Below are 56,959 nucleotides of genomic sequence, written 5' to 3'. Positions count from 1 at the left end.
GCATCGACCGTATCGAAGGCGAACTGCTGCAGCTGCAGGAAACGCTGGATACCGGCCGCGAGCAGGTGCGCGAGGCGCGCGCGCGGCTCGACGATGCGGTCACCAGCATGGGCGACCTGGAATCGGTGCGGGCGTCGCTGGAAGGCGAACGCCGCCAGCTTACCGATGCCCGCGACCAGGCCCGCGACCACGCCCGCAACGTGCGCGAAAGCGCGCATTCGCTGGCGCTGACGCTGGAATCGCAGCGCACCCAGATTGCCTCGCTGAGCCAGGCGCTGGAGCGCATGAGTACCCAGCGTGGCCAGCTCGATACCCGCTTGGGCGAACTGCACTCCCAGCTGGACCAGGGCGATACGCCCGTGCAGACCTTGCAGGCCGAACACCAGAATGCCCTCAGCGAACGCGTGCGCGCTGACCGCGTGCTGGGCGAAGCGCGCACCCTGCTCGATGGCATCGACGCCGAACTGCGCAACTTCGAACAGACCCGCCACAAGCGCGACGAGCAGGCGCTGGCCCAGCGCGAGCGCATCTCCCAGCGCAAGCTGGACCAGCAGGCGCTGGTGCTGAGTGCCGACCAGCTGTCGGCCTCGGTGGAGAAGGCCGGCTTCGTCCTGCAGGACGTGATCAACAGCCTGCCTGAAGATGCGCGCGTGACCGACTGGGAACAGTCGGTGCACCAGATCGACGGGCGCATGCGCCGCCTCGAGCCGGTCAATCTGGCCGCCATCCAGGAGTACGGCGAAGCGTCACAGCGTTCGGAGTACCTGGACGCGCAGAACACCGACCTGACCACTGCGCTGGAAACCCTGGAAGACGCCATCCGCAAGATCGACCGCGAAACCCGTGGCCGCTTCAAGGACACCTTCGACCGCGTCAACGCCGGCGTGCAGCAGCTGTACCCGCGTCTGTTCGGCGGTGGCCATGCCTACCTGGAACTGACCGGTGAAGACCTTCTCGACACCGGTGTGGCCATCATGGCGCGGCCGCCGGGCAAGCGCGTGTCGAGCATCTCGCTGCTGTCCGGTGGCGAGAAGGCGATGACCGCGGTGGCGCTGGTGTTTGCGATCTTCCAGCTCAACCCGGCGCCGTTCTGCCTGCTGGACGAGGTGGACGCGCCGCTGGACGAAGCCAACGTCGGCCGCCTGGCCAACATGGTCAAGGAAATGAGTGAAAAGGTGCAGTTCCTGTTCGTCAGCCACAACAAGGCCACCATGGAAGCGGCGCACCAGTTGTCGGGCGTGACCATGCGCGAACCGGGCGTCAGCCGCCTGGTCAGCGTGGACCTGGAAGAGGCGGCACGATTGGCGGGCGCCGCCTGACGTGCCATCCTTAGTACCTGAACGTATTTAGCCGGAGACCCCCACCGAATGTCCGACATGGCACTGCTCCGCATCGGCATCCTGGCCGCCGGCCTGCTGTTGATCGCCGCGATCTTCCTGTTTGGCCGTCCGAAGAAAAAATCGCAGGGTCGCCGCGTCGACACCGCCGAGAGCGGCACGGGCGCGCGCCGTGAGCCCAGCCTGGGCGAAGGCGAGGGCAGCGATGCCGTGGCCGGCGGTACCGGCGACGACGGCGTGACCCAACCCGAACTGGGCCTGCCCGACGTCGACGCTGCCGCCAGCGACCTGGGCAAGCGCGCCAGCCAGGATTTCGACAAGATCGTGTCGTTGTTTGTGGCGGCCCGCGCCGGTGAACAGCTGCGGGGCGAAGACATCGTGGTGGCCGCTGAAAAGACCGGCCTGGTGTTTGGCCACATGAACGTGTTCCACCGCCTGGTCGAAGGCCACCCCGAGCGCGGTCCGATCTTTTCGATGGCCAGCATCATGAAGCCGGGCAGCTTCGACATGGCCAACATCCGCGAGATGGAAACTCCGGCGATCGCCTTCTTCCTCACCCTGCCGGCACCGCTGACCGCGCTGGACGCGTGGGAAAAGATGCTGCCGACCGTGCAGCGCATGGGCGAACTGCTCGACGGCGTGGTGCTGGACGACAGCCGCAACGCCCTGGGCCGCCAGCGCATCGCGCACATCCGCGACGAACTGCGCGCCTACGACCGCCAGCACCAGGCCCCCCCGCTCACGAAAGCCCCGCGCTGGTAACGCCCACCCGGTACGCATCGACCGTCGGTCGATGCAGATTGCGGCGCGACGCGCGATGGGGCGGTAGGTATCGACCGTTGGTCGATGCCCTTTGCGGCGCGACGCGCGATGGGGTGGTAGGTATCGACCGTTGGTCGATGCCCTTTGCGGCGCGACGCACGATGGGGCGGTGGGTATCGACCGTTGGTCGATGCCCTTTGCGGTAGTGCCGGCCGCTGGCCGGCAACCACGCATACCCGGAACGAAGAGCAGCCGACCCACGGTCGGCCGAAACAAGAGCAGCCGACCCACGGTCGGCTCTACCCGGTTATCGCCGCGAACGCGTCGCGGAACCGCGCCATCTCTGCCGCCGTGCCCACCGTTACCCGCACCCGCTGCGGCCAGATCGGCCAGCTGCGGCCGATCACCACGCCGTGCTCGGCCATGGCCGCAGTGAAGGCGTTGCCATCGCGCTTGACGTCCACCACGAAGCAGTTCGCTTCGGTCGGCACACAGGAAAATCCGCGCGCGGCCAGCCAGGCCACGGTGGCCTGCCGCACCTGCGTGTTCTCCGCTTTGCGCTGCGCCACCAGGCCCGGCGCCCGCAGGCTGGCCAGGCCGGCCGCAAGCGCGGTGACCGGCAGCGGGTTGTCGCCCAGGCTGGCCAGCTCGCGCAGCCGGTCCGGGTGCGCGGCGGCCACGCCCAGGCGCAACCCGGCCATGCCGTACAGCTTGGAAAACGTGCGCAGCACGATCACATCGTCGCGCTGCATCACCTGGCCGATCACCGAGCGCTGCTCGCTGTACTGCAGGTAGGCCTCGTCAACCAACACCCGCGTCTGCCGGGGCTTGTTGGCCAGCAGCCAGGCGATGTCGGCGGCCGGGGTGATCGACCCGGTGGGATTGTTCGGATTGCACAGGTACAGCAGGCCGGCGTTGATCCGCGCAGCCGCGGCAGCCATCGCGCGCACGTCATGCGCGCCGTCCTCGCGCAGCGGAACCTTGGCCACGGTGGCGCCGCGCGCGGCGGCCAGGTCGCCCAGCGCTTCGAAGGTGGGGTCGGCCACCACCAGCCCGGCGCTTGCCGAGGTCCACAGGATCGCAGCGCGGTTGAGCGGCTCGCTGGAGCCCGGGTACAGCCGCACGTGGTCCTTGCCGATGCCTTCCTGGCTGGCGAACAGGTCGCGCAGCTCACCGGCCAGCGCGAACAGATAGCGCCCGCTGCCGGCCACGATCTCGCGCGCGGCCGCCTGCGCCACCGGCGCCGGGCCATACGGGCATTCGTTGAAGTTCAGCAGCACCGGGCCGCCGACAGCGCTGGCACGCGGCGAGGCGGCCGACACGGTCGACACGCCCAGCCCGGACAAGGCCAGGCCGGTGCCGACCAACTGCAGGAACGAACGGCGGGAAGGGGCGGCAACGGTCACGGAACACCTGCATAGAGGGACTTGGCGCACGCTAACCCTGTGCCGGGTTGCCGGCAATAGCCACGCGGCACCGCTGCGGGGTGGCTGCCGGGCACGGCAGGCCATAAAATCAACAGCCCTTTCAGGATCCCTCCCGGATGAGCCCCAGCCCCGCTGAACGTGCCGAGGCACTGCGCCGCCAGATCGACGATGCCGGCACGGCCTACCACGAGCGCGACGAGCAGCTGATTCCGGATGCGGAGTACGACCGCCTGGTGCGCGAGCTGGAAGCACTGGAGCTGGCTCACCCGGAACTGGCCGTTGCCGATTCCCCCACCCAGCGCGTGGGCGGCAAGGCCTCGTCGCGGTTTGCCGAAGTGCGCCATGCCGTGCCGATGCTGTCGCTGGGCAATGCCTTCAGCGACGAGGAAGTGCAGGATTTCGTGCGCCGCATCAGCGAGCGCCTGCGCCGCGATGCGCTGTACTTCTCCGCCGAACCCAAGCTCGATGGCCTGGCCATCAGCCTGCGCTACGAAGACGGGCGCTTCGTGCAGGGCGCCACCCGTGGCGATGGCAGCACCGGTGAGGACGTCAGCGCCAACCTGCGTCAGATCGCGGTGATTCCGCAGGTGCTGCAGGGCGCCGGCTGGCCGGACGTGCTGGAAGTGCGCGGCGAGGTGTACATGGCACGCGCCGATTTCGAGGCCTACAACGCGCAGGCGCGCCTGCACGACGGCAAGGTGCTGGCCAACCCGCGCAACGCCGCGGCCGGTTCGCTGCGCCAGCTGGACCCGAAGATGAGCGCCCGGCGCAAGCTCAGCTTCTACGCCTACGGCACCGGGCAGGTAGAGGGCGGTGAACTGCCCTCCACCCATTCGGCCACGCTGGCGCAACTGCGCGCGTGGGGCTTCCCGGTCAGCGACCTGTGCCAGGTGGTGGAAGGCAGCGCAGGCCTGTTGGCCTATTACCGTGACATCGGCGAGCGCCGCGACGGGCTGGCCTTCGACATCGACGGCGTGGTCTACAAGCTGGACGACCGCGCCGGGCAGGAAACCATGGGGTTCGTGTCGCGCGCGCCACGCTGGGCGATCGCGCACAAATTCCCCGCGCAGGAACAGACCACCACGGTGGAGGCGATCGAGATCCAGATCGGCCGCACCGGCGCCGCCACCCCGGTGGCGCGCCTGAATCCGGTGGCCGTGGCGGGGGTGATCGTCTCCAATGCCACCCTGCACAACGCCGACCAGATCCAGCGCCTTGACGTGCGCGTGGGCGACACGGTGATCGTGCGCCGCGCCGGCGATGTGATTCCCGAAGTGGTCAGCGTCATCGCCGAACGCCGTCCGGCCGGCACCACGCCCTGGCAGATGCCGGCGCAGTGCCCGGTGTGCGGGTCGGAGATCGTGCGCGAAGAGGGCGAAGCCGTGTGGCGTTGCTCGGGCGAACTGAGCTGCCCGGCGCAGCGCAAGGAAGCCATCGCGCACTTCGCCTCGCGCCGCGCCATGGACATCGACGGCCTGGGCGGCAAGTACATCGAAACCCTGGTCGACGCCGGCATCGTGCGCGGCGTGGCCGACCTGTACCGGCTCACCCGCGACCAGCTGCTGCACCTGAAGCTGGTGCTGGACGCCGAAACGCCCGAGGCCCTTGCGGCGCAGATCGGCCTGCACCTGCCGCCGGAGGGCAGCGGCGACTACCTGCGCGCCATCCTGCAGCTCGATGGCAACGACGCCGGCTGGCGTGCCAAGGCGCTGGCGATGCCGGCCGCCTTTGCCTGGAACACCAAGAAGATCGCCACCCGCTGGGCCGACAACCTGATCGCGGCGATCGACGCCAGCCGCGACACCACGCTGGAACGCCTGCTGTTCGCGCTGGGGATCGAAAACGTCGGGGAGAACACCTCCAAGGGGCTGTCCACCTGGTTTGGCGACCTGGAACTGATCCGCCACCTGCCGTGGCCGTTGTTCAAGCGCGTGCCGGATATCGGCGGGGAAGTGGCGCGCTCGCTCGGCCACTTCTTCGAGCAGTCCGGCAACCAGGACGCCATCGACGCGCTGCTGCAGGTGGGCCAGGTGCGGATCGGCGATACCCACGCGCCGTCGGCGAAGCTGCGCGACGGCCTGGATTTCGCCCAGGTGCTGGTGGAGGCGGAAATTCCCGGCATCACCCGCCTGCGCGCCGAGAAGCTCACCGCCGCGCTGCCCGATGCGGCCGCGCTGGTGGACGCCGAGCCGGTGCGTTTCGTGGCGGCCGGCCTGCCCAACGAAGTGGCGCTTGGCCTGGCCGACTGGCTCGACCGCGACGGCCATGCGCAGATGCTGCTCAAGGCCGATGCGTATCGCCACACGCTGCTGACCCGCGCGCCGGAACAGACCGAGCAGGTGGCCGGCCCGCTGGACGGTCAGACCGTGGTGCTGACCGGCACGCTGGCGCAGATGACCCGTGACGAGGCCAAGGCGCGGCTGGAAGCGCTGGGCGCCAAGGTGTCGGGCAGCGTGTCCAAGAAAACCGCCTTCGTGGTGGCCGGCACCGAGGCCGGGTCCAAACTGACCAAGGCCGGGGAACTGGGCATCGAGGTGTGGGACGAAGACCGCCTGGTTGCGTTCCTGGCGCAGCACTGAACCCACGGCGGGGCCGCTGCGCCCCGCCGTCCCGCATTACCGGAGAGCCCCATGCACACTGCCGTCCTCGACTTCCGCCTGGCCACCGTGGCCGACACCGATCTGCTGATCGGGCTGATGCGCGAGTTCTACGCCGAAGACCACCTCGACTTCGACGATGCACGGGTCCGCATCGCGCTGGCCGCGCTGCTGGAAGACCCCCGCAACGGCGAAGTGCTGCTGTGGCTGGACGACGCGGGCAGCGTGGTTGGCTATGCGGCGCTGGCGATGGGCTTCAGCCTGGAGCAGGGCGGTCATTTCGCGCTGCTCGACGAGCTGTACCTGCAGCATGCCGCGCGCGGGCGTGGGCGCGGCAAGCAGGCGCTGGCCATCCTGGAACAGCGCGCCAATGCGCGTGGGGTGGCGCGCATGCGGCTGGAAGTGAACCACCACAACGAACTGGCGCGGCGGCTGTACCTGGCCACCGGCTACGTCGACGACACCCGCGACCTGCTCACCCTGCCACTCGCGCAGCGGCTGAAGGACGCGCGCGCATGATCGCCGCGCTGCGCCAGCGTGCCGCGCTGAACGCGTTGATCCGTGCGTTCTTCGCCGCCCGCGATGTGCTGGAAGTGGAAACGCCGATCCTGTCGGCGGCCGGCAACACCGAGCCGAACATCGACAGCTTCCACACCCGTTTCAGTGGCCACGTTGATGCCGGCAGCCCGCAGCGCTGGTTGCGGACCTCGCCGGAGTACCCGCTCAAGCGCCTGCTCGCCGCCGGCGTGGGCGACTGCTACGAACTCGGGCGGGTGTTCCGCAATGGCGAGGCCGGTGGCCGCCACAACCCCGAGTTCACCATGCTGGAGTGGTACCGGGTGGGCTGGGACCACCACCGGCTGATCGAGGAAACCGTTGCGCTGGTCCGCGCCGCACTCGGCCTGGTGCAGCGCACCGCCGATCTGCGCGTGGTCGACTACCGCAGCCTGTACCAGCAGCACCTCGGCGTTGACCCGTTCGACGCGCCGCTGGAGCAGTTGCAGGCGCCGCTCGCGTCGGTCCGCATCGATGCCGAGGGCCTCACCCGCGACGACTGGCTGGACCTGCTGATGACCCATTGCATCCAGCCCACGTTCGATGACGACAGCATGACCGTCGTACACGACTGGCCGGCCAGCCAGGCCGCGCTGGCGCGTATCCGCCCGGGCACGCCGCCGCTGGCCGAGCGCTTCGAGCTGTACCTGGGCGCGGTGGAACTGGCCAACGGCTATCACGAGCTGAACGACGCCGCTGAACAACGCGCGCGCTTCACCCGCGACCACGCCGTGCGTGCGGCGCGTGGGGCTGTGCTGCCGCCGCTGGACGAGCCGCTGCTGCAGGCACTGCCGGGCCTGCCCGATTGCGCCGGCGTTGCGGTCGGGGTGGATCGCCTGTTGATGGCGATGAACCGCACCACGCGGATTGCCGATGTACTGGCGATCGATTTTGCCCACGCCTGAACGCACAACGTGCGTGATTGTCGCGTGTACGTCTTGCGCGACCTGCACGATGATGCTCTGATCACAGCGCATGCCCGAAGGTAGGCGCGTGATCGTTCAGTTGCGGCGGGGAAAGGGTTGATGAAGCTGTGGGAAGTTGCCGAACTGCCATCATGGAGCGCGCCGCGCTGGACGTGGACGTGGTGGACGCTGGTGTTGTGCAGCAGCGTGCTGCCGGCCACGGCAATGGCCGACCAGACCGGGTACGAAGCGCAGGTGGTGCGCTGCCAATCGCGTGACATGGAATGGGTGCACTGCGACATGCCCGTTGCCAACGGCGTGGACCTGATACGCCAGTTGTCCGACAGCAGCTGCATCCGCGGCACCGAATGGGGCACCGATCGTTCCGGCGTGTGGGTCACGCTGGGCTGCCGTGCCGAATTCCGTAGCCGACCGGCAGGCGGCGCATCCACCGGCCCCGCGCGCCAGGTGCGCCGGGTGCTGCGCTGCGAATCCAATGGCCGTCCGCAGAGTTGTCCGGTGGCACTGCAGGGCGCACCGGTCCGCCTGCTGCGCCAGCTGTCGGCGATGCCGTGCCGCGAGAACCACAGTTGGGGCGTGCGGCGCAACGAAGTGTGGGTGACGCGCGGCTGCCAGGGCGACTTCGAAGTAGGGGCCGCCGACGGCTCCGGTTTCCTGGATGCGCCGCGCACGCTGGTGTGCGAATCCAAGTCGCGCCAGCGTCGTTTCTGCGGGGCCACCATCGGCAAGGGCGCGCGCCTGTCCAAGCAGTTGTCCGGCAGCCCCTGCGAGGAAGGCCGCGGGTGGGGCTGGGATGCGCGCGGGGTGTGGGTGGACAACGGCTGCCGGGCCGAATTCCAGGTCAACTGAGCCGCGCTTTGGCGGCTTCGCCCTGCGCCGCTACAATGATGCGATGAACGCATCCACCGACATCGACTACGCCCGTTACGACCATATCCGCCCGATCCTGTGGACCGGCGATACCCTGCAACTGCTCGACCAGCGCAAGCTGCCGTTCGTGGTGGAGCACGTGGAATGCCGCGACAGTGACGCCGTGGCCGAGGCCATCCATGCGCTCACCGTGCGTGGCGCGCCGGCGATCGGCATTGCCGCCGCCTGGGGCGTGGTGCTGGCCGCCGCCGGGGTGCAGGCCGACGATGGCGCGCAGGCGCTGGCCAAGCTGGAACCGGCCCTGCAGCGGCTCAACGCGTCCCGCCCGACTGCAGTGAACCTGGCCTGGGCGCTGGCCCGCATGCGCCGCGCGCTGGCCCCGGCCGGTGCCGACTGGCAGCAGGTACTGGCCACCGAGGCCCAGGCCATCGCCGATGAAGACCTGGCGGCCAACCGCCACATGGGCGCGCTCGGCGCGGGCCTGATCGAGGCCGGCAGTGGCGTGCTCACCCACTGCAATACCGGTTCGCTGGCCACCGCCGGGTTCGGTACCGCGCTGGGCGTGATCCGCGCCGGCATGGCCCAGCACCGCATCGCCAAGGTCTTCGCCGGCGAAACCCGGCCGTGGCTGCAGGGCGCGCGCCTGACTGTGTGGGAGCTGCAGCAGGACGGCATCGACGCCACCCTGATCGCCGATTCGGCCGCCTCGCACCTGATGAAGACCGGTGCGGTGCAGTGGGTGATCGTCGGTGCCGACCGCATCTGCGCCAACGGTGACACCGCCAACAAGATCGGCACCTACCAGCTGGCCATCGCCGCCCGCCACCACGGGGTCAAGTTCATGGTGGTGGCCCCGTCCTCCACGGTGGACATGGACACCGCCGACGGCGAGCAGATCGAGATCGAGCAGCGCGATCCGGGCGAACTGTACGGGGTAGGAGGCACGCGCACCGTGGCCGAAGGCATCGCCGCCTGGAACCCGGTGTTCGATGTCACCCCGGGCAGCCTGATCGATGCCATCGTGACCGAGCGCGGGGTGATCCTGAATCCGACCGTGACCAACATGCAGGCCGCGTTCGGCTGATTACCGGCGCGGCGTGCTGCCGCCGCGCGCCACGAACGGTGGCCCCATGCCACGACCAACGGTCGCCGCATGCCACGACCAACGGTCGTGGCCTACCCGGATCGGGGCGGGTCGTTTGATGCCACGACCAACGGTCGTGGCCTACCGGATCGGGGAGGGGGCATGCCGGATCGGGGGTGGGTGGCGTACCGGGCTTGGGGTGGTGGCCTGGCCCCTCCCGGGTAGGTACCGACCGTTGGTCGGTACGGCTTTCCCGGTCGAACCCCGGCTGCACCCGCAACGCCCCCGTAAGTTCCTGATTCTTGCCGGTAAAACGCCCGTAAAAGCAGGCGGAAAACGGCCCGTTGTGCTAGACTTCAACGGTTAATCGAGATTCCGACGCGACCGCCCCGAAAGGGCGGGCGCGACGGACTGGACCGCTCCCAGACAACGGAACCCGAATGGCAGAAACCGCCAAGGAAATCATCCAGGTCAACCTGGAAGACGAGATGCGCAAGAGTTACCTCGATTACGCGATGAGCGTGATCGTGGGCCGCGCCCTCCCGGATGCGCGCGATGGCCTCAAGCCGGTGCATCGCCGCGTGCTGTTCGCGATGAGCGAGTTGAACGCGCACAGCAACAAGCCTTACTTCAAGTCGGCCCGTATCGTCGGTGACGTCATCGGTAAGTACCACCCGCATGGCGATCAGTCGGTGTACGACACGCTGGTGCGTCTGGCACAGCCGTTCTCGCTGCGCTACATGCTGGTCGATGGCCAGGGTAACTTCGGTTCGGTCGACGGCGACTCCGCCGCCGCCATGCGTTACACCGAAGCCCGCATGTCCAAGCTCACCCATGAGCTGATGGCCGACCTGGACAAGGAAACCGTCGATTTCCAGCCCAACTACGACGAAAAGGAACTGGAGCCGACGGTCATGCCGACCCGGTTCCCGAACCTGCTGGTCAACGGTTCGGCCGGTATCGCGGTGGGCATGGCGACCAACATTCCGCCGCACAACCTCACCGAGTCCATCAACGCCTGCATCGCGCTGATCGACAACCCCGAGATCGACGTCGACGGCCTGATGGAGTACATCCCGGGCCCGGACTTCCCGACTGCGGGCATCATCAACGGTACCGCCGGCATCGTCGCCGGTTACCGGACCGGGCGTGGCCGGGTGCGCATCCGCGCCAAGGCGGACATCGAAGTGGCCGACAACGGCCGCGAATCGATCATCGTCACCGAGATCCCGTACCAGGTGAACAAGGCCCGGTTGATCGAAAAGATCGCCGAGCTGGTCAAGGAAAAGAAGCTCGAAGGCATCAGCGAACTGCGCGATGAGTCCGACAAGGACGGCATGCGCATCTTCATCGAGATCAAGCGTGGCGAGTCGGCGGAAGTTGTCTTGAACAACCTCTACCAGCAGACCCAGATGGAGTCGGTGTTCGGCATCAACATGGTGGCGCTGGTCGATGGCCGCCCGCAGTTGATGAACCTCAAGCAGATGCTCGAGGCGTTCGTGCGCCATCGCCGCGAAGTGGTCACCCGCCGCACCGTGTACGAGCTGCGCAAGGCGCGCGCCCGTGCCCACGTGCTGGAAGGCCTGACCGTTGCGCTGGCCAACATCGACGAGATGATCGAACTGATCAAGACCTCGCCCAATCCCGGTGAAGCACGCGAGCGCATGCTGGCGCGCTTGTGGGAGCCGGGCCTGGTCGGGTCGATGCTGGGCGCTGCCGGCGCGGAAACCTCGCGTCCGGAAGACCTGCCCAAGGGCGTGGGCCTGATCACCGGCGGCTACCAGCTGACCGAGATCCAGGCCACCCAGATCCTGGAAATGCGCCTGCACCGCCTGACCGGGCTGGAGCAGGACCGCCTGACCGAAGAGTACAAGCTGCTGCTGGAAACCATCGCCGGGCTGATCCACATCCTGGAAGATCCGGACCGCCTGCTGCAGGTCATCCGCGAAGAGCTGATCAACGTGCGGACCGAGTTCGGCGACGAACGCCGCACCGAGATCCGCCACAGCGAAGAAGACCTGGACATCCTCGACCTGATCGCCCCGGAAGACGTGGTGGTCACCCTGTCGCATGCCGGTTACGTCAAGCGCCAGCCGGTCAGCGCCTACCGCGCCCAGCGTCGTGGCGGCCGTGGCCGCAGCGCGGCGTCGACCAAGGAAGAGGATTTCATCGAGCAGCTGTGGCTGGTCAACACGCATGACACGCTGTTGACCTTCACCAGCGCGGGCAAGGTGTTCTGGCTGCCGGTGCACCAGTTGCCCGAAGCCGGTTCCAACGCGCGTGGCCGCCCGATCATCAACTGGATTCCGCTGGAACCCGGTGAGCGGGTGCAGGCCGTGCTGCCGGTGCGCGAGTACGCCGAACGCCAGTTCGTGTTCTTCGCCACCCGCAACGGTACGGTCAAGAAGACCCCGCTCAGCGAGTTCGCCTTCCGTCTGGCGCGCGGCAAGATCGCGATCAACCTCGACGAAGGCGATGCGCTGGTGGGTGTTGGCCTGACCGACGGTGAGCGCGACATCCTGCTGTTCGCGTCCAACGGCAAGACCGTGCGCTTCGGTGAAGACAAGGTCCGCTCGATGGGCCGTACCGCCACCGGCGTGCGCGGCATCAAGATGCCCAAGGGCGAAGAGGTCGTGAGCCTGATCGTGGCCGAGAGTGCCGGCGGCAACGAGGACGAGAACGAGGACGACGCCACCGTCGAAGAAACCGTGATCGAGAACGGCGATGCCGTGATCGAGGTCGGCGACGACGACGGCATGTACATCCTGACCGCCACCGAGAACGGCTACGGCAAGCGCACCCCGCTGCCGGATTACCCGCGCAAGGGCCGCGGCACCCAGGGTGTCATCGGCATCCAGACCACCGAGCGCAACGGCAAGCTGGTCAGCGCGGTGCTGATGGGCGCAGCCGATGAAGTGCTGCTGATCTCCGATGGCGGCACCCTGGTGCGTACCCGTGGTTCGGAAATCAGCCGCGTCGGCCGCAACACCCAGGGCGTCACGCTGATCCGTCTGTCCAAGGACGAGAAGCTGCAGGCGGTTGAACGCATGGATGCGTCGATCGGTGACGACGAACTGGTGGACGTGGTGCCGGTTGCCGGGGAGGCTGCTGCGGCAGCGCCTGCCGCCACCGACGAGCAGACCCCGCAGGGCTGATCGCGCTGACAGGCAGTACCACGACGACGCCGGCCTTGTGCCGGCGTCGTCGTTTCTGCACCTGTCCGGGGCGGCACCTTGCCTATCGTGGCGGCCCGCTGAAAGAACGCATGTACTTCACGGCGACGGTGGGATAACGGCTCCCGAACCAGCGGACATTCGCGTCCGCGATGGCAGTCCACCAGTGGCCGGACCCCGTTCGCGCCACGCCGCATGGAGACCACGATGTCCGCCGCCCCCCGCGCCGCACGCCCCGATCCTTCGTCCACCGCCCGGCGCCCGCGCCATGCGCTGGTGACCGTGTTGTCCCTCGTGCTGATAGTGCTCGGCCTGGTGCTGGGCGGGCTGGGTGCATGGCTGGCCAGCCTCGGCGGCTCCTGGTACTACGTGCTGGCCGGTGTTGGCCTGCTGGTGGCCGGCGTGCTGCTGTGGGGTAACCGGCGCGCCGGTGCGCTGTGGTTCGGTGCGGTGTTCGTGGGCACCCTGCTGTGGACGTGGTGGGAGTCGGGCAGCGACTACTGGCGCTGGGTGCCGCGGCTGGGCCTGATCGTTGGCATCGGCCTGGTGCTGTCGCTGCTGCTGCCGACGCTGGACCGACCGTTCTCGCGGCGGCTCTCGCGCAGCATTGCCGGCGTGCTGGCGCTGGTGTTCGTGGCCGCCTTCGCGCTGGCGTTCGTGCCGCATGGGGTCACCGCGGCCAGCGGCAGCTTCCCCGAGGCGATGACCAGCACCGGCCTGGCACCTACCGCCGACGCACCGCTGCAGCCCGCCGACAAACCGGGCGACGACGACTGGGCCGCGTACGGTCGCAACAACGCGGCCACGCGCTTCTCGCCGCTGCAGCAGATCACCCCGGACAACGTGGCCAAGCTCGAACAGGCGTGGCTGTTCCGCACCGGCGATCTGCCGCAGAAGCGCTGGGGCGCTGAAACCACGCCGCTGAAGGTGGGGGACACGCTGTACCTGTGCACCGCACGCAACCAGCTGGTGGCGCTCAACGCCGCCGACGGCACCGAGCGCTGGCGCTTCGACCCCAAGATCAAGGACAAATCGATTCCCTACACCGCCGCCTGCCGTGGCGTGTCGTACTACGAAGTACCGGCAACCGCGCAGCAGGCCGCCGATGCCGATGTGGCCGCCGACCTGGCCTCGGGGCAGTCGCAGGTGCCGGTGCTGACCCAGCTGCCGCGCAGCGCCTGTTCGGCCCGGATCATCGAAGGCACCTTGGATGGCCGCCTGATCGCCGTGGACGCGGCCACCGGCAAGCCGTGCGCGGGCTTCGGCAACAACGGCCAGGTCGACATCACCCTGGGCATGGGCGACAGCCCGGCCGGGTATGTGTCGATCACCTCGCCGCCGGCGATCGTGCAGGGCGTGATCGTCACCGGCCACCAGGTGCTGGACGGCCAGCGTCGCGACGCACCGTCCGGCGTGATCCAGGCCTACGACGCCATGACCGGCAAGCTGCGCTGGGCCTGGGACATGGACCAGCCCGAACTGACCGGCCTGCCGGCGCAGGGCAAGACCTACACGCGCGGTACCCCCAACATGTGGACCACCGCCACCGGCGATGACCAGCTGGGCCTGGTGTATCTGCCGATGGGCAATTCGGCGGGCGATTACTGGAGCGGGTCGCGTACCGAGAACCAGAACAAGTACGCCACCTCGCTGGTCGCCATCGACGTCAACACCGGCAAGCCGGTCTGGCATTTCCAGGCGGTGCGCAAGGATGTGTGGGACTACGACATGGGCTCGCAGGCCACGCTGGTCGATTACCCGACCGCCGCTGGCAAGGTGCCGGCGATCCTGCTGCCGACCAAGCAGGGCGACATGTACGTGCTCGACCGCCGCACCGGCCAGCTGCTCACCCCGGCCGAAGAGCGCAAGGTGCCCACCGGCGGCGTGGAGCCCGAGCAGCGTTCGCCCACGCAGCTGTTCTCGCTGTACCACACGCTGCGCAAGCCGGACCTCACCGAGCGCGATATGTGGGGCATCACCCCGATCGACCAGCTGGTGTGCCGCATCCAGTTCCGCAAGGCGAGCTATGAGGGCTTCTACACCCCGCCCACCGCCGACCGGCATTCCATCGAGTACCCCGGCTACAACGGCGGCTCGGACTGGGGCAGCGTGTCGGTGGATCCGCGTCGTGGCGTGATCGTGGCCAACTACAACGACATGCCCAACTACAACCTGCTGGTGCCGCGTGCCACCGCCGACAAGCTGGGCTGGGTGCCGCGCGAAGACGTGCGGGCCGACAAGGGCGGCGCCGAAGGGGCAGGGGACCCGCAGACCGGCACGCCGTACGCGATCGACGTCAACGCCGGCTGGCGCCTGCCGTTCACCAAGCTGCTGTGCAAGCAGCCGCCCTACGGTGGCATCCGCGCGGTGGACATGCGCACCGGCAAGACCCTGTGGGACCGCCCGTTCGGCAGTGCCCGCGGCAACGGCCCGTTCGGCATCCGCTCCGGCCTGCCGATCGAGATCGGCACGCCCAACAACGGCGGCTCGGTGGTCACCGCCAGCGGCCTGATCTTCATCGCCGCGGCCACCGATGACCTGCTGCGCGCCATCGACCTGAAGACCGGCAAGGAACTGTGGCACGCCAAGCTGCCGGCCGGCGGCCAGGCCAACCCGATGATCTATGCCTTCGGTGGGCGCCAGTATGTGGTGATCATGGCCGGCGGCCACCACTTCATGGAAACCCCCGCAGGCGATTACGTGATTGCCTACGCGCTGCCGAAGTAATCGACGGCGGGGTGGGCGCATTGGCAACGATGCGGCCACCCCGCCCAAGCGGGTAGGATGGGGATTCCCGACCCAGGGTAGACAAGGACGATCATGCACGTGACGCTGTTGCGTACCACCGTACTCGCGCTTGCGTTGGCGCTGGCCCCCGCGGCGCTGGCCGCAGACCCGGCCCCGCTGGAGCTCACGCCTGCCGAAGGTCTCAAATATTGGACCCCGGCGCCCGGCACGTTCACCCCGCCCCTGACCGTCGACCCCAAGCGGGTGGCCTACGCCGAAGAGGTCACCGTGGCCTACACGATCACCCCCGATGGCGATACCGCCGACGTGCAGGTCATCGACGCCAAACCGGCGGGCGCACATGCCGGCTGGGCGGTCGATGCGATCAAGGCCATGCGCTTCGATCCCACCCAAAGCAACACCCTGCGCACGCCGATCCGCAGCCAGCTCACCAGCCGCTGGGCTGGGCCCGCCCCGAAATAGCCCCTGTGCACTGACCGACGATGAGCATGACCTGCGCCGGGCGGTTGCCGCCGGTATCCCTGTGGTGCCTGTTGGCGGTTTCCGCTCCGGCGATGGCCGGCACGCAGACACGGGACGAGGCAGTGGCCGATTGGGACGCGCACGGCCGCCGTGCGGGCCTCGCCGCACCGGACACGCACTGCCAGGATTTCCTGCAGGCCCTGGGTCGCAAGCCGGACACCCTCGAGTATCTGGGCTGTGAGCAGGATGACGCGTCCTACATCAAGCCGATGACGGCCCGGTATCGGGTCAGTGGCGCGTCTGCGGTGCAGGTGGAGACCTACCTGCACGACACGTTCGGCCTGCCTCTGCTCCGCTATGCATGCTGCGGCTGGAGCAGCGGTGCGCCGTACGTCTGGCGCGCAGGCATGGACAGCGTCAGCTACGAAATCGGCATGGGCGTGGAGTCGTTGCATTACCCCCGGGAGGAGTGGGCGCGGATTCCCGCGTTCGACATCACCGTGGGCGTGACGCGGCAAAGCCCCTGAGATTGAGGCAAGGACAGCCGGGTAGAATCCGGCTCTACGCGGGGATCAACGCCTGTGATCCCGTAGCGCCGGGCTCTGCCCGGCCGCTGTTGCACTTCGCTGCGGCGGCAAAGGCAGCCGGGTAGAACCCGGCTCTACGGGCACGGCGCATTTATCCTACATGCGGGCACGGTATTGGCCGCTGCAACATGGCGCTGGACTGTCGCACGATGCCGCCATGGCCAGCCCCGCATTGCAACGTGGAAGATTCTCCTGCCAAGGGCACTGCTACGTCGTCACCACGGTCACCACGGTCACCGCACGTCGCCAACGTCTCTTCGCCGTTGCTGCCAACGCGGATGAAATGATCCGCTGGATGCAAGCGTCGGATCATGAAGGCCGCACGCGATCCATGGCCTGGGTGGTCATGCCGGACCACGTGCACTGGATGTTTACCTTGCGCAGCAGTACGTTGGCCACCATCGTGCGCACCACCAAATCGCGGGCCGCCAAGGCGATCAATCAGCGCAACGGCACGCAAGGCGCGATCTGGCAGCCAGGCTACTACGATCAACTTCAACGCGACGAACGCCAGTGGCTGGCCGAGGCGAATTACATTCTTGCCAACCCGGTGCGCGCCGGATTGACGACGGCGGTCGGCGAGTACCCCTTCGCCTGGTGCCGCTGGCCAACCGGGTAGCGCCGGGCTCTGCCCCGCCGTTGTTGCCCTTCGCCGCAGCGACAAGAGCAGCCGGGTAAAACCCGGCTCTACGCGCACCCCCGTAGCGCCGGGCTCTGCCCGGCCGCTGTTGCTCTTCGCTGCACCGCCAAGAGCAGCCGGGTAGAACCCGTCTCTACGCGCACCCCCGTGGCGCCGGGCTCTGCCCGGCCGCTGTTGCTCTTCGCTGCACCGCCAAGAGCAGCCGGGTAGAACCCGGCTCTACGCGCACCCCCGTAGCGCCGGGCTCTGCCCGGCCGCTGTTGTTCTTCGCCGCAGCGGCAAGAGCAGCCGGGTAAAACCCGGCGCTACGTGTCCACCCCCGTAGCGCCGGGCTCTGCCCGGCCGCTGTTGCTCTTATTCGCAGCTGCAAGGGCAGCCAGGTAGAACCTGGCTCTACGGGTGCATCAGCGCCTGCATTCCGGCGTTACGGTTCCCGCACCGACCTCGTTAGCAGGTGCGCCCCCCGCGCGCTGGGTCAGATGTGCGACCTACGTGCGTGCTCGACATCTCGGACCCACCAGAAGCAACACGCTTCGCATGCGTATCCGCAGCCTGGTCACCAGCCGCTGGGCTGGGCCCGCCCCGAAGTAGCCCCTGCGCCAGCGGGGTAACCGCCACCCGGGTGGTGGCATACGCGCTGCCGAAGTGACAGCCGAACCGACGGAAAGATCCACTACGATGGAGGCCCTGATCAATGCGATGGATCCGCCATGACCCTGTTTCGCAGTGTGGTGCCGTTCGTTTTCCTGTCTGCCGGGGGAGTGCTTCTGTGGCGCGGCATGCAGGCGGTGCTGACGACGGCACAGTCGCTGGGCACCGATGGCGGCGGCAGCGCATTCCAGTACGGGTACGCGGCGGGGCATTCCGCTGCAGCGGCATTGATGCTGGCAGCGGCTGCTGCATGTGCGCTGCTGGGCGGGCGGGGGCGTGTGCAACGCGGTCAGGCGCGGTGCGTGGGTCCTGGATACGATGACGCCTGATCACCTGCGCGCGTGTGCAACCTGGGATCTGTGAGTCGCATCGATTGTCCTGGCCGGGTAGCACCCGGCTCTACGTGTCCCAGAGGCAGCCGGGTAGAACCCGGCTCTACGCGTCCCAGAGGCAGCCGGGCAGAGCCCGGCGCTACGCGAGGATCAACGCCCGCGTGCATCAACCTCTGGAATCCGGCCTTACGGTACCCGCACCATTTTGGTCAGCAGGTGCGCCACCACGCCGGCCGGGTCGGCGGTGCGGCCTACGTGCGTGCTCGACATCTGCACCACCGAGCTGCGCTTGGCGGTGAGGAAGTGGAAGCGCGCCCGGGCCGGGAGCTGTGCGATCGGGCCGGCGTCCGCGTCGCCACGGCAGATGGCCACGATGGCATCCAGCCACGGCTGCAGCGCGTCCATGTCCAGGGACGGGGCGAATGCGTGCATCCGCGCCGGATCGATCTCGATCGCCGCTTCCAGGTGCTTGGCCCCCGGGCACGACACGATCACCCCGACGTTGATGAACTCTTCGCGTTCAACCCGCGGCACCACGCGGATCACCGCGTAGTCATACGTATGCAGCGTGGGCACGGACGGCCTCCTGGACGAAGACGGCACGCACCTGCAGGCGGCGCTTGAGATAGTCGATATACGCTTGGCGATACTGCGCCGGGCTGTCGAAGGTGGGTTCGTCGACCAGCCAGCTGTCCGGCACCAGGCCGACGATGCGCTCGATTTCGGCATCGGGCAGCAATGCGGCCAACGTCGCGTCCACCTCGGCGATCTGCGTGGCGAACGGCAGCAGCACATGGTCGCGGATCAGCACGAACGGCTTTTCGCAGGCCTCGCCGGCGTTGGCCCAGTCGTGGTGGAAGTACATCGCCGCACCGTGGTCGATCAGATACAGCTTGCGGTGCCACACCATCAGGTTCGGATTGCGCGCGGTGCGGTCCACGTTGCTGGTCAGCGCGTCGAACCACACGATCCGCGAGGCCAGGTCGGCATCCACCGGCATGGCCGCCGGGTCGTAGTTGATGGCGCCGGGCAGATAATCGCTGCCGAGGTTGACGCCCTCGCTGGCGCGGATCAGGTCCTGGATCTCCGGATCGGGCTCGGTGCGGGCGAACTCGCGGTCGAGTTCGACGAACATGATTTCCGGGATCGGCAGGCCGACGCTGCGCGCCATTTCACCGGCGATCAGCTCGGCGATCAGCGCCTTGGGGCCTTGCCCGGCGCCGCGGAATTTGAGCACCACCATGCCGTCGTCATCGGTTTCGACAACAGCGGGCAGGGAGCCGCCCTCACGAAGGGGCGTGATGTAACGAAGGGCGTGGAGTGTGCGCACGGAGCGTCCATTGACGAGGCTGCAGCGTCATCTTACCGTGGCCGGCAGCCCGGTACGGAACCGGATGCAGGCTGCGGCACAGGGAGGAAACATGGGCAAGGGAATGGCATATCTGGTGCTGGTCGTCCTGGGCGCGCTGCTGCTGTGGTACAGCGGCCTGCTGGATGGATTCCGTGCGGGCAGCAACCTGCAGGCACGCGAGACCTTCTGGCGCGAACAGGTGCAGGCTGCCGCGCTGGACGGCGGCTCCCGCGCAGCGGTCGAGCGGTTTGCCGCGCGCCATCAGCTGACCCTGCAGTGCGACGCGGTTCCCGCCGGCTCGGACATCACCGAGTGCCTGGCCGACGATCCGCAGGCCAGGGGCGGCACCGCCACCCACCCGATGACCCTGCAGCTGTTCTTCATGTTCTACGGCGACCGCCTGCACACCTTCACCAGCACCCCGCGCTCGCTGGAGTAACGGCGCGCCGGCTCGCGCCTGCGGCGGCAAGCCAGTGCTTTCGGCCCATTCCGACCCGGACGCCCGGTGCTAGATTCGACGTTTGCCCGGCGACGTCCCTGCCGCCGGGTACCCACCATCGCAAGGGGACCCACATGCCGATTCGTCGTACCACCCTGGCCGCGGCCGTTGCTGTTGCCACCCTCAGTCTGTTCGCCACCGCGCCGGCCTTTGCCGACTACGCCAAGCCGCCGGAGCACCTGCTCAAGGTACTCAAGGCCCCGCCGCCGCCGGCGCCCAGTCTGGACCCGAGCGGGCAGCGCCTGCTGCTGACCACCGCGCAGACCTATCCCTCGATCGAGCGCGTGGCCCAGCCGTACCTCAAGCTGGCTGGCGTGCGCCTGGAGCCGAAGAACCGCAGCCGCCATGACACCCAGGGCGGCTATGGCATCCCGGCCTGCGTGGCCGACTTCACCCTGGTCGACGTGGGGACCGCCAAGCACACCAAGGTGGCCTTGCCGCAGGGCTGCGCGGGTGCGGCGCAGTGGTCTGCCGACGGCCAGCGGTTTGCGTTCCAGAACGCCGTGGAGACCTCGGTGCAGCTGTGGGTGGGCGATGCGGTGACCGGCCAGGTGAAGCAGGTGCCGGACGTGCAGCTCAATCCGATCTTCGGCTACACCCTGCAGTGGCTGGGCGGCGGGCAGCAGCTGCTGGTCAAGCGGGTGCCGGCCAACCAGGGCCCGGCACCGACCAGCGGCAACGGGCCCGGTGGCCCGGACGTGCAGGAGTCGCTCGGCAGCAGCGGCGAAAGCAGCACCTATGAAGCGCGCGATACGCTGACCAGCGCGCACGATGAAAAACTGTTTGCCTACTACGGTGCGTCGCAGCTGGCGGTGGTCGATGTTGTCGCCGGCCAGGTGCGCAACGTCGGCGCGCCGGCGCTGTACAACGAGGTCAACGCGGCACCGGACGGCGTGCACGTGCTGACCGAGACCCTGAAGGCGCCGTTCTCCCACGCCGTGACCTACCAGCGCTTCGCCAACGACGTGGCCGTGCTCGACCTGGCCACGGGCCGCGCAGCACCGATCGCCAGCCTGCCGCTGGCCGACCGCGTGCCGGTGCACGGCGTACCCGAAGGTCCGCGTGATTTTGATTGGCGCGCCACCGACCCGGCCACGCTGGTCTATGCCGAGGCATTGGACAAGGGCGACTGGAAGGTGACCGTGCCGCACCGCGACCGCGTGCTTGCGCTGAAGGCACCGTTCAGCGGCAAACCGCAGGAAATCGCCCGCACCGCGCAGCGCTTCGAAGGCATCGCATGGAGCGCCGATCCGGCCGTGTCGTTCCTGTTTGAGAACGATGAAAACCGCCATTGGCGCCAGACCCGCATCGTCGATGTGGACCAGCCGACGAAGGAAGGCCGCCTGCTGTGGGATCTGTCCAGCGACGAGCAGTACGCCGACCCGGGCAACCTGGTGTTTACGCGCCTGCCCAACGGCGCGTCGGTGGTGCGCCAGGACGGTGCATTCGTGTTCCTGCGCGGGCAGGGCGCTTCGCCGCAGGGCGACCGCCCGTTCCTGGATCGCCTGGACCTGGGCTCGCTGAAGACCGAGCGCCTGTTCCGCAGCGACGCCGATGCGTATGAGCAGATCCTCGGCCTGACCGCCACGCCCGGCCGCTACCTCACCTGGCACCAGTCGGTGATGGACCCGCCGAACGCGTTCGTGCGCCAGCAGGGCGAGCGCAACGCCGCGGCGAAGGAAGGGGAAGCGCAGTACGCCTCCACCGCCACCGCGCTGACCCGACTCACCGACCCGACCCCGGAAGTGCGCCAGATCCAAAAGCGGCTGGTGACCTACAAGCGCGCCGATGGCGTGGACCTGTCGTTCACCCTGTACACGCCGCCCGGCTACAAGGAAGGCCAGCGCGTGCCGGCCATCCTGTATGCCTACCCGGCCGACTTCGCCAGCGCCGCGCAGGCCGGGCAGGTGTCCGGTTCGCAGCAGACCTTCACCCGGCTGGCGCCGTACCGGCTGATGCTGCTGGCCGGCTACGCGATCATCGACAACGCGTCGTTCCCGATCGTGGGCGACCCGAAGAACGCCTACGACACCTACCTGGAGCAGCTCGAAGCCGATGCCAAGGCCGCAGTGGACAAGGCCGTGGACCTGGGCGTGGTCGACCGTAACCGGATCGGCGTGACCGGGCACAGCCATGGCGGCCTGATGACCGCCAACCTGATCGCGCACACCACCCTGTTCAAGGCCGGCGTGGCCACCAGCGGGTCGTACAACAAGACCTTTACCCCGTTCGGTTTCCAGAACGAGCGGCGCTCGGTGTGGCAGGCGCAGGACGTGTACCTGAAGGCCTCGCCTTTCTTCTATGCCGACAAGATCAAGCTGCCGTTGCTGCTGGTCCACGGTGAGGACGATGCCAACCCGGGCACCGAACCGTTCCAGTCGCGCAAGCTCTACCAGGCCATCCGCGGCAACGGCGGCACCACGCGTCTGGTGATGCTGCCCAACGAGCCGCACTGGTACACCGCGTTGGAGTCCAACGAGCAGCTGGTGTACGAAATGCTCAATTGGTTCGACACCTACGTGAAGAACGCGCGGTAACGTCGACCATTGCTCGACAGCGCGTGATGCCCCACCTGATCGGCCGCCCTGCAACGGGCGGCCGATCTTCGTTATCCTGCGCCACAATGAACACATTGCTGATTTCCCTGCTGCTGGCCGTCGCGCCAGCGACCGACGCCACCACCGAATCCACCACCACATTGGAGCAGCTCGGCCTCCACCGCGGCATGGACTACGTGCCGGTACGCAGCGCGCTACTGCGCGATGGCTGGACCGTTGAACCACACGACTACGAAGGGGCGCCGCCGTTCGCCGCGTTCCCCGAGGTCGACTGCGGCCAGGGCTGGCAGGCGGTGTGCTCGGCGGGCTTCCGCCGGGGCGACAAGGTTGTCTACCTGGCCATGGATCCCACGGACGACGGTCACTTGCTGCTGCTGGGGAGTGAGTGAAGGGCCGGCACGGGCCCGCGTTGTAGGTGCGGTACGTCTGGACGCGACCGTCACCGGCAGGCAGAGTGCGCGGGTGAAGCGGTGCATGGCCGCACCCGGGGAGAAGCCTGATGCAGATCGGACGCGCAGCACGGCGCGGTGAACGCGTGCGCGGGGTGCTGGCGGTGTGCATGCTGGCGATCCTGCCTGCCCTGGCGGGCGCGCAGGCGCCTGCGACTGTGGACGCCACTCTTCTCGACGCCGCTGAGCGCCCCCGCACCTGCCTGGTCCTCGGCGGCGGCGGCGCGCGCGGTGCAGCCCACATCGGCGTGCTCAAGGTGCTGGAACGCGAGCGTGTGCCGATCGACTGCATCGTCGGCACCTCGATGGGCGCGGTGGTGGGCGGGCTGTATGCCTCCGGCTACACCGCCGACGAGATCGAGGCGGTGCTGGACCGCATCGACTGGGCCGAGGTGCTGCGCGACAAGCCGCCGCGCAACGAGCGCAGCATGCGCCGCAAGGAGGACGACCTGCGCCTGCTGGGTGGCGTGGAGGTCGGCCTGAGCAACGGCAAGATTGCCTTTCCGCAGGGCCTGATCCAGGGGCAGAAGCTGGAAATGCTGCTGCGTCGCCTGTTGCTGCCCACCTGGCAGGTGCGCGATTTCGATCAGCTGCCAATTCCCTTCCGAGCCATCGCCACCGATATCGTGAGTGGCGAGAAAGTGGTGTTCGCCCAGGGCGACCTGGCCCTGGCGATTCGCGCCAGCATGTCGGTGCCCGGCGTGTTTGCGCCGGTTCGCTACGAGGACCGGCTGCTGGTCGATGGTGGCGTGGTGGACAACCTGCCCATCGATGAAGCACGGCGTCTGGGTGCGCAGCGGCTGATCGTGTCGCGGGTGGGCACGCCGTTGATGACCGAAGCGCAGCTGGACTCGCCCCTGGCGATCAGTCACCAGATGGCCAGCGTGCTCATGCAGCGCGAGATCCAGGCGCAGCTGGCCACGCTGGGCGCGCAGGACCTGTTGGTGACCCCGGCGCTGGGTGACATGGGCAGCCAGGATTTCAACCGCTCACCGCAGGCCGTGGGCGTGGGCGAGCAGGCCGCGCAGGCCGAGGTCGACGGGATCCGCCGCTACCAGGTGGACCCGGCACGCTACGCCGCGTTCGAGCGCCAGCATCGACCGCCCGCCTATGCGGCGCCGATCGTCGCCTTCGTCGATGTGCTGCGCGACGGCACCCGCACCGGGCGCTACATCGAACAACGCCTGCAATCGCAGGTGGGCAGTCCGTTGGCGCCGGACGAGGTGGAGCAGCAGGTGGCCACCGCCTACGGCGAAGGGCGCTACCAGCAGGTGCAATGGCGGCTGGAAGACCGTGACGGCCGCCAGGGACTGGTGGTGGCGCCGCAGGACAAGCGCTGGGGGCCGGATTTCCTGCACTTCGCGCTGCGCCTGTCCGATGATTTCGATGGCAGCAGCAACTACCAGCTGATCAGCGAGCTGACCCGTACCGGGTTGAGCGACCAGGGCGCCGAGCTGAAACTGCGCGTGGGCCTTGGCGAGGTGGAGGAGGCGTTTGCCGAGTACTACCGTCCGTTTGGCCGCAGCGGACGGCATGCGCTATCGACCTATGCGAAGTATCGCGCGACCGACCTGGACCTGGCGTTGATGCGCGGCGGCGCGCTGGCGGAGTTCCGTTACAGCCAATGGCTGGGCGGTGTGCGCTGGGCGTATTCGCCGCATCCGGATTGGGAGCTGGCCGGCTTCCTGGAGCGTGGACGAGAGCGGCTGCGACTGGACGTGGGCAACCCGAGCGAACTGGGCAACTACCGCGCCGACATGGGCAGCGTGGGCTGGCAGCTGCGCCACGATTCGATCGACAGTTCGGCCTTCCCCAGCCGCGGCCAGCGCCTGTCGCTGACCCGTCAGCACTACCTCGACACGCTCGGTACGGCCGATTCGGCCGCAGTCACGCGCCTGCAGTGGGATGGGGCGTGGTCGCACGGCCGCAACCGCTGGCTGGGTGGCGTGCGGGCGTCGTCGGCGCATGGTGGCGATGACGTCCTGGCCACCTATGGCTTCCTGGGCGGGTTGGGCAACCTGTCCGGGTATCCGGAAGAGGCGATCTTCGCGCCACAGACCGCGTTGGCGCGGGTGATGTACTACCGCCGCGTCGCCCACGCCGATTCGCTGCTGACCATTCCGCTGTATGTCGGCGGCAGCGTGGAATGGGGCGGTTTCTGGCAGACCCGCGACGCGGTGAACATCGATGGCATGCAGACCGCCGGCAGCCTGTTCATCGGCGCGGACACTTTCCTGGGCCCGGTGTTCCTGGGCTATGGACGCGCCGAGGGCGGCCACGATTCGTTCTACCTCACCTTCGGCTCATTGTTGCGCACGCTCGACGGGTTCTGAGTGGCACCGCCGGCGGTGATCGCATGCAGTGCCGCTATGATCGGCACTCCACCGCATAAGGGACTGCGCGGATGCCCACCGCAAACGACGCCAACGTGGTTGTGTTCGATTTCGACCTGACCTTGACCCGCTGGGAAACTGCGGGTCGCTTCTTCAAGGGCCTGCTGTGCCGCCAGCCGTGGCGCCTGGCCGTGCTGATCGTGGCGCTGCCGCTGTTGGGGCCATTGCTGCTGGTCCGCCGCACGCGCCGCCTGCCCACGCGGTGTGCGGTATGGCTGGCCACCTTTGGGCGCAGCCGCGAGGTAATGCAGGCGCTGGCACAGGCGCATGCCGATGCCGTGTTCGCGGCGGACGAAGCGCTGTTCATCGCACCGGCCGTTGCACGCCTGCGCGAGCACCTGGCGCAGGGGGACCGGGTGGTCATCGCTACCGGCTGCTGGGAACCACTGGCACGCGCGCTGCTGGTCCATGGCGGGCTGGGCGAGGTACCGCTGGTGGCCTCCACGCTGCGCCCGCTATGGGGCGGCTGGGTCAGCGAACAGCACTGCCTGGGCGAGAACAAGATTCCGATGCTGGCCGCGCGTGGCTTCGCACCGCCGTGGGCGATGGCCTATACCGACCATCATGCCGACCTGCCGCTGCTGCGCCGGAGCGCGCAGTGGTACCTGGTCAGCCCCACGCCCGATTGCCTGCAGCGCATTGAAACCGCGCTGGCAACGCGGGCCCAAGTACTGGCGTGGCGGGGCTGATGCAGCGCGTACGCACGCTGGCACCGATGCGGGCAGCCACGTAGTCTGAGGCCCGCGTGGCGTTCAACCTGCACCCAAGGAGTGCCTGATATGCGACCGTTCCTGGCCCTGATGTTACTGGCGGTGTGTTCCGTACCCGCCGCACATGCCGCTACCGATACGCCCGCGGTCAATCCGCTGCTGCTGCAGCCCGCCGGCACGCTTCAGGAGCGCCAGGTCGCCGAGTTGCAGCAGCGCCTGCGCGACTGGCCCCAATTGCAGCGTTACCGGGATGAAAACGCCGCGTTGGCGGCCCCGCTTCCCGGTAAGCCGCGCGTAGTGTTGTTCGGCGATTCCATTACTGAAGGCTGGGGTCGCACCGGCAGCGACACCTTCTTCCCCGGCAAGGGCTACCTCAACCGCGGCATCAGCGGGCAGACCACCGCGCAGATGCTGGTGCGCTTCCGCCAGGATGTGATCGCGTTGCAGCCGGCGGTGGTGGTGATCCTGGCCGGCACCAACGACATTGCCGGCAATACCGGGGCGGCCACCCAGGCGATGATCGAAGACAACCTGCAGTCGATGGTGGAACTGGCCCATGCACACGGCATCGCGGTGGTGCTCAGTTCGGTGTTGCCGGTCAGCGACTACCCGTGGCAGCGCGGCGTGCAACCGGCGCCGAAGGTGCGCGCGTTGAATGCGGCGTTGAAGCGGTACGCCAGCGCGCACAACGTGGTGTATCTGGATTACCACACGCCCTTGGCCAACCGCGACGGTGGCTTGGACAAGGCGCTGGCTGCCGATGGCGTGCACCCCACGCCAGCCGGCTATGCGCGGATGGCGCCGCTGGCCGAGGCGGCGATCCAGCAGGCGCTGTCGCGACCGCGCTGAACGGCGCGGTCAGGCGTCGTCCTGCTTGAGCGCCGCGTCTGCCGCCAACAAGGCGTCGGCGGCGGCACTGAGGGGTGGGGAGGGCACGTCGTCGGCGCCGATGGACTGCATCATCCGCGGCATGTCCACGAAGCGGCGCTGGCGGCGGTCGTAGATGCCGGTGACCAGCAGGGCGCGGGTGGCGATCTTCTCCTCGCCCAGCAGCACGCGCTGCTCCATGATCACCCGCGTGCCGACCCAGCCCACCAGCCGCGTTTCCAGCGTGAAGCGCTGGAAGGGTTTCAGTTCACGACGGAACTGGATGGTGCCGGCACCCACGATCGGCGCCCATTTTTCGCGCAGGGCCACGCGGCCCAGGCCCATCCGCAGGATCAGGTCCAGGCGGCCCAGGTCGAAGATGTTCCAGTAGCGCCCGTTGGTCATGTGCAGGTTGCTGTCCAGGTCATTGGGCAGCACCCGGAACGGCAGCCGTGACACCCCGAACGGGGCGGCCAGCCGCGGCCGGAAGAAGCTGCACAGCAGCAGGTACAGCAGGCGGAACCAGAGATTCATGTGGAATATGACGACTGTTATAGTCCGGATACGCTAATGTATGACGACTGTCTTAGCAAGGAATCGCGCCATGTCGCCTCGTCCTACCGATGCACCCCAGCGCGTCATCGCGGCAGCGGCGGACATGTTGGCGCGGGTGGGCCTCAATGCCACCAGCATCCGCGAGGTGACCAAGGCCGCCGATGCGCCGTTGGGCTCCACGTATCACCATTTCCCGGGCGGCAAGCAGGAACTGCTGGCGCGCGCCACCACCCAGGCCGGTGACAAGGTGGATGCTCTGCTCGCCGAACTTTTGCAGGACGGCGCGGAGCCGGGTCTGCAGCAGTTTCTGCAGATGTGGCGCGCACGCCTGCTGCGCACGCAGTTTGCTGCCGGCTGCCCGGTGCTGGCGGCTGCTGTGGAAGAACCGTTGGATGCGGTGGCCAGCCAGGCACGCGGTGCAGCGGCGGCGGTGTTCGCGCGGTGGGAACAGCGCTTGGGCGCTGCGCTGCTGGCGGCCGGCCATGCGCCGGCGCAGGCGGCCGCGCAGGCCACGTTGATCATCGCCAGCGTGGAAGGTGCTGTGGCGATGTGCCGGGCGATGCAGGACATCGCACCGTTCGACCGGGTGGCGGCGCAGCTGCAGGCGCTGGTGGCGTTGCCTGCGCGCGGATGAGCACCCGCAAGCGCCGTTGAGCGCGACGCGCCTTTACACTGTCGCCCTGCATTCCGCATTCCACGGCAAGGACGTCCGCATGCTGCATCACTTGTCCCTTGGGGTCCGCGACCTGGCTGCGGCCGGCGCGTTCTACGACGCCGCACTCGGTGCGCTGGGGTACCGCCGCGTGTTCGAGGATGACACCGCGATCGGCTACGGGCTGGTCGACGACGAAGACATGCTGTGCCTGAAACTGCGCGACGATGCCGCCGCGCCCGGGGCCGGCTTTCACCTGGCCTTCAGCGCCCCCACGCGCACCGCGGTGCAGGACTTCCATCGCGCCGCGCTGCAGGCCGGCGGGCATGACAATGGCCCCGCCGGACTGCGACCGGATTACGGTGACCGCTACTATGCGGCGTTCGTGATCGACCCCGATGGCCATCGCATCGAGGCGGTCACCAAGCAGGTGCAGCCATGAACCGGCGGGTGGTGCGACCGCCCAGGCCGCTGCTGCTGCCGCTGACCCGCGGCAGCGAAACTGCCCGCGCCCGCCAGCAGCTGCAGCGTGGCGGCTGGCCGCGTCTGCAGATGGCCGTGATCGTGATGGTCACTGCCGTGGCGGGCCTGCTGGCTGCACACCTGCTGCGTCTGGGTGGCCTGGATACGATGCTGCTGCGGTATCCGCTGGCCGTGCTGATGGCCTACCTCACGTTCCTGCTGTTGATGTGGCTATGGCTGCACCTGCGCCGGAATGACGTTGCCGAGGCGGTGATCAACACCGGCGGTGGTGGCGGCTCGTCGTCGCCCAACACGGGGCCGCAGTGGGGCGGGCAGGGTGGGCAGTCCGGTGGCGGTGGCGCATCGGCGTCCTGGGCGCCGTCGACCCGCACCAGCGCGGACACCCCCAGCAGCGACGGGTCACTGCTGGATCTCGCCGACGGCGATGCGGGCGTGCCGGTCATGGCCCTCATCGCGGTACTGGCGATCGCTGCCGGAACGCTGGTGGCCGCCAGCTGGGTGATCTGGTCCGCGCCGGTGCTGATGGCCGAGCTGCTGGTCGACACCGCCATTGCCGGGGGCCTGTACCGGCGCATGCAGGGCATGCGCGCGCAGGGCTGGTGGCGGCTGTGCCTGGCCCATACCTTCTGGCCGCTGATCGGCGTGCTGGTGTTTTCCGCCGGGCTGGGCTGGGTGGCGCAGGAAATCGCGCCCCACGCAGACACCCTGGCCGATGTGCTGCAGACGGTGCGCGGCAAATGAGCCTGCTGCAACGCGCATTGGCCGGTGCCACCGGCGGCATCGCCGGGGTGGGCGCACTGGTGATCGGGCTGGCCTGCAGCGGCATCACCGCGGTGCTGGTCACGGCGATGGGCGCTGCACTGCTGCCGCGCCTGTTGGCGCCGTTGCTCGAGGCGGGCATGGCACCGTCGGCACTTTCCGCTGCCTTCGTCAGCACCTACCCGTGGGTCTGGACAGGCCCGGTACTGGTGGTGCTGGTGGCGGTGTTCGGTGGCGGGCTGCGCTACTGGTTGGCCGGCGTGGTGGGGATGGTCAGCATGTTGCTGTGGGGCAGCTTTGCGGTGCTGGCTATGTATTTGTCGCTGTTCTCGCAGGCCGCTGCGATCTGAACCACCGCTCGCCAAGGGCCAGCAACGCTGCCGTTGCTGGCCGGCCCGATCAGTCGAAGCGCCAGCGCAGGCCGGCGTACACCCCGCGGCCTTCGCCCGGGGTGGAGCGGGCCACGTCCTTGCCGGCATCGTTGTAGCCCGGCGTTACCGTCGCCGCGTAGTGGCGGTCGCCGATGTTGCGCATCTCCGCCCACGCCTGCCAGCGCCCGCTGGGTGCATCAAACCCGACCCGGCTGCCGACGATGGCGTGGCTGTCGGCGCGGACGCTGTTGGCGTAGTCCACGAACATCGCCGAGGCGTACTCGGTGTTGAGCGCGGCGTAGAAACCGGCGGGGTGGTCGTAGCGCAGCTCGGCCTGGTAGTAGTGGCGGGGCAGGCCGGGCAGGCGGTTGCTGCCGAACAGCGCGTCATCGCGGTAGCGGAAGTCGCTGAAGGTGTAGGCCTGGCGCAACGACAGGCGGCCATCGCGCCCTTGCCACAGCGTGCTGTCCAGCCCAGCTTCCAGACCACGGTGCACGGTGGGGCTGGCGTTGTTCTCGGCCACGAACAGGTTCGGTACCGGCACCACTTCCACGGTGAGCAGTTCATGCAGCACGCGGGCGTAGTAGCCGGTGAGCTCCCAGCGGCCGAGCACGCTGTCGCCGCGCGCGCCCAGTTCCAGCGTGGTGGCGGTCTGGTTGTCCAGCTGCACCGGCGCGCGCTGGCGACCGGTGGATGCTCCGTTGCCTGCTGCGAAATACTGGTTCGAGCCCCAGATCATCGACCAGGGATGCGCCGGCTCCACCGAGCGGCTCAGGTTGCCGAACCACTGCAGCTGCGGGGTCTGCTGCCAGGTGAAGCCCAGCCGCGGCGCGTAGTCCCACTGGTGCTCGCGCAGGCGTTCGGGCGTGGCCGGCCAGGTCACCTGCACATCGCGGCGGGTGTTGATCAGCGCCAGCCCGGTCTGCAGGTGCAGCGCGTCGGTGAGGGCCAGGTCGTTGCCTATGTGCAGCGTGCTGTCTGTGCCGTGGTGCGAGAAGTCGCGCGTATGCGTGCCGGCGGCATAGCCGTTGCTGGCAAAGCGCAGCGTTTCGCGCACGTCCGCGTCCAGATCGTGTGTCACGCGCAGGCCCAGCGTGGTCACGCTGGTGCGGCCCAACAGCAGGTGGCGGTGGCGGTAGTCCACGGTGGCGTTGAGGTTGCTGTAATCCAGCTGCTGCCGGTACAGGCTTTCGTTCAAGTCCATCGGGTACTTGTGGTACACCAGCCCGGCCTGCAGCGACGACGCTTCGTCGATCTGCCAGGTGGTCGTGTTGCCGATCCAGGTGCTGCCCGGCTGCGGACGGCGCGCGTCGATGGCCAGGTTGGCCGGGTTGGCCGCACGCGGGTCGTTGCGGATCTGGTCGCGGGTCAGGCGCCCGGGCGTTTCGTGATTGGTCTCGCGGTAACGCACGAAGAAGCGCGTTTCCAGGGTCGGGGTGATCTGCCAGCCCAGATTGGCCATCGCGCCCTTGCCGTCACTGGCGGCGTGGCGCTGGTAGCCGTCCGATTCGGTATCGGTGTAGGCCAGGTAGTAGTCGACATCGCCGCTCACCCCGCCATAGCCGATGCTGCGCTTCTGGTACCCGCGACTGCCCGCTTCGTACTGCAGTTCCAGCCCGGCCGAATCGCGCCCGTTGCGGCTCACGTAGTTGATGGCACCGCCCAGCGCCAAGGCGCCGCGCTCGAACCCGTTGGCACCGCGCAGCACCTCGGCCCGGCTCAGCCACAGCGGCTCAAGCAGCTCATACGGCGTGCCACCGGGGCCACTCAACGGCAGCCCATCCAGCGACACCGCAATGCCCGACGCATGCGCGCCCGGGCCCCGGTTGATGCCCGAGCCACGGATGGACACCTTGGCGCCTTCATTGCCCGGCGACTGCGCACTGATGCCCGGCTGGTAGGCCAGCACATCGGCACTGGTGGACAGCCGGCCGTCGGCCTTGGTCAGGTCCACCACGTTGCTGGCGCCGGGAACGCGCTTGAGCGTGGCGCGGGCCTGCTCGGTCTCGTTGGCGGCGGTGACATTGACCGCGTCGAGGGTGGTGGCCTGGGGGGCGGCGTGGGCGGCAGCGGAAAGGCCGAGGGCGACGGCCAGGAACAGCAGGGTCGGGCAGGGGCGGTACGGCGAAAGCGACATGCGTAAGGGCTGTAAACCAAAAAGATGGCGCGAAAGTTAACAGGTATGGCGCAGCGCGTCACCCGTCCGTGCCGTACGGCCGCAAGGGGGCGGCTGCTCCGGTACGAGTAGAGCCGACCGTTGGTCGGCTGCTCTCCGTTCCGCCCGTGAACCCGCATGCGATCGACTAGAGGTTGCCGCTTTCAGCCGCGACAAGCGGGAAAGCGACTGCAGCCCATGAATACGTCACCGGTTCTGCGATTACGACGTTCCACCATAGGGGCGCTGCAGCGTTTGCAGGTCAACACCTCCGAGGCAGGTGCCGAGTCTGTCAGCACCGGCTCGATCCTTGCGGCAGGCATCGCCGTCCCACGTGCCTGCACCTTCTGAATCATTCCCAAGAGGTCCTCACCCGCAACCAGCGTGATGGGCTTTCCGACAATGAAGGTCTGCGCGTCGCGAGTGAAGCCCCCGCTGCTGACAATCAGCACGGCGTCTGCGCGGTGGTGCGCCAGCAGGCCATACATTTCGCGCACCACCGACACGCCCACCTGCTGGCGCCGCCATTGTTTGCATTGCACCAGCGTGCGTTTGCCATCGCGGCGCAGGACCAGGTCGATGCCGCCGTCGGCACCGCCCAAGCCGGTTTCCTCGACGGTATAGCCCTGTCGCCGGTAGGCTTCGCCGACCAGTCGTTCGAAGTCACGCCATCCGTTACTGGAAAGACTCTCCAGCCCGGTGCGCGTGTCCAGCAACCGGCGCCGTCGACGTGCGCCAGCCCACGACACCACCGCCGCCACCAGGCAGAGCCCCAGCCACAGCCATGCAACCGCCGCCTGTGCTGCTATGCCGGCAATCAACGCGGTCGGGGTGCCAGTGGTGCGCTCGTGCCACTGCGGGGCGAGCATGCGCAATGCGGCGAAGCCGAGCGCGCCTGCGCCAACATTGACGTACCACGGCCATGTGGCCATGACGTCGATAAGATGCGTGCGCCTGCGTCCCATGCGTCCCTCCTCCTGTGTGCATGGACATTGTAGGCCGGGCCGGCACGACGCCAGCAGGGGGGTACAAGACAGGGTTGCGGGCGGACATCCCCGCGCCGAACCAGCCGCCGCGTTCGCGTCGATTTCAGACTCGGATCAGCGGGATGCCGGGGGAGGTTTCCGCGATACTGTCAGACGACGTCACGCCACAGGAGAACCACTTGGCCAAGCAAGGCGAATTCAAGAAACTGCTGGAGTATCTGCAGAAGATTCCGGCCATGTCGGCGTCGCCGATGCACTGGGGCAGGGGCGAGGACAGCACCTGGTACGTGGGGTTCGCGCTGGATCTTGCGCATCCGCTGGCCTGGAGTGCCGTGCAGGAGCTTGCGTATGTGGTCAACGGGTTGTCGGTGACCGAAGCGCTGCCGACGACGTTCATGCCCGTCGCGCCGCCGCCGTACCTCAATGGCCCGGCCAGCGAGTTCCTGTCATGGCGGATTCAATCCAGTGACCCGGGGTTCTCGCCGGATGATCTGCTGGGTTGGCTGGAAGGTCGGCTGCCGCAGCCGGTGGAGGATGTGGCGAAGTGGATGCCGTCGTTCAATTGGGACGGTGACGTGCCGTTGGACGATTAGGCAACAGGGGCAGCCGGGCAGAGCCCGGCTCTACGCGGCCCGCGGTAGATCCCGACCGTTGGTCGGGACACATCAGGAGCGGTAGATCCCGACCGTTGGTCGGGAAGCATCAGGCGCGGTAGATCCCGACCGTTGGTCGCGACGCATCCGGAGCGGTAGGTCCCGACCGTTGGTCGGGACGCATCGGGATCAGCCCAGAATCCCCGGCAGATCCAACCCCTTCTCCTTCGCACACTCCACCGCGATGTCATACCCGGCATCGGCATGCCGCATCACGCCCGTGGCCGGGTCGTTCCACAGCACGCGCGCGATGCGCTTGGCGGCCGCTTCGGTGCCGTCGCAGACGATCACCATGCCGGCATGCTGCGAGAAGCCCATGCCGACGCCGCCGCCGTGGTGCAGCGACACCCACGTGGCACCGCTGGCGGTGTTGAGCAGGGCATTGAGCAGCGGCCAGTCGGACACCGCATCGGAACCATCGGCCATCGCCTCGGTTTCGCGGTTCGGCGATGCAACGCTGCCGCTGTCCAGATGATCGCGGCCGATCACCACCGGTGCCTTCAGCTCGCCGCTGGCGACCATCTCGTTGAAGGCCAGGCCCAGGCGATCACGGTCGCCCAGGCCCACCCAGCAGATGCGCGCGGGCAGGCCCTGGAACTTGATCTTCTCGGCGGCCATGTCCAGCCAGCGGTGCAGGTGCGGGTTGTCCGGGATCAGCTCCTTTACCTTGGCATCTGTCTTGGCGATGTCTTCCGGGTCACCGCTCAGCGCGGCCCAGCGGAACGGGCCGATGCCGCGGCAGAACAGCGGGCGGATGTAGGCGGGCACGAAACCGGGGAAATCGAACGCGTCTTCCACGCCTTCTTCCAGCGCCATCTGGCGCAGGTTGTTGCCGTAGTCCACGGTCGGCACGCCGAGCGCGTGGAAGGCGAGCATGGCGCGGATGTGGGTGGCCATCGAGGCACGTGCGGCTTTCTCCACCACCTTCGGCGCGGTCACGCGCTTGTCGTCCCATTCCTCCACCGTCCAGCCCTGCGGCAGGTAGCCGTTGACCGGGTCGTGCGCGGAGGTCTGGTCGGTCAGCAGGTCCGGCTTGACCCCGCGCAGCAGCAGTTCGTCCAGCACGTCGGCGACGTTGCCGAGCAGGCCCACCGACAGCGGCTTCTTCGCCGTGCAGGATTCCTCGATCAGGCGCAGCGCCTCATCCAGATTGTCGGTCCAGGTGTCCAGGTAGCCGGTGCGCAGGCGCATCTCGATGCTGCTCTTGCGGCATTCCACCGCCAGGCAGGAGGCACCGGCCATCACCGCAGCCAGCGGCTGCGCGCCGCCCATGCCACCCAGCCCACCGGTGAACAGCCACTTGCCGGCCAGGCTGCCGTTGTAGTGCTGGCGGCCCATCTCCACGAAGGTTTCGTAGGTGCCCTGCACGATGCCCTGCGCGCCGATGTAGATCCAGCTGCCGGCCGTCATCTGGCCGTACATCGCCAGGCCTTTCTTATCCAACTCGTTGAAGTGATCCCAGTTGGCCCAGCGCGGCACCAGGTTGGAATTGGCGATCAGCACGCGCGGCGCATCCACATGGGTGCGGAACACGCCCACCGGCTTGCCCGACTGCACCAGCAGGGTCTGGTCGTCGTCCAGGCGCGTGAGCGTTTCCACGATCGCATCGAAGCTCTCCCAGTCGCGTGCGGCGCGGCCGATGCCGCCGTACACCACCAGTTCCTGCGGCCGCTCGGCCACGTCGGGGTGCAGGTTGTTCATCAGCATGCGCAGCGGCGCTTCGGTCAGCCAGCTCTTGGCGGTGAGCGTGGTGCCGGTAGGCGCGATGATGGTGCGGGACGGGTCGTTGCGGGTCATGCGGCGCTCCGGTTCGTAGCGAATGCAAGGCAGGCGTTGAGCACCTGCGCCAGGGTGTGGCGCAGCGGTGCGGCGTGGTCGGGGTCGAGCGGGGTGGGCCAGCTGTGTTCGTCCACCTGGTCCGGTGCCGGCTCGTGCATGTAGCCACGGCAGGCCAGTTCCATCTGCAGGCTGTGCACGCCACCGGGAATGTTGCTGTAGTGGCGGGTGATCCAGCCGCCCTTGAAGCGGCCGTTGCGCACGTGGGACAGGCCGCTGATCTTCAGCAGGTTCTCCACCACGTCGCTGAGCGTGTTGTCGCAGGACGTATCGACCGCGCCCGACGGGCCGGCGGTACCCAGGTTGAACTGCGGCAGCTCGCCGTCGAACAGGTGCGGAATATGCGAGCGGATCGAGTGCGCGTCATACACCACCACGGTGCCGTGGTGCTGGCGCAGCCGTGCGATCTGCGCGGCCAGCGCGTCGTGGTACGGCGCGAAATACGTGTCGCGGCGGCGCGCGATCTCGGCCGCGTCCGGCTCGCTGCCGGGGTGGTACAGCGGCTGGTTGTCGAAGGTGGTCAGCGGGCACAGGCCGGTGGTGTTCTGGCCCGGGTACAGCGACACGCCGCTGGGGTCGCGGTTGAGGTCGATCACCGAGCGCGAGATCGCCGAGCGCACGGTCGTGGCCCCCATGCCGCGGGCGAAGTCGTACAGCTCATGCACCCACCAGTCGGCATCGCGGCGCGCCAGCCATGGCGAGTGGTAGCCATCAATCAGGTCGTGCGGCAGCTCGCTGCCCGTATGCGGGAAGCTGACGATCAGCGGCGCATCGCCCTCGTGCACCTGCAGCCAGTCCGGGTGGGTGGTCATGCCAGCGGCTCCACCTGCGGCAGCACGTCGGCCAGGCCCTCGGCCAGTGCGCCGCTGCGCACCAGGTTGGTGGCGGCCACCATGTCCGGATGGAAGTAGCGGTCGTCCTGGAGGGTGGGTACCTGCGCGCGCAGACGCGCACGCACGCCTTCCAGCGCGTCGCTGGAGCGCAGCGGGGCATGGAAGTCGCAGCCCTGCGCGGCGGCCAGCAACTCGATGCCAACCACGTTGGCCGCGTTCTCGGCCATCGCCAGCAACCGGCGCGCACCATGCGCGGCCATCGACACATGGTCTTCCTGGTTGGCCGAGGTCGGAATCGAATCGACGCTGGCCGGGTAGGCGCGCTGCTTGTTTTCCGAGACCAGCGCCGCGGCGGTCACCTGCGGAATCATGAAGCCCGAATTCAAGCCGGGCTTCGGGGTGAGGAAGGCAGGCAGGCCGGACAGCGCCGGGTCCACCAGCATCGCGGTACGGCGTTCGCTGATCGAGCCGATTTCGCAGATGGCCATGGCCAGCATGTCGGCGGCGAAGGCCACCGGCTCGGCGTGGAAGTTGCCACCGCTCAGCGCTTCATTGGTGTCGGTGAACACCAGCGGATTGTCGGACACGCCGTTGGCTTCGATCGCCAGCGTGGTGGCCGCCTGGCGCATGACGTCGAACGCCGCGCCCATCACCTGCGGCTGGCAGCGCAGGCAGTACGGGTCCTGCACGCGCACGTCGTTGTCGCGGTGCGATTCGCGGATGGCCGAACCCTGCATCAGCGTGCGCAGCGTGGCGGCGGTGGTGATCTGCCCGCGCTGGCCGCGGATGCTGTGGATGCGCGGGTCGAACGGCGTGTCCGAGCCTTTGGCCGCTTCCACCGACAGCGCACCAGTGACCAGCGCGGCCTGGAACACGGTGGTGATCGCAAACAGACCGGCCAGTGCGTAGGCGGTGGAGTACTGGGTGCCGTTGAGCAGGGCCAGGCCCTCCTTCGCACCCAGAACCAGCGGCGCAAGGCCGTGCCGGGCCAGCGCGTCGGCGGCCGGCAGCCGCTCGCCACCGACGAACGCTTCGCCCACGCCGATCATCACGCTCGCCAGGTGCGAGAGCGGGGCCAGGTCACCCGACGCGCCCACCGAGCCTTGGCACGGAATCACCGGCACGATGTCGTGCTGCAGGAAGGCTTCCAGCAGCGCCAGCGTTTCCGGGCGGATGCCCGACGCGCCCTGGGCCAGGCTGGTCAGCTTCAGCGCCATCATCAGCCGCACCACCGGCGCCGGCATCGGCTCACCCACGCCGGCGGCGTGCGACAGCACGATATTGCGCTGCAGGGTGGCCAGGTCTTCGCGCTCGATGCGCACGCTGGCCAGCTTGCCGAAGCCAGTATTGATGCCGTACACCGGCGCGCCCTTGGCCACGATATCGGCCACGGTCTGCGCGCTGCGCAGCACCGCCGCGGCGGAGGCCGGGTCCAGGCGCACGCGCGCGCCATCGAAGATCGCGCGCCATTGCGCCAGCGTCACCGCGCCGGGCTGCAGGGTCAGGGTAGTGCTCATGGAATCTCCAGACATCACAAAAATCAGACGGATACGCCGCGCATCACGCGCGCGTGCAGGGGGTTGAAGCCCATGCGGTACACCAGGTCGGCAGGTGCCTCGATGTCCCACAGGGCCAGGTTGCAGTCCAGGCCGACCGCCAGCCGGCCCACGCGATCGGCACGGCCCAGCGCGCGCGCTGCTTCACGGGTGAAGCCGGCGATGCACTCGTCCACGGTCATGCGGAACAGGGTGGCGGCCATGTTCATGGCCAGCAGCGGGCTGGTCAGTGGCGAGGTGCCGGGGTTGGAATCGGTGGCCAATGCCAGCGGCACGCCGGCTGCACGCAGCGCCGGGATCGGGGGCAGGGTGGTGTCGCGGGTGAAATAGAACGCGCCCGGCAGCAGCACCGCCACGGTGCCGGCCGCCGCCATCGCCGCGATGCCCTCGGCATCCAGGTGTTCGATATGGTCGGCCGACAACGCGCCGTGGCGTGCAGCCAGCGCTGCGCCATGCTGGTTGCTGAGCTGTTCGGCGTGGATCTTGATCGCCAGCCCGTGCTGGCGGGCGGCCACGAATACCTGCTCGGCCTGCGCGGCGCTGAAGGCGATGTTCTCGCAGAACACATCCACCGCTTCGGCCAGGCCCTGCGCGGCCACTGCCGGAATCATCACGTTGCACACTTCGTCGATGTAGTCCTGCGCATCGCGGCCGGGCGGAATCGCATGCGCGCCCAGGAAGGTCGGCACGATCTCCACCGCGCGCAGGCGGCCCAGTTCGCGGGCCACGCGCAGCTGCTTGGTTTCATCGTCCAGGCTCAGCCCGTAACCGGATTTGATTTCCAGCGTGGTGATGCCTTCGGCCAGCATCGCGTCCAGGCGCGGCAGGCTGGCGGCGATCAGCTCGGCCTCGCTGGCGGCGCGGGTGGCGCGCACGGTGGAGACGATGCCGCCGCCGGCGCGGGCGATGTCGGCATAGCTCACGCCCTGCAGGCGCTGCTCGAACTCGCCGGCGCGGTTGCCGGCATAGACCAGGTGGGTGTGGCAGTCGACCAGCCCGGGGCTGATCCAGCGGCCGCCGCAGTCGATACGCTGCGCCGGCTGCAGGTGCGTCTCGGTACCGGCCGCGCCCACGTGCACGATGCGGCCGTCGGTGGCGGCGATCACCCCGTTTTCGATCACGCCCAGGCCCGGGCCATCGACGGTGATCAGGTGGGCGTGGTACCAGAGGGTGTCACAGTGCATGGCAGCAACCACATCGGCTTATATGTCTATACAATATAGGCGCCACTTCCGGGATGTCCAGTGATGCCAGCCACCCCCGCCGCGACCCTTGTTTTCCATGCCGCCCACGCACTGCTGCCGCAGGGCTGGGTCCGCGATGTGCGCATTGTGTGCGCCGGCGGCTGCCTGACCGACGTGAGTGCTGGCGTGCCCGCCCAGCCGGGCGACACCGCGCTGGCCATCGCGCTGCCGGGGCTGGGCAACCTGCACAGTCACGCTTTCCAGCGCGGCATGGCCGGGCTGACCGAGATCGGCGGCCAGAGCGGTGACAGCTTCTGGAGCTGGCGCGAGCTGATGTACCGCTTCCTGGCGCACCTGCAGCCCGAGGCGGTGCAGGCCATCGCCGAGCAGGCCTACGTGGAAATGCTCGAATCCGGCTTCACCCGCGTGGGCGAGTTCCACTACCTGCACCATGCCGCCGATGGCACCCCGTACGCCAACCGCGCCGAGATGGCCGAACGCATCGCCGCCGCGGCGCAGGGCAGTGGCATCGGTCTGACCCTGCTGCCGGTGTTCTACGCGCATGCCGATTTCGGCGGTGCCGCACCCAACCCGGCGCAGCGCCGCTTGATCCACGACGTGGACGGGTTCGCCGCGCTGCTGCAGGGCTGTACCCAGGCGCTGCAGGGCCTGGATGACGCCGTGCTGGGCATCGCCCCGCACAGCCTGCGGGCGGTGACCGGCGAGGAACTCAACGCACTGCTGCCGCTCACTACCGGTCCGGTGCACATCCATATCGCCGAGCAGACCCGCGAGGTGGACGCCTGCGTGGCGTGGAGCGGCCTGCGCCCGGTGCGCTGGCTGTACGAACACGCCGCCGTGGACGAACGCTGGTGCCTGGTGCACGCCACCCACGTGGACGACGACGAGGTGCAGCGCATGCTGGCCAGCCGCGCGGTGGTGGGGCTGTGCCCGATCACCGAGGCCAACCTGGGCGACGGGCTGTTCCCGATGCAGGCGTTCGCGCGCGCGGGTGGGCGCTTTGGCGTCGGCTCGGACTCCAACGTGCTGATCGACGCAGCCGAAGAACTGCGCCTGCTCGAGTACGGGCAGCGCCTGCAGCTGCGCGGGCGCAACGTGCTGGCGCCGGGCGATGGCCAGTCCAGCGGCCGCTGGCTGTTCGAGCAGTCGCTGCACGGCGCCGGGCAGGCGCTGGGCGTGGTCACCGGGCTGCAGGTGGGCGCCCCGGCCGACGTGGTCGAACTGGACCCGACGCACCCGGCCCTGATCGCCCGTGACGGCGACGCCTTGCTTGACAGCTGGGTGTTCGCCGCACGTAATGGTGCGGTGCGTTCGGTGTGGCGCCAGGGTCGCCAGCTGGTCCATCAGGGCCGTCACCTGCAGCGTGATGCCGTGGCCGCCCGTTTCGCCCGCGCATTGCAGACGTTGTTGTCGGCCGGCTGAGTGCCGGTCGCACCCATCCAGGACTCCCGAGTGACGGGCAAGAAAGCTGAAACCCTCAACCAGCGCATCCGCGCCGATCTGGAAAGCCGCATCCTCAGTGGGCAGTGGGAGCCGGGGTTCCGCATTCCCTATGAGCACGAACTGATGGAGCAGTACGGCTGCTCGCGGATGACCGTGAACAAGGTGCTGACCGCGCTGGCTGAAAGCGGCATGATCGAGCGCCGCCGCCGCGCCGGTTCGTTCGTGGCCCGGCAGCCGCCGCACCTGGAGCAGGTGGCGCTGGAAATTCCGGATATCGCCATGGCCGTGGGCGCACGCGGCCACGTTTACGGCTACCAGTTGCTGGAGCGGGCCTACCGGGCGCCGCGCCCGCAGGCCGCCGAAGAGGTGGCGCTGTCGGGCAGCGACAAGCTGCTGGCGATCCGCTGCCTGCACCGCGCCGATGGCCGTCCGTTCGCGCTGGAACACCGCCTGATCAGCCCGGTAGGCGTGCCTGAAGTGCTGGACGTGGATTTCGACACCACCGCGCCGGGCAGCTGGCTGCTGCAGAACGTGTCCTGGACCCGCGCCCAGCACCGCATCAGCGCCTGGGGCGCCGATGACGCCGCCGCGGCGTTGCTGGAGGTCAAGCCCGGCACTGCCTGCCTGGTCATCGACCGCCTCACCTGGCGCGGCGACCAGCCCATCACCTGCGTGCGCCAGATGTTCCTCGGCGACGCCTGGGACCTCGTCGCAAAATTCGCCCCCGGCGCCCGGTAGAGCCGCGCCCATGACCGGCGGGCGCCATTACGACGAACGCATCGCCATGCGCGCGGAATTTATCGCTATTGCAAGGTCGTAGAGCCGGGCTCTGCCCGGCTGCTCCTAAATACCAAACAAAATCAAAGCGTAGCGCACTGCCGCCAACGCACCGGCTCGTCCACGCCCAAACGCGGATTCAACTGGATACGCACGGTCCGCAGCGCCGGGTACCGCTTCACCTCGGTACAGACCAACGGCCAGATCACGTCGATCTCGTCACTCCGGTTCACCGCCAACGTCTGCCGGGTAAGCCAGAACGCACTCAACACGCCCGGCTGGGTAGCCAGGGTGCGGGCCAGCTCTTTCTGGTAGCGCGCCAGCGTGGCCGGGTCCGGGTCGGCCACATCGCCCAGGATCCCCGGCGCGGCAGCAGGCGCGGTCGGCTTGGCAGCGGTGGGCGTGTCGGCTGCCGACTTCTCGCCGGCCACCGGGCCGTCCGCAGGCGCAGCAGCAGCTTGAACCGGTGTCGCGGCCGGCGTGGTCACCGCTACCGGGGCGGCCTGTTGGTCCAGCCGCGAGGTCAGGTAGCCCATGCCCACCAGCAGCCCCAGGGTCAGCGATCCCAACGCGGCAATCGAGATCCGCCGGATCGCCTCGCGGCGGGCCGCGTTCTTGACCTGGGCTTCCATGTCGCCGGGCAGGTACGGCTGCAGCAGCGGCCACAGCAGGTGCCCGTCGAGCACCTCCACGCCTTGCTTCTCGGCGGCCACGCGGCCATCGCGTTCGACCATGCCCTCGGTGATCAGGATGCCGCCCCGGGCTCCGGCCAGCCGTGCGGCGGCGCCCAGTTCGTTCACCGCCGCGGTGCCAATGCGGTACGCGCGGCCATGCTTGCACGACAGCAGCCAGCGGTGCTGGGCGTCCTGCATGAGGAAATCGCTGCGCGGCTCGCGGCTGTCGTCCACCTCGCCGGGCACGTCCTGCAGCCCGCGCTGCTCGCGCATGGCGCGCCGGACGATCTCGGAAAAGTCACGCCAATGCATGCCAGCCAGGGCATTGAGCCCAAGCCGGGTCTCCTTGCGGCGGCGCTTCACCAGCCAGAACCAGGCGGCGGCAAGCGTCCAGACAATGAGGGCCAACAGTAAAGCCAGAATCCAGGAGAACATGGGGCGCTAGAGATGAACACGGATGTGCGATTGACAGTTTATATGCGCTCGTTATATGCGCTCGCAGGCGTCTGCGGGGGCTCTTCAATACGAACCCCCGGAAGTCCGAGCCGCAGCCAGTGACCGGCGTCTCACTTTCGAGCAGCAGACACAGAAAACCCGCCAATCCGTAGCCGTGAGGGGAGGGAACAAACGGCGAAGAAGCGATTGGCGGGTCGGTTTCGATTGTCATCAATGCCGTGCTGCTTTGCAACATCTGGCACAGATGGGCCCGGGGCGGGCTCAGGCGCCGCCCGGTCCCTGATGCGTTCCCGGGGACGGGTCGGCGTTGGGGGAGGCGTTACGCGCCTCGGCCCGGTTGACCCGGGCATTGAGCGCATCGATACGCGCGTTCAGGGCCGCCACGTCCTCGGCCGTGGGGATGTTCAGGCGCTTGAGCACGCCCTGCACCCGGTCATCGAAGGCCTTTTCCACCTTGTCCCAGGTGCCGGCGGCTTTTTCGCGGGCCTCGCCCAGCTGCTCTTCCACGTTGTCGCGCCAGCGCGGCGTGTCGCCGCTCTGTTCGCGGTTGCGGGCCTCGATGGTTTCGCCTTCCCGCACCAGGGTGTCGAACACGCGGCTGCCCTCGGCCTGGGCACGGCCGAAGGCACCCAGCCCGGCCAGCCATACCTGCTGGGCCGAACCGGTGAGCTTGCGCGAAAAGCGCTCGGCCTGTTCGCCCAGCGAGGGCTTGTCGTCGGGGCTGCGGGTGTCGCGGTCGTCGAAGTCGTCGTGTGCGGTCATGGGGCGATCCTGTGGATGGACACCCCGATGCTAATCAGCGTCAGCTTTGCGCCATGTGATGGCCGGCGCCTGCGGACGGGCCAGGATTCAGCCCAGCTTTTCCTTCAGCACGCGCTGGATCTCGCCCTCGACCATGCCCTTCATCGCCGACAGCAGGAAGCCCAGCTTGGCGGTCACGTGCACCTGGCCGGGCTGCAGTTCGATCGCACCGTCCACGCCGGAGCCGTTGAAGTTCAACACGTCGCCCACCCAGTTGCTCTGCAGGCCGAAGCGCTCGGACAGTTTGGCGGCCACGTCTTCAATCGCCTTGCGGGCGCCATCGACGGGCAGGGAGTGGGCGTGGCGGATATCAATGCTGGACATGGGAGCTCCTGGCGGGCGGCAGCGGGAAGGGCGTGCATTGTGCGCATCCTTGCGTCCAACTCCAAGGACTGCATCACACTTCTTCTTCGATGACATGCAACCTGCTAGGCTTTCGCCGCGTGCAGAACCTGCTAGTTCACTTCACCCAACGCCAACACCCCGACCAGCCACTGCGGCCCGGGGTGCAGCGCATCGTGCGCCACGCTTCGGGCACTGTCCGCCTGGGCGGTGACGCCGCCGGCACCTTGCTGCTTGCACAGTTCTGCCTGGACGACCGCGGCCTCTGGCTGCAGGTCGCAACCGGCACGCGCGGCATCCACGTCAACGGCCGCCCCGTGCGGCGCATGGCCATGCTGCGCGCGGGCGATGCGGTGTATGTGGATGGCGTGGAGATGGTGATCCAGGGCGAGTGCGAGGTGCTTGCCCAGGCGCCGCCGCGCAGTGACGCCGGCAGCGACGAACTGCGCCTGCTGCGCGGGTTGGGCGGCCAGCACCACGGCCGCAGCTTCACCCTGGACCGTCCGCGCCTGATCGGCCGCAGCGCCGAGGCCGACATCGCCATCGACGACCCCGCCTTTGCCGAGCAGCACGCCCGCCTGGAGCTGCACGGCGAGCGCGTGCTACTGCGCGACCTCGGCGCGGGCGAATCTACCCGGGTCAATGGCGTGGCGGTTCGGCATTGCTGGCTGCTGCCGGGCGACCAGCTGGTGTTCGACACCCAGCACCGGTTCGTGCTGGAAGTGCCGCACGACGCCCGCACCCGGATCGTCAGCGAAGACGAGGACGACCTGCTGGACCTGCCCACCCACGACGCAGCACCGACCAAGCCGCCGCGCGTGAGCCGCTGGCCGTGGCTGCTGGCCAGCGCGCTGCTGCTGGCGGCAGTGATCAGTGGCCTGCTGTGGTTCGGCGCGCGGTAGACCTCATCGCATCCGCGCTGACGCCCCATGATTTGCTCTCCACGTACACCCAGCCAGGTCCAAGCAACCGGTAGTGCCGGCCGCTGGCCGGCTCCACGTACACCGGGCTGGGTCCATGAGGTTGCCGGCCAGCGGCCGGCACTACCCGGGGGCGCGTCGGGCCCGAATTGGTGTTCGTCTCGATAGATTCGTTTGCAACCAAATTCGCCTTGTCCTGCAAGGCCTAAAGCCTGGTGCGCTGCGGCATACTAGGGGTCTTGCCCCATAGGTGTGACATGACGCGCGCGTTCAACTTCAGTGCCGGCCCTGCAACCCTGCCGGAATCGGTCCTGCGCAAGGCGCAGGAAGAGATGTTGGAATGGAACGGCGCTGGCGCCTCCATTGTCGAAATGAGCCACCGCGGCCCGGAATTCATGGCCGTCGCGGCCAAGGCCGACGCCGACCTGCGCCGCCTGATCGGCATCCCCGACGACTACGCCGTGCTGTTCCTGGCCGGTGGCGCCACCACCCAGCAGGCCCTGCTGGCGCTCAACTTCGCCCAACCCGGCCAGACCGTGGACTACGTGCTCACCGGGCACTGGGGCAAGACCGCGATCAAGCAGGTCACGCCCTACGTCAACGTCAACGTGGCCGCCAGCAGCGAAGCCAACGGCTTCCACGACATCCCCGCGCGCGACACCTGGCAGCTCTCGGCCGATGCGGCCTACGTGCACATCACCGCCAACGAGACCATCCACGGCGTCGAGTTCCGTGACACCCCCGATGTCGGCCAAGCGCCGCTGTTCGCCGATTTCAGCTCGTCCATCGCCAGCGAGCCGCTCGATGTCAGCAAGTACGGCCTGATCTACGCCGGCGCGCAGAAGAACCTGGGCCCGGTGGGCGTGTCGGTGGTGATCGTACGCCGCGACCTGCTCGAACGCGCCGGCCAGCCGCGCGCGGACATCTTCAACTACCGCTCGCACGTGGCGCGCGACTCCATGCTCAACACCCCGCCCACCTGGAACTGGTACCTGGCCGGGCTGGTGTTCGAATGGATGCTGGCCGAAGGCGGCGTCGAGGAATTCGCCCGCCGCAACGCCGCCAAAGCCGCGCTGGTGTATGGCGCCATCGATGCCTCCGGCGGTTTCTACCGCAACGAGGTGGTGCCGGCCGCCCGTTCGCGCATGAACATCCCGTTCTTCCTGCCCGACGACACCCTCAACGCGCGCTTTGTCAGCGAGTCCAAGGCCGCCGGCCTGCTCGCGCTGAAGGGCCACGCCGCCGTGGGCGGTATCCGTGCCTCGCTGTACAACGCCATGCCGGTGGAAGGCGCGCAGGCGCTGGTCGCCTTCATGGCCGATTTCCAGCAGCGCCACGGCTGACGTTTTCGTATTTCCCGGGGCGCGTGACGCCCCACTGCACCTGGAACCCAGATGGCCACCAAACCCGCCAAGCCCAAGGCCGCCAAAGCGCCGCCGTCCAAGCCCAAGGCCGCCGCACCTGCGAAGGCCACCCCCGGCAAGGCCGCTGCCGTTGCCAGCACGCCCGCACCGGTGCTGTCGGACGTGCGCGCCAAGATCGACCACATCGACCGCAGCATCCAGGCGCTCATCGCCGAGCGCGCCAACTTCGCCCACCAGGTAGGCAAGGCCAAGGGCAAGCTCGCCGCCGCCGTCGACTACTACCGCCCCGAGCGCGAAGCGCAGGTGCTGCGCATGGTGGTGGACCGCAACGAAGGCCCGCTCAGCGATGAAGTGCTGGTGCATGTGTTCCGCGAAATCATGTCGGCCTGCCTGGCCCAGCAGGAGCCGCTGAAGATTGGTTACCTGGGTCCGGAAGGCACCTTCAGCCAGCAGGCCGTGCTCAAGCACTTCGGCCGCTCGGCGCTGGGCCTGCCGCTGGCCAGCATTGAAGAAGTGTTCCAGGAAGTGGAAGCGGGCAACGCCGATTTCGGCGTGGTGCCGGTGGAGAACTCGGGTCAGGGCACCATCCAGATCACCCTGGACATGTTCCTGACCTCCAACCTGAAAATCTGCGGCGAAGTGGAACTGCGCGTGCAGCAGTACCTGATGTCGCGCAGTGGTCGGCTGGACGATGTGGAGCGTGTGTACGGCCACCCGCAATCGTTCATGCAGACCTCCTCGTGGCTGCGCGCCAACCTGCCCAAGGCCGAGAGGATCCCGGTGTCGAGCAATGCCGAAGGCGCCCGCCGCGCCCGCAATGCCGACGACGCCGCCGCCATTGGCGGGGAGAGTGCAGGGCACGTGTACGGCCTGAAGAAGGTGGTGACCAAGCCCATCCAGAACGATGCCGACAACACCACCCGCTTCCTGGTGGTGGGCCGCAACATCTTCCCCACCTCCGGCCACGACCGCACCTCGGTGCTGGTGTTCATCCATGACAAGCCCGGCGCGCTGTTCGACGTGCTCAGCCCGTTCGCGCGCCACGGCATCAGCATGAACCGCATCGAGTCGCGGCCGTCGCACAACGCCAAGTGGGAGTACGGCTTCTTCATCGACCTGGCCGGCCACATCGAGGATGCCTCGATGCAGGCTGCGCTGGCCGAACTGGAAGCGCACTCGGCACAGATCAAGGTGCTGGGCTCCTACCCGGTGGCCGTGCCCTGACCGTCTCGGCGCAGCCCTGCGCTGCGCCTTCGGTGGCGACGCCATGCCGGCGCGCCGCCTTTCCCGCATACCGTTGCATCGCCGCCCGCGCGGCTGCCTGACAGGACCCTTCGATGACCGCTACGCCGTACTGGATTGCCCACAAGGGCCAGCCCCTGCAGGGCACCCTGACCATTCCCGGTGACAAATCCGTGTCGCACCGCTCGGTGATGTTCGCCGCGCTGGCCGACGGCGTGTCGCACATCGATGGCTTCCTGGAAGGCGAAGACACCCGCGCCACCGCTGCCATCTTTGCCCAGATGGGCGTGCGCATCGACACCCCGTCGCCGTCGCAGCGCGTGGTGCATGGCGTAGGCGTGGACGGCCTGAAGGCCCCCACAGCGCCGCTGGACTGCGGCAACGCCGGCACCGGCATGCGCCTGTTGGCCGGCCTGCTGGCCGCACAATCGTTCGACAGCGTGATGGTGGGCGACGAATCGCTGTCGCGCCGGCCGATGCGCCGTGTCACCGGCCCGCTGGCGCTGATGGGCGCCAAGATCGACACCGAAAGCGACGGCACCCCGCCGCTGCACGTGCATGGCGGCCAGACGCTGAAGGGCATCGACTTCGCCTCGCCGGTGGCCAGTGCGCAGGTCAAATCCGCAGTGCTGCTGGCCGGCCTGTATGCCGATGGTGAGACCACGGTGAGCGAACCGCACCCCACCCGCGACTACAGCGAGCGCATGCTGCGCGCGTTCGGCGTGGACATCGACTTCTCGCCCGGCAAAGCCCGCCTGCGCGGCGGCCAGCGCCTGCGCGCCACCGACATCGTGGTGCCGGCCGACTTCTCCTCCGCGGCGTTCTTCCTGGTGGCCGCCAGCATCATTCCCGGCTCCGAACTGCGCCTGCGCGCGGTGGGCCTGAACCCGCGCCGCACCGGCCTGCTGGCCGCACTGCGGCTGATGGGCGCGGACATCACCGAAGAAAACCATGCCGAGCAGGGCGGGGAAGCCGTGGCCGACCTGGTGGTGCGTTACGCCCCGCTGCACGGTGCGGAAATTCCCGAAGCGCTGGTGCCGGACATGATCGACGAGTTCCCCGCGCTGTTCGTGGCTGCTGCCGCCGCGCAAGGCAACACGGTGGTGCGCGGCGCCGCCGAACTGCGGGTCAAGGAATCCGACCGTCTGGCCGCCATGGCCACCGGCCTGCGCACGCTGGGCGTGCAGGTGGATGAAACCGACGACGGCGCCACCATCCACGGCGGCAGCACGCTGGGCAGCGGCACCATCGAAAGCCACGGCGACCACCGCATCGCCATGGCCTTCGCCATTGCCGGCCAGCTCAGCAGCGGCGAAGTGCGGGTGAACGACATCGCCAACGTCGCCACCTCGTTCCCGGATTTCGATGGCCTGTCCACGGGGGCGGGCTTCGGGTTGCGCAGCGCCTGAAGCGTGCTGCCGGGCAGAGCCCGGCACTACGGTGGTCGGTGATTGCTCGTAGAGCCGGGCTCTGCCCGGCTGCCGTTGCGTTGGCAAATGCAGGATTGCTTCCCGTAGAGCCGGGCTCTGCCCGGCTGCCCTTTGCGTCGGCATATGCCTGGTTGCCGGGCATCGCCCGGCACTACGTGGCTGCGGATGCGTCGGGATGTGCCTGGTTGCCGGGCAGAGCCCGGCACTACGCCGCACAAAAAAAGGGAGGCCAGTGGCCTCCCTTTTTGGTTCCCGCCTCAGCGCCTCAACTTAGCGCTCGGTACGGAAATCCACCGGCACGCGCACCACACTGGCCACGGCGCGACCATTGTTCATGGCCGGCTCGAACTGCCAGTTGCGCACGGTGGTCAGCACCGCGCGGTCCAGGTCGCGGTCACGCGAACCGGTGCGCTGCACGATGTTGGCGTCGGTCACGTGGCCACGCGGGTCCACGCTCAGGCTGGCCACCACGCTGCCCTGCACACCACTGCGCAGCGCGCTGGCCGGGTAGGTCGGCTTGGCATTGCTGGCCAGTGGGCGCGCCTCGCGGTTACGCGCGGCTACGGCTGGCTTGCGCTGGGTGTTGGCCGGTGCGGCCTGGCGCGTCGCCGGAGTCGGTGCAGTGGTGGCGACCGGCGTCTCGGTCGCCGGCAACATGCGCTCGCCGACCGGTGCAGTGCTGGTTTCGTTGGGGTTGGCGTAGCGCAACCAGACCAGCGCGGCGGCGAACATCGCCACGATCAGCGCCATCCACAACCACGGCGACGTGCCGCGGCGGGCCGGTTCATCGGTCACGTCGCGCTGGTGCTGCGGCGACGCGTGCATGTCATGGGCATGGGTAACACTCATGGCGAACTCCTGATGTCGTTTTGACACCCGCAGTCTTGCCCGTACCCGGTTGTGGATGTGTCAGCGCACCGTCAACGCGGCGACTGCATTGCCATCGAGGTTCAGCTTGATGAGCCGTTGCCGAATCAGCGGTGCGTGATGATCCGGCGGCCGCGGATTACTGCGGCTTGAAGTCGAACGGGACCTCGATGCTGCCCGGCACCGGCTGGCCATTGCTCTGCGCCGGCTGGAAGCGCCAACGGCGCACTGCATCCGATGCGGCGCGATCAAGATCGCGTGAACCACTGCGTTCGATGATCGTCACGTTCGACGGGTAGCCGGTGGCATCCACATCCACGCGCACCACCACCGTTCCGGAATCGCCACGACGCAGCGCGGCAGGCGGGTACGAGGGCGGCGGCGACTGGTCGGCGATCGGCTGCGGGCGGTCACCGGCAGCGGCGGGCACCGGGGCCTCGGTGGTCGGCGCAGCGGCTGCGGCGGGCGGCGGCGGGGGCGCGGTTTCCACCAGCTGCGGGGCTTCTTCGCCGGGCGGCAGCGGCTTGGCGTCGGGCATGTCGCTGGACCCGGCCGCGGCGGGCAGGGGCTCGGGCAACGGCTCGATATCGGCCACCTGCTGCGGCGTTGCCGCCGGGCCGGCTTTGTAGAAGTCGTCGTTGCGGCTGCTCAGCCACACCACCAGGAACAGCAGCACGCCAACGCCGAAGGCGATGCCGGCGATCATCAGGCTGCGCCGGGGCAGGTGGAAGGTGATGTTCTTGCCAGACGAAGAGCGGGAAGCGGACATGAGCCATACCGTAGTGGACCCCCCGATTCTGCCACGCCCGGAATGACTGAGGGGTACATGGCGGCCCCCGGGCGGCAGAAATCCGCATAACAGGCGATAATCCCCCTCCAGTCCCCACCCCATCGCACACGCCATGCTTGATCCAGCCCTGCTTCGCCAACACCCCGCCGACCTTGCCGAACGCCTGCGCTCCTCGCGCGGTTTCGAGCTGGATGTGTCCGGGCTGGAGTCGCTGGAAGCAGACCGCAAGCGCATCCAGGTGCGCACCCAGGAACTGCAGAGCCTGCGCAACAGCCGCTCCAAGGCCATCGGCCAGGCCAAGGCCAAGGGCGAGGACGTCTCGGCGATCATGGCCGAAGTGGCCGCGTTCGCCGACGAGCTGAAGGCCTCGGAAGTGGCCCTGGACGAACTGCGCGACAAGATCGAAGCCATCGCCCTGGGCATTCCCAACCTGCCGGGCGACGATGTGCCGGCCGGCGCGGATGAAACCGAGAACGTGGAGCAGAAGCGCTGGGGCACCCCGCGCAGCTTCGATTTCCCGGTGCTGGACCACGTGGAGCTGGGCGCCCGCAACCGTTGGCTGGACGCGGAAACCGCGGCCAAGCTGTCCGGCTCGCGCTTCACCGTGCTGCGCGGCCCGCTGGCCCGCCTGCACCGCGCGCTGGCCCAGTTCATGCTGGACCTGCACACCGACACCCACGGCTACCAGGAAACCAACGTGCCGGCGCTGGTCAACGCCGACTCGCTGCGCGGCACCAGCCAGCTGCCCAAGTTCGAAGACGACCTGTTCAAGACCGCCGTGGGCGAGTCCACCCGGTACCTGATCCCGACCTCGGAAGTGCCGCTGACCAATATCGTGCGCGACGAGATCATCGACGCCGACCAGCTGCCGCTGCGCATGACCGCGCACTCGCTGTGCTTCCGTGCCGAAGCCGGCAGCGGTGGCCGCGACGTGCGCGGCATGATCCGCCAGCATCAGTTCGAGAAGGTGGAGCTGGTGGCCGCGTGCACCGCCGCACAGAGCGAAGACGAACACCAGCGCATGACGCGCTGCGCCGAAGTGGTGCTGGAAACCCTGGGCCTGCCGTATCGCAAGGTGCTGCTGTGCACCGGCGACATGGGCTTTGCCGCAGTGAAGACCTACGACCTGGAAGTGTGGCTGCCCTCGCAGGACACCTACCGCGAGATCTCCTCGTGCTCCAACTGCGGTGATTTCCAGGCCCGCCGCATGCAGGCCCGCTGGCGCAACCCGGAAACCGGCAAGCCCGAACTGCTGCACACCCTCAACGGTTCCGGCGTGGCCGTGGGCCGCGCGATGATCGCGGTGATGGAGAACTACCAGAACGCCGACGGCAGCATCACCGTGCCGGATGCGCTGAAGCCCTACATGGGCGGCCTGGACACCATCGCCTGATCACAAAAAAAACCGCCGAAAGGCGGGTTTTTTTTGTGCAGCACCTCGGGGGCTCTGCCGGAGCGATTCGGGCATTGCGTGCAGCCACCCATGGGGTGGCTCTACCCCCCCCACCGGGGTTACATGGCCCGCAACACCCGCAACGGCACCCACCCCTCAGCCCCGCCGCCCACCGGCGCGCACCACGCCCAACCGTTCAGCACGCGCCCACCCACCAGCACCTGGTCCGGGTCCACGTCCAGCTCGCGCGCGCAGTAGTCTTCCTTCGCAAACGCATCGCCCTGTGCATCCCGCCCGATCACCTGCGCCGGCACCCAGCCCGGCGCCTGGTCGGCGGCTTCGCACAGAAACCAGTCGTCCCAGCCTTCCGCGCCTTCATAGCGCTCGCCCACCTGCAGCGCCTGGCCACGCGCCAGCGTGATGGGGTGGGGGAATTCGCTCCGGTGCGGAGCAACGACCAGATAGCGCATGCGGGTCCGTCCTGAACAAGTGAGCGGTCAGCGTAATGACGCCCACCGCCCTTGCCCAGCACCTGCATCGCAGTTGCGCCATTGAAAAAGAAGATGGCCCCAAAAGGGGCCATCAGGCGCAACACCGGCGGGGGAGGGAGAACCGGTGCTGCGCGCCACGCCGCCACGACGAGGAGGAACGGCGCGGTGTTACCCCTTAGGCGGCGGCCAGCTCACGCGGCTGCGGCAGGGTGGCCAGCGCCTGGGCGATGGCGTCGGTGCGGTGCTGCGGCGAGTAGGCAATGCCCTCGGCGCGCACGAATTCCACATCGTCGATCCCGAAGAACGCGAACACCTGACGCAGGTACGGGTCCTGGAAGTCGGTCGGGGCGCCGGTGTGCAGGCCGCCGCGGCTGCTGGCCACGATCACGTGCTTGCCGCCGGCCAGGCCCACCGGGCCGGTGTCGGTGTACTTGAAGGTCTTGCCGGCCACCGCCAGGCGGTCGATCCACGCCTTGAGGGTGGAGGCCACGCTGAAGTTGTACATTGGGGAGCCGATAACCACCACGTCGGCGGCCAGGAACTGTTCCAGCACCAGCGCCGCGTCGGCGACTTCGGCCGCGTCGGTCTGGGCCAGCGAGCTGCTGCGCAGGTGCGCAACGGGCTGGGCGTCCAGGTCGCGATAGGTCACTTCCAGGCCCGGCACCTGGTCGCGCCACTGCTGGACCACGGCGGCCGAGAGCTGGCGGGAAACCGAGTTGTCGCCAAGGACGCTGGCATCGATGTGAAGAAGCTTCATGGCAATCACCTGTTATCTGGGGAGGGGCGGGCAAGGCGCCGCCGACGGAGAACAGGTTAGGTTGTTGCCTGGCTGGGATAAAGGTGGTTGAATACCACGTATTGTTCTATATCTGGAACTTCGGTATGCACGACCTAAACGATCTCTATTACTTCGCCATGGTGGTCGACCACGGCGGTTTTGCCGCGGCCGAACGCGCGCTGGGCATCCCCAAATCCCGCCTGAGCCGGCGCATCAGCCAGCTGGAAACCGACCTGGGCGTGCGCCTGCTGCAGCGCTCCACGCGCCGCTTCGCGGTGACCGACGTGGGCACCAGCGTGCACCGCCATGCCCAGACCATGCTCGCCGAGGCCCAGGCCGCGCGCGAGGTGGTGGACCGGCTGAGTGCCGAGCCCCGCGGTCTGGTGCGCGCCAGTGTGCCGGTCTCATTGGCGCAGATGCAGCTGCCCAAGCTGCTGCCCAAGTTCCTGGCCCAGTACCCCAAGGTGCGCCTGCAGCTGAACATCAGCAACCGCCGCGTGGACATCATCAACGAAGGCTACGACGTCGCCCTGCGCGTGCGCTCGCGGCTGGACGACGACGGAAGCCTGGTCATGCGCAGCTTCGGCCAGGTGCAGGAACTGCTGGTAGCCAGCCCGAAATACCTCGACCGCGCCGGCCGCCCCAAGGACCCGGACGAACTGGCCAATCACGTCACCCTGAGCATCAGTGAAGACGAAGCCCGCCAGCGCTGGGAACTGCACGGCCCGGAAGGCGCGGTACGCCGCGTGGACCTGCAGCCGCGCGTGGCCGGGTTCGATTTCCCCCTGCTACAGAGCATGGTGAAGGACGGGTTCGGCATCACCATGCTGCCCGAAACCGTCTGCGCCGACGCCGTCCGCAGCGGCGAGCTGGAAGTGGTGCTGCCCGAGTGGTCGCTGCCGCAGGGCATCTGCCACGCCGTGTTCGCCTCGCGCCGCGGCCTGCTGCCGGCGGTGCGCGTGTTCATCGACTTCCTGGCCGAACACCTGCCGCCGCAGCTGGAGGCCTCGCGCCTGCATTGTGATGGCGCGTGTGAGCGGGCCAAGGAGAAGATCAAGGCCAGTGCGTTGGGTGCGTTGGCGGTGGATGCGGGCTGAGCTCGACAGCGGCCGGGTGGGCAAACTTCACCTGAAATGCGAGAATGCGACCCCCGGCCAGTGCCGGGGAGCCATGCCGGACGGGGCGTTGCCCCGACCGGACGCCCGGGTTGCAATGACTTGGGCACGCGGGGCGCGGACAGCGCTACCGATACGGAGAGATGGCCGAGCGGTTTAAGGCACCGGTCTTGAAAACCGGCGAAGGGTCAAACCTTCCGTGGGTTCGAATCCCACTCTCTCCGCCAAAATTTGAGCAAAAATGCGCTGAAAAGCGCTCTAGCCCCGGGTTCTTAAGCAGAGCTCGGGGCTTTTTGTTTTTGGCGACTATCAAAATGACTATCAAGCAGCCCAGTGGCTCTACATGGGTTTCACGGGCCAGAGATGGCCTTCTGCGGCGCCGGCCTTGCTAGCCCCGCAGGTCGGCTCCTCCGAGGCATATGGGGCTGATCGGGACAGATGACTCCAGAGCGTCCATCCATGAGTTAGCAGGTTGCAACGTATGGGTGTTAGTGACTGCTACGCTTTCCATCCTGAGCAATAGGCACAGAACCACCTACACGGAGTTGGGTATGGCGCGAGATGACGCGGATACGGACCGGCAAACGCTGGTGGATCAAGGAGCCCTTGGAGCAGAGCCGTCAGAGGACTACAAAGCTCGGGTTGATGGCCTTGATAACGTTGTGCGTGATTGCATGCACGTCTCTCGAGGGTTTGCGGGCATCAAATCACCGTCTGGACGTCACTACTACGCCTCCATCCTGTTCACGGCATTGGTCACCAGAGCAGTTTCACTCTTGAACTTGGTACCTCATACGCCGTGGGCGTCGAAGCTCATCGAGCACTGGGACTACGCTTCGGTAGCGGGAATCACTCGGACCATTCTGGAACTCCGTCTGGCGTTTCATTATCTTTGCGCTGAAGAGTGTAGTGACGACGAGTGGGACTGCCGCTGGAATGTTTTCAATCTTCATGACTGCACTTCGCGCAAGCGGATGTTCGAGTCGACGCCCGACGGGGCTGAACAGGTTGCTGGGTTTGATGCCCAAGCAGAGGAACTTCGTGGGCGAATAAGGGCCAACTTGTTCTTCCAAGGGCTCCCGGCTAAGAAGCAAAAAGAGCTGCTGCACGGGCAAAAGGCGTACCTCATGCCTCTGGAGGACATTGGTGAGCTCGTGGGCGTGGAAAAGGATACGTTTCGCTGGCTATACGTGTTGCTGTCCAGCCACGTCCATGGCCTCCCAATGTCCTTCTACCGTATTGCTGAGGGAGAGGAAGAGCGCGGCCGCGGGCTACCTAGTAAAACCGAAGAGGGATATACCTGTCTGTTTCTTTCTTTGGCTATGACGCTTCTTGCCGGGGCGCGTGATGAATTGGGCGTGCTATTCAAGGGGCTTCTGCCGGACCAGACAGAGACCGAACCCGAAACCGTGTCGCTTCCTGTGGCCCCGTTGCCTGAGCCGTCAGGCGACGAGTTGTATGTTGGCGAATCTCGCATTGTTCATGATGACGGCACTATTCGGCTAGAGGTTACCCGTAACTCCGAGGTGGACCTGACCGTTGTCTTTTATGATGTTCTGTCTTCTCAGCCGGTACTGCGTCGGCATGAATCAGAGGAAGGGGGCGGCCTAGAGTGGTTTGACCCTTTCTTTTGGTCGGTCAGCATAGATGGTGCCCCAGCTACTGAGAGGTCATTCAGTGAGATGGAAAAGAATGGCTTCGCTTTTCGTGTAGACACAGAGACTCGGCAATTGCTGTTCAAGACAAGATAGCCTGCCAAACGGCGCTTCTAACGAGTGGGCAGGAGCATGAGTGGATCTCAGTTTGTCTGCTTGCGACTCTTGGGCTTTGCTGTTTTCGTTGACATAGATGAGGGTGAGTTGAGGTTGCCTGGTACCCTGAAAACGATCAAATGACGAACGACGCTACTGTTCTCAGGCTGGACGATCTCGTGCCATATGCACTCTTCGAGACTGGGTGGGGGGGCGGTTCGATTGGAGAGCTCCAATATTCCAAGAAATCCAAGTTTGACATTGGTGTTCTGGTAGGTCGCAGCCTGATTGCAGTACTTCTTTGCTGCAGCTCGATTCAGATGTCCATGATGGCGTTTCATTTCTAGGACAAATCGATGGCCATCAATTCATGCGAAACATAGTCTTCAACTGGTCGATATGCGCCTGGGCCACCTCGCGGTTGGAGGTGCCCGTTGAAGCTGGGCTGGGTGCAGGCGGTGGGCGCACCGCTTCCTGATCACTCGCTTTGGCTTTGCTCTGGCAGGCCCAGGCCTTGAACTCGCCATGCAGCGCTTTCTGGATGATGCCGAACAGGTAACCGGCAGGGTTGCGTACGCTGGTGGTGCGACAGCGTGCATCCCATTCCGCTAGCACGCTGTATTGCTGGTCCACGTCAAGCTGGCGCAGCGCTGACAGAACGCCGGCTCGCTGCTCGCCGTCCAACGTGTCGAAGCGTGCTGGCAGGCTGGCTCGGTTTGATGGCCTTGGTTCGCCCGCGTCCGCAGTACGTACTTCTTTTATGCTGTTAAGTACAGTACGGCCCGACTTCGGATTCCGAAGTGAGTTGTCGGGCGGGGCTTTCAGCATCGCTTCGGTATCCGAAGTCGTTTCGTAATCATTCCGAAGTGGGGGTGGCGAGGGCACTTCGGAATCGTGACTGGTCTTCGGCGATGGATAGCTTCCTGCTGCCCCGTCCGTACGTCCATTCCCTGGCAGATCGAGCCCTTGGTTGGCCAGCCGTTCGGTCAGCACCTGGATACGAGTGGGAAGGAGGCGGCCGGCGAGCATTGGGTCTTCGCTGATCTCCTTGATCACCTGGTGTCCAACGCGCTGGATGCCCTTGCTAGCATGTGACAGCGCATGGCTGACCAGCTTCAGGTATTCACCATCCAGCTGCATCGCCTCGTATGGGGTCAGCGGTTCATCGTGCAACACATAGACGTTGCCCAGCATGCGGCCTGTCTGTGGGTCGCGTCGCCGCCGCACCAGGCTCAGCCAGCGGGTGAGCCGTAACACGGTCAGAGCGCGGGCGACGGTCTCGAAGGAGGCCTTGGCGGTGCAG

General features: G+C 67.7%; 51 protein-coding genes and 1 tRNA gene (2 of these 52 only partly in view). 34 read left to right on the top strand and 18 right to left on the bottom strand.

What is annotated here, in order from left to right:
* Together smc and zipA are read left to right on the top strand one after the other, a co-directional pair.
* Positions 1–1,319, top strand: partial view of a chromosome segregation protein SMC gene (gene smc / locus AC6CHL_RS04160; RefSeq protein ID WP_498293476.1) — the 3' end only. The gene continues 2,185 nt to the left of window position 1, outside the view; 1,319 of the gene's 3,504 nt are visible here — the last part of the coding sequence; the start codon falls outside the window, past its left edge; it ends in the stop codon at positions 1,317–1,319.
* Positions 1,320–1,367: 48 nt separating this feature from the next.
* A complete protein-coding gene (gene zipA / locus AC6CHL_RS04155) occupies positions 1,368–2,099 on the top strand; it encodes a cell division protein ZipA (protein ID WP_038687661.1) in 732 nt (243 codons plus the stop codon).
* A gap of 299 nt (positions 2,100–2,398) precedes the next feature.
* Here zipA and AC6CHL_RS04150 read toward each other — a convergent pair whose 3' ends face one another.
* Positions 2,399–3,505, bottom strand: coding sequence for a pyridoxal phosphate-dependent aminotransferase (locus AC6CHL_RS04150; RefSeq protein ID WP_498293475.1), 1,107 nt, complete (start codon positions 3,503–3,505; stop codon positions 2,399–2,401).
* 137 nt (positions 3,506–3,642) lie between these two features.
* Between AC6CHL_RS04150 and ligA the strand changes: the two genes are divergently transcribed.
* From ligA to AC6CHL_RS04095, 11 genes are all read left to right on the top strand, one after another.
* Positions 3,643–6,105 (top strand): NAD-dependent DNA ligase LigA, encoded by a 2,463-nt coding sequence (ligA, locus tag AC6CHL_RS04145; protein WP_498293473.1) that lies wholly within the window; start codon positions 3,643–3,645, stop codon positions 6,103–6,105.
* 51 nt (positions 6,106–6,156) lie between these two features.
* Entirely contained in the window at positions 6,157–6,642 is a 486-nt protein-coding gene (locus tag AC6CHL_RS04140) for a GNAT family N-acetyltransferase (protein WP_498293472.1), read from the top strand.
* A complete protein-coding gene (gene epmA / locus AC6CHL_RS04135; protein ID WP_498293471.1) occupies positions 6,639–7,583 on the top strand; it encodes an EF-P lysine aminoacylase EpmA in 945 nt (314 codons plus the stop codon). The genes AC6CHL_RS04140 and epmA overlap by 4 nt, the downstream gene beginning before the upstream one ends.
* A 225-nt stretch (positions 7,584–7,808) precedes the next feature.
* Positions 7,809–8,453 (top strand): DUF3011 domain-containing protein, encoded by a 645-nt coding sequence (locus AC6CHL_RS04130; RefSeq protein WP_448134852.1) that lies wholly within the window; start codon positions 7,809–7,811, stop codon positions 8,451–8,453.
* 43 nt (positions 8,454–8,496) lie between these two features.
* Positions 8,497–9,558: an S-methyl-5-thioribose-1-phosphate isomerase gene (gene mtnA / locus AC6CHL_RS04125; RefSeq protein ID WP_038687670.1), complete on the top strand. Its 1,062-nt coding sequence runs from the start codon at positions 8,497–8,499 to the stop codon at positions 9,556–9,558.
* 440 nt (positions 9,559–9,998) lie between these two features.
* Complete coding sequence (gene gyrA, locus AC6CHL_RS04120; RefSeq protein ID WP_463601268.1) at positions 9,999–12,713, top strand: DNA gyrase subunit A; 2,715 nt, start codon at positions 9,999–10,001, stop codon at positions 12,711–12,713.
* 225 nt (positions 12,714–12,938) lie between these two features.
* Positions 12,939–15,458, top strand: a complete 2,520-nt coding sequence (locus AC6CHL_RS04115; protein WP_498293469.1) for a membrane-bound PQQ-dependent dehydrogenase, glucose/quinate/shikimate family — start codon at positions 12,939–12,941, stop codon at positions 15,456–15,458.
* Between the two features lie 99 nt (positions 15,459–15,557).
* Positions 15,558–15,941, top strand: coding sequence for an energy transducer TonB (locus AC6CHL_RS04110; protein ID WP_498293467.1), 384 nt, complete (start codon positions 15,558–15,560; stop codon positions 15,939–15,941).
* Between the two features lie 20 nt (positions 15,942–15,961).
* Positions 15,962–16,468: a DUF4952 domain-containing protein gene (locus AC6CHL_RS04105; protein ID WP_498293466.1), complete on the top strand. Its 507-nt coding sequence runs from the start codon at positions 15,962–15,964 to the stop codon at positions 16,466–16,468.
* 217 nt (positions 16,469–16,685) lie between these two features.
* On the top strand, positions 16,686–17,147 hold the full coding sequence (locus tag AC6CHL_RS04100; RefSeq protein ID WP_498293465.1) for an REP-associated tyrosine transposase: 462 nt from the start codon (positions 16,686–16,688) through the stop codon (positions 17,145–17,147).
* Positions 17,148–17,878: 731 nt separating this feature from the next.
* The gene (locus AC6CHL_RS04095) at positions 17,879–18,148 is read left to right on the top strand and encodes a hypothetical protein (RefSeq protein WP_038687682.1); all 270 of its coding nucleotides are present in this window, start codon (positions 17,879–17,881) and stop codon (positions 18,146–18,148) included.
* A gap of 189 nt (positions 18,149–18,337) precedes the next feature.
* Here the strand turns inward: AC6CHL_RS04095 and AC6CHL_RS04090 are convergent, their stop codons facing one another.
* Complete coding sequence (locus AC6CHL_RS04090) at positions 18,338–18,727, bottom strand: DUF3037 domain-containing protein (RefSeq protein WP_038687684.1); 390 nt, start codon at positions 18,725–18,727, stop codon at positions 18,338–18,340.
* Positions 18,705–19,481: a HipA family kinase gene (locus AC6CHL_RS04085; protein WP_448133980.1), complete on the bottom strand. Its 777-nt coding sequence runs from the start codon at positions 19,479–19,481 to the stop codon at positions 18,705–18,707. Before AC6CHL_RS04085 ends, AC6CHL_RS04090 begins: the two co-directional genes overlap by 23 nt.
* A 91-nt stretch (positions 19,482–19,572) precedes the next feature.
* Between AC6CHL_RS04085 and AC6CHL_RS04080 the strand changes: the two genes are divergently transcribed.
* From AC6CHL_RS04080 to AC6CHL_RS04055, 6 genes are all read left to right on the top strand, one after another.
* Entirely contained in the window at positions 19,573–19,941 is a 369-nt protein-coding gene (locus AC6CHL_RS04080) for a hypothetical protein (RefSeq protein ID WP_498293463.1), read from the top strand.
* A gap of 134 nt (positions 19,942–20,075) precedes the next feature.
* Positions 20,076–22,538, top strand: a complete 2,463-nt coding sequence (locus AC6CHL_RS04075) for a S9 family peptidase (RefSeq protein ID WP_498293461.1) — start codon at positions 20,076–20,078, stop codon at positions 22,536–22,538.
* An 86-nt stretch (positions 22,539–22,624) separates the two neighbouring features.
* Positions 22,625–22,948, top strand: coding sequence for a hypothetical protein (locus tag AC6CHL_RS04070; protein WP_498293460.1), 324 nt, complete (start codon positions 22,625–22,627; stop codon positions 22,946–22,948).
* Between the two features lie 110 nt (positions 22,949–23,058).
* A complete protein-coding gene (locus AC6CHL_RS04065) occupies positions 23,059–25,341 on the top strand; it encodes a patatin-like phospholipase family protein (protein WP_498293458.1) in 2,283 nt (760 codons plus the stop codon).
* Between the two features lie 71 nt (positions 25,342–25,412).
* A complete protein-coding gene (locus AC6CHL_RS04060; protein WP_498293457.1) occupies positions 25,413–26,090 on the top strand; it encodes an HAD family hydrolase in 678 nt (225 codons plus the stop codon).
* 90 nt (positions 26,091–26,180) lie between these two features.
* The gene (locus tag AC6CHL_RS04055) at positions 26,181–26,960 is read left to right on the top strand and encodes an SGNH/GDSL hydrolase family protein (protein WP_498293455.1); all 780 of its coding nucleotides are present in this window, start codon (positions 26,181–26,183) and stop codon (positions 26,958–26,960) included.
* 9 nt (positions 26,961–26,969) lie between these two features.
* On the opposite strand, the gene AC6CHL_RS04050 is transcribed toward AC6CHL_RS04055, so the two are convergent.
* Positions 26,970–27,512, bottom strand: a complete 543-nt coding sequence (locus AC6CHL_RS04050; RefSeq protein WP_137189815.1) for a thioesterase family protein — start codon at positions 27,510–27,512, stop codon at positions 26,970–26,972.
* A 70-nt stretch (positions 27,513–27,582) separates the two neighbouring features.
* On the opposite strand from AC6CHL_RS04050, the gene AC6CHL_RS04045 reads away from it, so the two are divergent.
* The 4 genes from AC6CHL_RS04045 to AC6CHL_RS04030 all read left to right on the top strand — a co-directional run bounded on the left by AC6CHL_RS04045 (position 27,583) and on the right by AC6CHL_RS04030 (position 29,777).
* Positions 27,583–28,167: a TetR/AcrR family transcriptional regulator gene (locus tag AC6CHL_RS04045; RefSeq protein ID WP_498293454.1), complete on the top strand. Its 585-nt coding sequence runs from the start codon at positions 27,583–27,585 to the stop codon at positions 28,165–28,167.
* Positions 28,168–28,246: 79 nt separating this feature from the next.
* Complete coding sequence (locus AC6CHL_RS04040; protein ID WP_498293452.1) at positions 28,247–28,627, top strand: VOC family protein; 381 nt, start codon at positions 28,247–28,249, stop codon at positions 28,625–28,627.
* Positions 28,624–29,409 carry a hypothetical protein gene (locus AC6CHL_RS04035; RefSeq protein WP_498293451.1) on the top strand — a complete coding sequence of 262 codons (786 nt, stop codon included), beginning with the start codon at positions 28,624–28,626 and terminating at the stop codon, positions 29,407–29,409. The genes AC6CHL_RS04040 and AC6CHL_RS04035 overlap by 4 nt, the downstream gene beginning before the upstream one ends.
* The gene (locus AC6CHL_RS04030; RefSeq protein WP_038687707.1) at positions 29,406–29,777 is read left to right on the top strand and encodes a hypothetical protein; all 372 of its coding nucleotides are present in this window, start codon (positions 29,406–29,408) and stop codon (positions 29,775–29,777) included. Before AC6CHL_RS04035 ends, AC6CHL_RS04030 begins: the two co-directional genes overlap by 4 nt.
* Before the next feature lie 49 nt (positions 29,778–29,826).
* On the opposite strand, the gene AC6CHL_RS04025 is transcribed toward AC6CHL_RS04030, so the two are convergent.
* Both AC6CHL_RS04025 and AC6CHL_RS04020 read right to left on the bottom strand, forming a co-directional pair.
* Positions 29,827–31,935 carry a TonB-dependent receptor family protein gene (locus AC6CHL_RS04025; RefSeq protein WP_498293449.1) on the bottom strand — a complete coding sequence of 703 codons (2,109 nt, stop codon included), beginning with the start codon at positions 31,933–31,935 and terminating at the stop codon, positions 29,827–29,829.
* Positions 31,936–32,117: 182 nt separating this feature from the next.
* Entirely contained in the window at positions 32,118–32,918 is an 801-nt protein-coding gene (locus AC6CHL_RS04020) for a restriction endonuclease (RefSeq protein WP_498293447.1), read from the bottom strand.
* A 200-nt stretch (positions 32,919–33,118) separates the two neighbouring features.
* Between AC6CHL_RS04020 and AC6CHL_RS04015 the strand changes: the two genes are divergently transcribed.
* Positions 33,119–33,532, top strand: coding sequence for a hypothetical protein (locus tag AC6CHL_RS04015; RefSeq protein WP_498293446.1), 414 nt, complete (start codon positions 33,119–33,121; stop codon positions 33,530–33,532).
* A 189-nt stretch (positions 33,533–33,721) separates the two neighbouring features.
* On the opposite strand, the gene hutU is transcribed toward AC6CHL_RS04015, so the two are convergent.
* The 4 genes from hutU to hutI are packed head-to-tail and all read right to left on the bottom strand — an operon-like array spanning position 33,722 to position 39,001.
* Positions 33,722–35,389, bottom strand: a complete 1,668-nt coding sequence (hutU, locus tag AC6CHL_RS04010; protein WP_498293445.1) for a urocanate hydratase — start codon at positions 35,387–35,389, stop codon at positions 33,722–33,724.
* A complete protein-coding gene (hutG, locus tag AC6CHL_RS04005; protein WP_447594507.1) occupies positions 35,386–36,240 on the bottom strand; it encodes an N-formylglutamate deformylase in 855 nt (284 codons plus the stop codon). Before hutG ends, hutU begins: the two co-directional genes overlap by 4 nt.
* On the bottom strand, positions 36,237–37,778 hold the full coding sequence (gene hutH / locus AC6CHL_RS04000) for a histidine ammonia-lyase (protein WP_314401721.1): 1,542 nt from the start codon (positions 37,776–37,778) through the stop codon (positions 36,237–36,239). Before hutH ends, hutG begins: the two co-directional genes overlap by 4 nt.
* A gap of 23 nt (positions 37,779–37,801) precedes the next feature.
* Positions 37,802–39,001, bottom strand: a complete 1,200-nt coding sequence (hutI, locus tag AC6CHL_RS03995) for an imidazolonepropionase (protein WP_498293444.1) — start codon at positions 38,999–39,001, stop codon at positions 37,802–37,804.
* 63 nt (positions 39,002–39,064) lie between these two features.
* Here hutI and AC6CHL_RS03990 point away from each other — a divergent pair, with 63 nt between their 5' ends.
* Both AC6CHL_RS03990 and hutC read left to right on the top strand, forming a co-directional pair.
* Positions 39,065–40,444: a formimidoylglutamate deiminase gene (locus AC6CHL_RS03990; RefSeq protein ID WP_498293443.1), complete on the top strand. Its 1,380-nt coding sequence runs from the start codon at positions 39,065–39,067 to the stop codon at positions 40,442–40,444.
* Positions 40,445–40,474: 30 nt separating this feature from the next.
* Entirely contained in the window at positions 40,475–41,203 is a 729-nt protein-coding gene (gene hutC, locus AC6CHL_RS03985; RefSeq protein WP_137189801.1) for a histidine utilization transcriptional repressor HutC, read from the top strand.
* A 122-nt stretch (positions 41,204–41,325) separates the two neighbouring features.
* Here hutC and AC6CHL_RS03980 read toward each other — a convergent pair whose 3' ends face one another.
* The 3 genes from AC6CHL_RS03980 to AC6CHL_RS03970 form a co-directional block, all read right to left on the bottom strand.
* Positions 41,326–42,351: a restriction endonuclease gene (locus tag AC6CHL_RS03980; protein ID WP_498293441.1), complete on the bottom strand. Its 1,026-nt coding sequence runs from the start codon at positions 42,349–42,351 to the stop codon at positions 41,326–41,328.
* Positions 42,352–42,633: 282 nt separating this feature from the next.
* Complete coding sequence (locus AC6CHL_RS03975; protein WP_038687726.1) at positions 42,634–43,134, bottom strand: phasin family protein; 501 nt, start codon at positions 43,132–43,134, stop codon at positions 42,634–42,636.
* 87 nt (positions 43,135–43,221) lie between these two features.
* Positions 43,222–43,497, bottom strand: a complete 276-nt coding sequence (locus AC6CHL_RS03970) for a polyhydroxyalkanoic acid system family protein (protein ID WP_038687727.1) — start codon at positions 43,495–43,497, stop codon at positions 43,222–43,224.
* A gap of 119 nt (positions 43,498–43,616) precedes the next feature.
* Here AC6CHL_RS03970 and AC6CHL_RS03965 point away from each other — a divergent pair, with 119 nt between their 5' ends.
* The 4 genes from AC6CHL_RS03965 to aroA all read left to right on the top strand — a co-directional run bounded on the left by AC6CHL_RS03965 (position 43,617) and on the right by aroA (position 48,450).
* A complete protein-coding gene (locus AC6CHL_RS03965) occupies positions 43,617–44,417 on the top strand; it encodes an FHA domain-containing protein (protein WP_447594499.1) in 801 nt (266 codons plus the stop codon).
* Positions 44,418–44,692: 275 nt separating this feature from the next.
* Positions 44,693–45,778 carry a 3-phosphoserine/phosphohydroxythreonine transaminase gene (gene serC / locus AC6CHL_RS03960; protein ID WP_038687731.1) on the top strand — a complete coding sequence of 362 codons (1,086 nt, stop codon included), beginning with the start codon at positions 44,693–44,695 and terminating at the stop codon, positions 45,776–45,778.
* Between the two features lie 51 nt (positions 45,779–45,829).
* Positions 45,830–47,023, top strand: coding sequence for a prephenate dehydratase (gene pheA, locus AC6CHL_RS03955; protein WP_498293439.1), 1,194 nt, complete (start codon positions 45,830–45,832; stop codon positions 47,021–47,023).
* A gap of 113 nt (positions 47,024–47,136) precedes the next feature.
* Positions 47,137–48,450, top strand: a complete 1,314-nt coding sequence (gene aroA / locus AC6CHL_RS03950) for a 3-phosphoshikimate 1-carboxyvinyltransferase (protein ID WP_448133954.1) — start codon at positions 47,137–47,139, stop codon at positions 48,448–48,450.
* A 291-nt stretch (positions 48,451–48,741) separates the two neighbouring features.
* Here aroA and AC6CHL_RS03945 read toward each other — a convergent pair whose 3' ends face one another.
* On the bottom strand, positions 48,742–49,320 hold the full coding sequence (locus tag AC6CHL_RS03945) for an energy transducer TonB (protein WP_498293438.1): 579 nt from the start codon (positions 49,318–49,320) through the stop codon (positions 48,742–48,744).
* Between the two features lie 157 nt (positions 49,321–49,477).
* Complete coding sequence (locus AC6CHL_RS03940) at positions 49,478–50,107, bottom strand: energy transducer TonB (RefSeq protein ID WP_498293436.1); 630 nt, start codon at positions 50,105–50,107, stop codon at positions 49,478–49,480.
* Positions 50,108–50,240: 133 nt separating this feature from the next.
* Between AC6CHL_RS03940 and serS the strand changes: the two genes are divergently transcribed.
* On the top strand, positions 50,241–51,521 hold the full coding sequence (gene serS / locus AC6CHL_RS03935; protein ID WP_447594489.1) for a serine--tRNA ligase: 1,281 nt from the start codon (positions 50,241–50,243) through the stop codon (positions 51,519–51,521).
* 119 nt (positions 51,522–51,640) lie between these two features.
* Here serS and AC6CHL_RS03930 read toward each other — a convergent pair whose 3' ends face one another.
* Both AC6CHL_RS03930 and AC6CHL_RS03925 read right to left on the bottom strand, forming a co-directional pair.
* Complete coding sequence (locus tag AC6CHL_RS03930) at positions 51,641–51,991, bottom strand: SH3 domain-containing protein (RefSeq protein ID WP_141056917.1); 351 nt, start codon at positions 51,989–51,991, stop codon at positions 51,641–51,643.
* 196 nt (positions 51,992–52,187) lie between these two features.
* Positions 52,188–52,769 carry an FMN-dependent NADH-azoreductase gene (locus AC6CHL_RS03925; protein ID WP_038687745.1) on the bottom strand — a complete coding sequence of 194 codons (582 nt, stop codon included), beginning with the start codon at positions 52,767–52,769 and terminating at the stop codon, positions 52,188–52,190.
* A 125-nt stretch (positions 52,770–52,894) separates the two neighbouring features.
* On the opposite strand from AC6CHL_RS03925, the gene AC6CHL_RS03920 reads away from it, so the two are divergent.
* The 3 genes from AC6CHL_RS03920 to AC6CHL_RS03910 all read left to right on the top strand — a co-directional run bounded on the left by AC6CHL_RS03920 (position 52,895) and on the right by AC6CHL_RS03910 (position 55,656).
* A complete protein-coding gene (locus AC6CHL_RS03920; RefSeq protein WP_038692047.1) occupies positions 52,895–53,887 on the top strand; it encodes a LysR family transcriptional regulator in 993 nt (330 codons plus the stop codon).
* 155 nt (positions 53,888–54,042) lie between these two features.
* A tRNA-Ser gene (locus AC6CHL_RS03915) sits at positions 54,043–54,132 on the top strand.
* Positions 54,133–54,456: 324 nt separating this feature from the next.
* Positions 54,457–55,656, top strand: a complete 1,200-nt coding sequence (locus AC6CHL_RS03910; protein ID WP_498293434.1) for a DUF5677 domain-containing protein — start codon at positions 54,457–54,459, stop codon at positions 55,654–55,656.
* A 363-nt stretch (positions 55,657–56,019) separates the two neighbouring features.
* Here AC6CHL_RS03910 and AC6CHL_RS03905 read toward each other — a convergent pair whose 3' ends face one another.
* Positions 56,020–56,959: the 3' portion of an STY4528 family pathogenicity island replication protein gene (locus AC6CHL_RS03905; RefSeq protein ID WP_498293433.1), read on the bottom strand. It continues 263 nt past the right edge of the window; only the last 940 of its 1,203 coding nucleotides appear in the window; its start codon lies beyond the right edge, outside the window; the stop codon is at positions 56,020–56,022.

This window comes from Stenotrophomonas sp. GQ19 (genome assembly GCF_059758695.1).
The sequence above is the reverse complement of the archived record's forward strand: the minus strand, read 5'-3'. Positions and strand labels throughout refer to the sequence as shown.

Coding starts and splice junctions, on each gene's coding strand:
- zipA (WP_038687661.1), top strand. CDS start 1,368: ATGTCCGACATGGCACTGCTCCGCATCGGCATCCTGGCCGCCGGCCTG.
- ligA (WP_498293473.1), top strand. CDS start 3,643: ATGAGCCCCAGCCCCGCTGAACGTGCCGAGGCACTGCGCCGCCAGATC.
- AC6CHL_RS04140 (WP_498293472.1), top strand. CDS start 6,157: ATGCACACTGCCGTCCTCGACTTCCGCCTGGCCACCGTGGCCGACACC.
- epmA (WP_498293471.1), top strand. CDS start 6,639: ATGATCGCCGCGCTGCGCCAGCGTGCCGCGCTGAACGCGTTGATCCGT.
- AC6CHL_RS04130 (WP_448134852.1), top strand. CDS start 7,809: ATGGCCGACCAGACCGGGTACGAAGCGCAGGTGGTGCGCTGCCAATCG.
- mtnA (WP_038687670.1), top strand. CDS start 8,497: ATGAACGCATCCACCGACATCGACTACGCCCGTTACGACCATATCCGC.
- gyrA (WP_463601268.1), top strand. CDS start 9,999: ATGGCAGAAACCGCCAAGGAAATCATCCAGGTCAACCTGGAAGACGAG.
- AC6CHL_RS04115 (WP_498293469.1), top strand. CDS start 12,939: ATGTCCGCCGCCCCCCGCGCCGCACGCCCCGATCCTTCGTCCACCGCC.
- AC6CHL_RS04105 (WP_498293466.1), top strand. CDS start 15,962: ATGAGCATGACCTGCGCCGGGCGGTTGCCGCCGGTATCCCTGTGGTGC.
- AC6CHL_RS04100 (WP_498293465.1), top strand. CDS start 16,686: ATGGCCAGCCCCGCATTGCAACGTGGAAGATTCTCCTGCCAAGGGCAC.
- AC6CHL_RS04095 (WP_038687682.1), top strand. CDS start 17,879: ATGACCCTGTTTCGCAGTGTGGTGCCGTTCGTTTTCCTGTCTGCCGGG.
- AC6CHL_RS04080 (WP_498293463.1), top strand. CDS start 19,573: ATGGGCAAGGGAATGGCATATCTGGTGCTGGTCGTCCTGGGCGCGCTG.
- AC6CHL_RS04075 (WP_498293461.1), top strand. CDS start 20,076: ATGCCGATTCGTCGTACCACCCTGGCCGCGGCCGTTGCTGTTGCCACC.
- AC6CHL_RS04070 (WP_498293460.1), top strand. CDS start 22,625: ATGAACACATTGCTGATTTCCCTGCTGCTGGCCGTCGCGCCAGCGACC.
- AC6CHL_RS04065 (WP_498293458.1), top strand. CDS start 23,059: ATGCAGATCGGACGCGCAGCACGGCGCGGTGAACGCGTGCGCGGGGTG.
- AC6CHL_RS04060 (WP_498293457.1), top strand. CDS start 25,413: ATGCCCACCGCAAACGACGCCAACGTGGTTGTGTTCGATTTCGACCTG.
- AC6CHL_RS04055 (WP_498293455.1), top strand. CDS start 26,181: ATGCGACCGTTCCTGGCCCTGATGTTACTGGCGGTGTGTTCCGTACCC.
- AC6CHL_RS04050 (WP_137189815.1), bottom strand. CDS start 27,512: ATGAATCTCTGGTTCCGCCTGCTGTACCTGCTGCTGTGCAGCTTCTTC.
- AC6CHL_RS04045 (WP_498293454.1), top strand. CDS start 27,583: ATGTCGCCTCGTCCTACCGATGCACCCCAGCGCGTCATCGCGGCAGCG.
- AC6CHL_RS04040 (WP_498293452.1), top strand. CDS start 28,247: ATGCTGCATCACTTGTCCCTTGGGGTCCGCGACCTGGCTGCGGCCGGC.
- AC6CHL_RS04035 (WP_498293451.1), top strand. CDS start 28,624: ATGAACCGGCGGGTGGTGCGACCGCCCAGGCCGCTGCTGCTGCCGCTG.
- AC6CHL_RS04030 (WP_038687707.1), top strand. CDS start 29,406: ATGAGCCTGCTGCAACGCGCATTGGCCGGTGCCACCGGCGGCATCGCC.
- AC6CHL_RS04025 (WP_498293449.1), bottom strand. CDS start 31,935: ATGTCGCTTTCGCCGTACCGCCCCTGCCCGACCCTGCTGTTCCTGGCC.
- AC6CHL_RS04020 (WP_498293447.1), bottom strand. CDS start 32,918: ATGGGACGCAGGCGCACGCATCTTATCGACGTCATGGCCACATGGCCG.
- hutU (WP_498293445.1), bottom strand. CDS start 35,389: ATGACCCGCAACGACCCGTCCCGCACCATCATCGCGCCTACCGGCACC.
- hutG (WP_447594507.1), bottom strand. CDS start 36,240: ATGACCACCCACCCGGACTGGCTGCAGGTGCACGAGGGCGATGCGCCG.
- hutH (WP_314401721.1), bottom strand. CDS start 37,778: ATGAGCACTACCCTGACCCTGCAGCCCGGCGCGGTGACGCTGGCGCAA.
- hutI (WP_498293444.1), bottom strand. CDS start 39,001: ATGCACTGTGACACCCTCTGGTACCACGCCCACCTGATCACCGTCGAT.
- AC6CHL_RS03990 (WP_498293443.1), top strand. CDS start 39,065: ATGCCAGCCACCCCCGCCGCGACCCTTGTTTTCCATGCCGCCCACGCA.
- AC6CHL_RS03980 (WP_498293441.1), bottom strand. CDS start 42,351: ATGTTCTCCTGGATTCTGGCTTTACTGTTGGCCCTCATTGTCTGGACG.
- AC6CHL_RS03975 (WP_038687726.1), bottom strand. CDS start 43,134: ATGACCGCACACGACGACTTCGACGACCGCGACACCCGCAGCCCCGAC.
- AC6CHL_RS03970 (WP_038687727.1), bottom strand. CDS start 43,497: ATGTCCAGCATTGATATCCGCCACGCCCACTCCCTGCCCGTCGATGGC.
- serC (WP_038687731.1), top strand. CDS start 44,693: ATGACGCGCGCGTTCAACTTCAGTGCCGGCCCTGCAACCCTGCCGGAA.
- pheA (WP_498293439.1), top strand. CDS start 45,830: ATGGCCACCAAACCCGCCAAGCCCAAGGCCGCCAAAGCGCCGCCGTCC.
- aroA (WP_448133954.1), top strand. CDS start 47,137: ATGACCGCTACGCCGTACTGGATTGCCCACAAGGGCCAGCCCCTGCAG.
- AC6CHL_RS03945 (WP_498293438.1), bottom strand. CDS start 49,320: ATGAGTGTTACCCATGCCCATGACATGCACGCGTCGCCGCAGCACCAG.
- AC6CHL_RS03940 (WP_498293436.1), bottom strand. CDS start 50,107: ATGTCCGCTTCCCGCTCTTCGTCTGGCAAGAACATCACCTTCCACCTG.
- serS (WP_447594489.1), top strand. CDS start 50,241: ATGCTTGATCCAGCCCTGCTTCGCCAACACCCCGCCGACCTTGCCGAA.
- AC6CHL_RS03930 (WP_141056917.1), bottom strand. CDS start 51,991: ATGCGCTATCTGGTCGTTGCTCCGCACCGGAGCGAATTCCCCCACCCC.
- AC6CHL_RS03925 (WP_038687745.1), bottom strand. CDS start 52,769: ATGAAGCTTCTTCACATCGATGCCAGCGTCCTTGGCGACAACTCGGTT.
- AC6CHL_RS03920 (WP_038692047.1), top strand. CDS start 52,895: ATGCACGACCTAAACGATCTCTATTACTTCGCCATGGTGGTCGACCAC.
- AC6CHL_RS03910 (WP_498293434.1), top strand. CDS start 54,457: ATGGCGCGAGATGACGCGGATACGGACCGGCAAACGCTGGTGGATCAA.